A 57,671-nucleotide genomic window follows, 5' to 3' on the forward strand; every position below is an offset into this window, starting at 1 on the left:
GGACACCCTTGCCATTCGCTAACAGTTCCCACTGCCAAGCCTGTAGTGGACTTTCACCACCTAGCTGTCAGACATGCCGGGCACACCTAAAAAAAGAGAGAGTGCTTAATAAAACTCTCTCTTTTTCATATAAACGAGTTAAGACGGTGCTAGAAAGATCGCGCCATAAAGAAGCGAAGCGACAATGACAATCGCTGGATGAACTTTAAAACGCTCTAATAAGAAATAACTAACAATAATCAAAACGCCGGTTTGTAAAGTTCCATTTGCTGACCAAGACGTCTCAAAAAATTGAAAGGCAAGAACCCCTAATAATACAGCGATCGTTGGTCTAACAATCATCGTCATCCATTTCACTTTTGTCGACTGTCTAAATGCGTATAATAAACGTAATAACACAATCATTAAAATAAGTGAAGGAGCAACTGTTGCAAACACCCCGACAGACGCCCCTAATATCCCAGCTTGCTCAAAGCCAATGTAGCCAGCCATTTTTGTTGCGATCGGACCAGGTAAAGCATTTCCGAGCGCTAAAACTTCTCCGAATTCTTCTACAGTTAGCCACTCATAACGTTCTACGACCTCATGTTCAATTAAAGGAATCGAAGCAGGGCCACCCCCATAACCGAGAATACCTGGGATGAAAAACGCAAGGAAGATTTCCCAATAAATCATGTTTTTCCTCCTTTAGGGGTAGCAGATTGTCCCTGTTCTTTACGTGTGAGAGCAAACAATAAGAGAGCGACAATAACTAAGGCTGGGTGCAAATCAAGAACAACGATAATAGCAATAGATACAACAACTAAGCTCAAACTTCCACCTAACCCTAGCCCATCTTTTGATTTTTTGAAGAATTGCCACGTAAGTACCGCCATCATAACACCAACGACAGGGACAACGGCATTTGTCATTCCTTGTACCCACGGTTGGTCTCTAAATGAAGATAAAGTCGTAAGAAAAATAATCATTAGAAAAATGGTCGGCATGACTGTCGCAAATAGTGCATTCAGCATGCCGATTCCCCCTCCGACATGATATCCAATATAACCTGCAAGCTTTGTCGCAATCGGCCCGGGAAGAGTATTTCCAATTGCTAGAATATCTGAGAATTCGTCATCATTCATCCATTTATACGTATCAACTGCTTCTTTATGAATCAGTGGGATTGATGCCGGGCCACCTCCATACCCTAGCATGCCGACCCGAAAAAAAGCCCAAAATAATTGCCTCTGTTTCAAAAACATCCCTTCCTTACATTCGTTCCTTTTCAAAACTCAGGCTGGCAAGACTTATATTTACCACCCTGCTACAGAACCATCTGTACGTGATTCTGTTCCTCCAGCCAATACACCCGACTCTTGATCTTTCCAGATGATTTGACCTCGACCAAATCCACCAGAAAATGGAGGGATTTTCACGTCATGTCCTTTTCTCGCTAATACTTGTGCAGTGTTTTGAAGGAAATGGTGCTCCAGTTCTATTTGTTTATTTTTCACCCACTGCCAACGAGGTGCATCTAAAGCTGCCTGTGGATTTAATCCGAAATCGATCGTATTCATGATCACTTGCATATGTCCTTGCGGTTGCATAAATCCGCCCATAACGCCAAATGGCCCAACGGCTTTATCATCTTGCGTTAAAAAGCCAGGGATGATTGTATGATACGTTTTCTTATTTGGAGCAAGCGCGTTATCATGCTCAGGGTCTAAACTGAAATTATGACCTCGATTCTGTAAAGAGACCCCTGTTCCTGGTACAACGAGCCCAGAGCCAAATCCCATGTAATTACTTTGGATAAATGATACCATATTTCCTTCGCTATCAGCCGTGGCAAGGTATACAGTACCACTTCCTCTCGGTTCACCAACTTCAGGTTCACGTGCTTCATCTGTAATTAACGCACGACGTTGTTCTGTATACTGATCACTTAAAAGGTCAGCAACTGATACAGACATATGTTTATTTTCTGTAATGTAACGCTCACCATCTGCAAATGCCAATTTCATTGCTTCGATTTGCTTATGTAACGTCTCTGGGCAATCTCTTGAAGTAAATTCATCATTTCTCAGCATCTTTAATGCTTGTAAAGCAACAAGGCCTTGTCCATTCGGTGGGATTTCCCAAACATCATAACCTTTATAATTCACGGATATTGGTTCTACCCATTCTGGCTTGTAATGAGCTAAATCTTCTTTACGTAAAAAGCCATTGTACTCACGAGAAAAAGCATCAATTTTTTCAGCCAATTCACCGCGATAAAAAGCTTCGCCTTTCGTTTCCGCAATCAAACGAAGGGTTGATGCATGATCAGGTGATTTCCATTGTTCCCCTGCTACTGGTGCACGCCCATTAGGTGCAAACGTGTCGAACCAATATTTGAATTCGTCCCCTTGTAGTACATTTTTAAATTGTTGATAAGCTCGTCCCCAATAAAAAGACAGTACTGGTGAGAGCGGAAAGCCTTCTTCTGCATAACGTATCGCTGGTGCTAAAACATCTGATAGTGGTAATTTTCCGAATTTTTCAGAAAGTTCAACCCATGCTGAAGGTGCTCCTGGTACTGTAACGGGGGTGAAACCATACTTAGGTATTTCCTCATGACCTAACGCTTTCACATCATCAATCGAAACCGAAGCTGGCGACGGACCACTTGCATTTAACCCATGCAGTTCCCCATTTGTCCAAACAAGTGCAAACGCGTCACCTCCAATACCATTAGACGTTGGTTCCACGACTGTTAAACAAGCAGCAGTAGCAATTGCCGCATCAATCGCATTGCCGCCACGCTTTAAAATGTCTAACCCTGCTTGAGAAGCTAACGGTTGTGACGTTGCAACCATGCCATTATTGGCATAAGTAGTCATCCGTTGAGCAGCATAAGGTGTATGTAAACTGTCAAAATCAAACATATTATTTATCCCCCCTAACATATTTGTCTCATAATAACATATTTCGCTTAACGAATTAACTGTTTTTTAAAAATTGGCACGCGATTGTCCTCCATCAACATTGATGGTCGCACCTACAACCCATGAAGCTTTTTTTGAAGCCAAAAACAATACGACATCAGCAACCTCTTCAACAGTCCCAAAGCGCTGAGATGGAATTTCTTGTTCAACAAACGCGTTGATCTTTTCAGGATCCTCATCCAATCGCTTTTGCCAGTTTCCTGTTGGGTGGAGGATCGACCCTGGTGCAACACCATTTACACGAATACCATCTTTAATCACTTCATTTGCCAACGATTTCGTAAAGCTAATCATCGCCGCCTTAGAAGCATTGTACGTCGGTTTCCCACCTGACTCTCGGCCAAAAATCGAAGAAATATTGACGATCGACCCTGATTGCCGCTCTTTCATCTTTTTCACCGCTCTTTGGCTAAAGTCAACGGCTGAATAGTAATTCAAATGCATCGCGTCTTCAAAAGCTGATAGAGGGGTTTCCATTGTTTTCCCGCCATTTGAACCACCGACATTATTTACTAAAACATCAATCTTTCCAAAGGTATCGATAAACTCATTGAAAATACGTTCCCTTTCCTTTTCATCGGTTAGATCGCCTTGTAATGTGACAACATCTGGAAGGTCTTGTCTCACTTGCTGTAACGATTCTTTACCACTTGCGACAACTGCTACTTTCGCTCCTTCCTCAAGAAAGCGAGCGGCAATGCCCTTTCCTATCCCTTTTGAACCTCCTGTTACAAGCACAGTTCGGTCTTTTAATTGTAAATCCATAACCTCTCCTCCTTCTTATTGGATGATTTGATCTATAATTTTTTGGTGTGAAACAGGGAAAGGGTATTTACTGAAACGATCAGCATCAATCCAAATCCCTTGTGGCTCACCTTCATCACGGAAGTTTGCTGTCACTTTCATTTCTACAACACGAATATCCCATATAAGATGCGTGAAAACGTGATGGACTTCTGTCATCTGATTTTTTATAGTGACATCTAAATGAAATTGATCACGTATATACGATCTGATCGTTGAAAAATCTTCGCTAGCATCTTCGCAATTCGGAAATTCCCATAGCTTCGCTAATAAACCGTTATCTGAGCGCTGATTGATTAAAAATCGTCCATTTTCGTCGCTTATCACAGCTGCGACCATTTGTAATGTTTTCGGCTTTTTCTTTTTTGCCTTAACAGGTAAGTGTGTTTCAATTCCTTTTTCATATGCTTGACAATGGTCACGAACTGGACACAATAAACAAGACGGTGAAGTAGGCGTACAGATCAATGCACCTAACTCCATCATCCCTTGGTTAAAGTCTGAGGGATTATCATGAGCAATAATTTCACGAACAATCGCTTCGAATCGTTTTCTCGTTTTCGCTCGTCCAATGTCATCATCGATCGCAAAAATACGCGAGAGAACACGCATGACATTCCCATCCACAGCTGGCTCGCTCATCCCATATGCAATACTTAATATTGCACCTGCTGTGTAAGGGCCAACCCCTTTTAAGTTTGAGACACCCACCTTTGTATCCGGTACTTTTCCACCGTACATTTCGGTTACCTCTTTTGCAGCCTGGTGAAGGTTTCTCGCCCTAGAGTAATATCCTAAACCTTCCCAAGCTTTTAAAACCTTTTCTTCTTCCGCATATGCAAGATCTTGTACAGTCGGAAACTGTTCCATAAAATGACAAAAGTATGGAATCACAGTGTCTACACGGGTTTGTTGTAACATAATTTCCGAAACCCATACTTTATAAGGATCACCATCAATCCTCCAAGGGAGTTCACGCTTTTGCCCTTGATACCACTCAAGAAGTTGACGTTGAAACCCTTGAGCATCAAATATTTTTTCATTTTGTTTGTTCATGTTGTTCACCTCGTAAATCAATCACCAATACTTTATATCTTTGCCACAAACGCCCAACAATGTAACTTTTCTACCCCTCCATCAACCACTTGATCTAATTGACCAAAAATAGCGTGAGACGGCGATTTTCTGCGTTCTTTTAAAGCATAGTAATGCGACATCGTCGGTACTTTAAACATTTCTACATATAATCCTTCTTGGTCAGCTGCCTCAAACCATTCTATATCTTCAACTTCATAATCTGGGAGGTTTTCAAGAACGTCCTTCATTTTCACTTCATACAATTTTTTTGAGGACAATTTCACTTTATATTCAATAAAAACATGAATTGACGCCATTTACAAAAATCTCCTTTTGAAAACATTCCATGATGGGTATAGCTAATTAATAAGTCCAATTATTAAAGATATCATGTTATTGTTTATATAGAAACGAACGAATTAGCAGAGCCATTAAGGAGGGATGAAAATGGACACGGGCACTCACGTTGTTATGGGAATCGCTGTTGGCGGGTTGGCAACATTAGATCCTAACATATCCGGTAACTCTGCACTTGCTCAATCTGTTATGATTGCCACGATCGTAGGCTCACAGGCTCCAGATTTTGACACCGTTTTAAAATTAAAGGGCAATGCCCCATACATTCGAAATCACCGTGGTCCGACTCATTCGGTCCCTGCACTTTTTTTATGGCCAACGGCAATCACTTTAGCCCTCCTCGCATTCAACCCATCATTACCTTGGCTTACGATTTGGGGATGGTCGTTTTTTGCCGTTTTCTTTCACGTTTTCGTCGATATTTTTAACGCGTATGGTACTCAAGCTCTTTCTCCGTTTCGAAAAAAATGGATCGCTCTCGGCGTTATCAATATTTTTGATGCTTTCATATTTTTTGCCCACATCGTAGCGATCATTTTATGGCGTTTCGGGTCGGACCCTGGCTATACATTCTTAACCCTTTACATTGTCCTAACTGGTTACTATATATGGCGCTACAAGGAAAATCGAGCTGTTTATAACCTTTTGAAGCAGCAGCATCCTGACGCTACACATATTTTTATATCGCCCACATTTAAGTGGAATTTATGGCACGTTGTCATTCGTACCAAAGAGTATATGTATGTCACAGAAGTAAGACATAAGCAAATTAAGTATTTTGAAACGTATTCGTTTGATCCTATTCCTGATCACCCAATTATCAACGCTGCGCTATACGATGACAATTTATCTGCATTCTTGTCCTTTTCACCCACGTATCGTTGGGAGTTATTTACTGAAGAACACGGTTATACCGTGAAATTTACTGATTTACGCTATCGAAGTAAAGGACATTATCCATTTGTTGCGATCGTTCAGTTAGACGAATCGTATACACCAATTAGTTCCTACACAGGATGGGTGTACAATAAAGAAACATTACAAAGAAAATTAGAGCAGGCGGCCGTTCAGTAATACCATCGTAATAAATATTATTAGTGGTAACGACGCGTTTTCAGCTTTTTTTGATACTTTGGACTTTCAAGTAATTTTTCATTCAAGTGCGGACCGTGTTGTTTAATCCACATACTAACAATTTTCTCGCCCGTTTCATTCCCCTGAAATGAACGGCCTGCTTTTGCATACGTAGCTTGGAAATCCTCCCAAAACATTTCCACCCACGTACGCGCTTGTAAGTACGTTAAGCTTCCATTTACTTCCAACAATTCGTTGGCGAGCCGATCAAATACCTTTTCCATTATTCTTCACTCCTCTTGACAGGATTTGTCGCACATCTGATCAAGACAAGCACATATACTAATCATGCACCACCGATAAGGAGGTTCCACCGATGAGAAACAAGGCGAAAGATTTCCCAGAAAATATGGCGATTGAACACGAACACCATGCAGCAGGAGATAACTCTTCACAAAGAGTAAATGGACAAATCAAAGACCGACCACAGGAAAGAATGAGACAAGCAGGTAAAGAGCGTCCCGATCCTCACCAATAATCCTGGAGGTGGCTTTAATTGAGTAAACACCCTGCAACAACAAAAGGGAGTCGCGATCCATTTCAATCACCAACAGCAAACCCTAAGCATGCTGCTCACCAAATTAACGGTGAGTCAAGAATGAGTCGTCATACCATCGTCTTAAAACAAGATGTAAAAAAACGTTGTTAACTATTGAGAAAAATGAAGGGTCTGCCTCATTTGGGGCAGATCCCTTTTACGATTAATGTAAAACAGAAATCGGTACAGCTTCTAGAGATGAGTCATCATTTCGATACCCCCACGCAAAAACACCATTCATGTAAGAGATGGTAAACGTATCATTTTCTTCTGCTAACGTATAGGTTTCACCCGATTTGAATTGGTTAGGATCTAACATATATGATTTAGCAACAGCGATTTTCCTCATATGAACAGCGTACTCATTGACGATCCCCATTTGTTCAGCTTTTTGCGCTTTCTCTGTTAACGTAGAAATCTCTTGTTGCAATTCTTCGACTGTCATATCACTATAACGTTTCTCCATCCCCTTATACCCCTTTCTTTTCTCTTTTCCTGTTTTGCTAGCTAAAAAGAAATTGAAATACAAAAAAATAGGCATTTCCCTTTCCATTTTAACACTTCAAACACTAGAAAGGGAAAAGCCTGCAATTCTTTTACAACCTTAGATTAACGCGTAAATAAAACCAATTAAGCCCGAAAGGATAGCAAAATACAAAGCACCGATTAGTACCATCCGGATTATCACGCCTTCTTTACCGACAAGACCGACAACGGAAGCAGCAGCAACAACATTTAAAACACTCACCACATTTCCTGAGTTTGAGCCCATCGCCTGAAGGCTCAAAATTAATGTTGGGTCCGTATCAATTTGATCACCAACACTAAATTGAAAAATCGCAAACATCATGTTACTAAATGTCGTACTACCCGAAATGAATGTCCCTAACATACCAATAAGTGGTGCAAATAGTGGCCAGAATCCTCCTATAGCAGAGGACATCGTATCCGCTAATTCCATAGGCATACTTTGAAAACCAGCATTGTTTTGACCAGAGTTAATGAATATTCGTACCATTGGTACTGCAGTTAATAAAGTAACAGCACTTCCAATGATCGCCAACCCTGAAGTGGAGAAGGCTTCCTTTACTTCCGAACCGTTCAATTGGTGAATAAAAATCGTAGCGACGACAACGACGATAAAAACAAACCCCGGTAAATACAAGGGTTGTAGTTCTTCACTGACCGTTGTCCCTAAAATGTTTTCCCAACCAATTGTGACATTTGCTAATGGATCACGAAACGGTAACTGTTCAAGCCTCGTAATAACAAGGATGACACCTACGAGTATATAAGGAATCCATGCCTTAACCAGTGACAGGTTCTTCCCTTTTCTGTCTTCATCTTCATCGTTAATAGATAACTCTTCACTTACCCATGTTTGCAACCAATCCTTCCGATCTGGGAACTGCCATTCTTGTTCAGGGAGTAAAAAACCTTTATTCGCTGCAGTAACAACGAGAAGAAGGCCAATCAAACCCCCAAAAATAGATGGAAATTCAGGACCTAAGGTTGAGGCAATAATAAAAGCTGGTACCGTGAAGCTAAGCCCTGCAAATAAAGCAAAACGCCATAGTTGCAAGCCTTCTTTCCAAGAACGATTCTCACCAAAAAAACGCGTCAAAATCATAACAATGACTAACGGAATGAGCGTACCTACAAAAATATCTACTTGCATAATTTGCGCAGAAATTAAACGCAAGTAGCTTGTCATTCCACCAGCATCTGTCATAAAAGGGTCAACAGGCGGAAAAACATGTGCCCCTTCGACTAACCCTTCTCCAAAGCCAACAATAACTGGCGTTCCAACAGCACCAAATGATGCGGGACTACTGTTAGCAATTAACGCAAGAGAAACTGCTGCCAAAGCCGGGAAACCAAGAGCTACAAGAAGTGGTGCAGCAATTGCCGCTGGGGTTCCAAATCCTGCTGCACCTTCAATGAATGAGCCAAAACTCCACGCGATAATAATCGCTTGAACACGACGGTCACCACTGACTTTCATAAAGCTATTCCGAATCGTATCAATAGCTCCGCTAATTTTTAAAGTATTCAAGAGTAAAATTGCCCCAAATACAATGTAAAGGATCGATATGCCTACGATTACCCCTTCAATCATTGAAGCCGTAATATGAATAATCGGAACTTGCCAATATAAATATGCTAAAAAGGCCGTTGCTAAAAGGCTAATTGGCATCGCCTTCATCGCTGGCATCCGTAAAATAACGAGGAAAACCATAACTGCAATGATTGGTGTTAGTGCTATAAAAGTCGTCACCTATACCCCTCCATCATCATCTAAGTATGTATTGAGATAACATGTTTATTATGACCGAAAACATGTTTTATACTCATTGACTAAAAAGAGGAATAAACACGACCTTTTATAGCAGTTTACTTCTCTATTTCCTGCTCATCTAACCATTGTTGGATCAAATCAAACGAAAAACCTCGTTGTACAAGCGTTTGTTTTACCTTCTGTTCTAATTCCCAACCTGTGAATTGACGGTACTTCCTCAACGCCTTTAAGCCATACTTTTCGATTGCTTGCCACTCTAATTGATCATCGTGCTCCCAATCAAGGTCTCGTACGACTTCAACACTCATATGCTGTGAGAAACCTCGTTGGATTAAATGTTGGATGAGCTTTTGTTGTCGCGATTTTAACGGTTCATTTTTACGTGCCTGACTTTTTTTATTTGCCAATTGCGTGGCTTTATCAAATTGTTCTTCTTGTGAATAGATCGTTAAAGCTTGTTCGATGATGTGTTGGTCAACCCCTTTTCGTTCAAGCTCTTGTTTTAATAGCATTGGACCTTTCAATTGTTCATTTTTTTTTGTACGAATGTACGATTCACTAAAAGATTGATCATCAATGAGACCTTGTTGTTTTAATTTATCGGCAATTCGAGGAACATTTTCTTCCGGCACTTCTTTTTTATGTAAATAATCGATAATCTCTTTTTCCGTTCGCATTCGATATGATAAATAATTCAAAACGGATTGGTACCCTTTGTTAACAGCTTCTTTCTCTTGAATCCTTTCAACTGCTTCCTCTGTTAACTCCATCCCTTTTAAGATCGATTCAGAAACGAGGACATCTTCACTAACACTGAATGCATATTCTTCACCTTTACCACGGTCAATGTAAACATTAAAACGATCTTTACGCTTTTTTTGCGTCGTAATTTTTGCGATCTTCACCTTATTTCACCTCAATCAATATCGTACCATATCAAACAGTAAGTTTAATGCAGGATGTTTAAAGGAATTACTCTTAATAGCTTCTATGGAGATAAGGAGGGACACTTATGAGTATCGTTATTGCTGGGGGAAGTGGCTTTATTGGTGCTGCCTTAACGAACGAATTGCTCGCTAATGGTGAGCATGTTTATATTTTAACGAGAAACAAACAGGGAAAACAGGAACAAGAAGGGGTTACATACGTTGAATGGCTACATGAACAAGCTTCGCCAGAAAAAGAAATAAAAAATCCTACTGCAATTGTCAATCTTGCTGGGGAATCCTTAAATGAAAAACGTTGGACAACAAAGCAAAAACAACGAATTCTCACTAGTCGAACCGAATCGACAAGAGCCATTTGTTTACTTATTGATAAATTGGAATCAAAACCTGATGTACTTGTTAACGCATCAGCGATTGGTTTTTACGGCACTTCTTTTAATGAAACATTCACTGAAGAAACAACAAATCCTGGCGATGATTTTTTGGCTCACGTTGTCTCAAAGTGGGAAACGGAAGCTTCTAAAGCTACAGAACATGTCCGCGTCGTATATGCTCGACTCGGGATCGTTTTAGACAAAGATGAAGGCGCACTCAGTAAAATGCTCTTGCCCTTTCAATTATTTGCAGGTGGTCGTTTAGGGACGGGGAAACAATGGATGTCATGGGTTCACATCAATGATGTTGTCAAGATGATTCAATTTGCAATCAACCATTCATCTGTTCAAGGTCCCTTGAATGTAACTGCACCAAATCCTGTAAAGATGGAGACATTCACTCAAAACTTAGCCTCTGTATTAAAACGCCCAAATTGGTTCCCAGTCCCTGAACCACTTTTAAAAGCTGCGCTTGGAGAAATGAGCACCCTCGTCTTAGATGGACAAAGAGTACTTCCGGAAAAAGCGATGAATGACGGATACACGTTTCAATTTACTGATTTACAGCCAGCTCTTAAAAATCTTCTTTAAACAATGGCAGCATACTAATACTACAAACCGCTCGATCGGCCACCACAGATCGGGCGGTTTTTCACTTACCAGTTCATGTATGTTTTATGGCCCATTTATCCATACTAAAGCTAGATGAATAAATGGGGTGATTAGGATGAAAGACAAAAAGAAGCGTAGAATTGACCAGAACAAGAGAGCTTTAAAAAAGGCTCAAGAAGTTGAGTACAGCTCAGAGTTTGCCGCTGCTGATCGCGTATTAAACGAAAAAAGAAACAAGTAATCACTGAGGAGGTTTGTCATGGCTAATAACAAACATCATGACCAAGAAAATCGATCAACTAACCGTTCCAATGAGCCAGGAGAAGACATTGAATTTTCTGAAGAACTTGCAGACCACGAAGATCACGAAGCACAACAAAGAGCGCGCGAAGCAAACCGTCGCGTTGAAAAGAAAGACACTTAATACGCCATAAAAGGGTCAGGTCATTCATCTGGCCCTTTTATAATTAAAGTAAAATTCCGACAATATCGTAAATTTGCTATACATTTCCATAAATCCACGTTATGATAGTGTTTAGGGACAAATTCTATCAATCAAAATATGGTGATATTCACATTTGAACATCCTCCCCGTTAACTTAAGCACTTCGATATTGAAGTTAATACAATTCTACAACTTTTTCGCCTTATTTTACTGTAGCTTCTAAGGTCGGGTGTTCACCAACAGATCACCATGAATCACGATCCCTTAAAAGGATTGCTTATTTTAAGAAAGGTAAGGTGATTGAGCTGTGCTTTCATTGCCACCGTCATTTTTAGGACATCGCGTATCTCTTGAAGGAGACAAAACGAATGAGTACATTATTCGTTACGAAGACCACCAAAAACTAAAAACTCACGTCCTACTGTGCAAACAAGAATCACCCGAAATTTTTGCCACGTTAAATCACGAAGGAGATTTTCTCGAATCTTTTTACCTTTCTAACAAAACGACAGATTTGGCTGCTCAGTCACTCGATCGTTACAAATCAATCATCGAACGAAAGAAACAATTCCGAATTACCCAAGACGATTTAAAAGATGCTCTAAAACCTGAATCAAAAGCGAAGATGAAAAATGAACATATAAAAAAACATCTCGTTGATGAACATTTACAAGACATAAAAAATCAATGGCCTTCTCGCCTGTTAACTCTCCAAAACATGGAAGGTTCTTATGAAGACTCCCTCATACTTACAACACTAGAAGATGCACTTCAACAAGCAAATCCTACAAAATCCTTTCAATTTTTATGTAACCACCGTTATGACATATTCGTCCCACGAATAGCAAGTATGCTTCCAAAACACCGTGATCTATTCACGACGATTAGTCAATATTACTTGAAATATAATCATACAGATACGTTAGAACAATTAATGTACAATATGATCAACATTGTTGATTTAACTGATGATCGTGAACTCATTGAATCGGTATTAGCTAGGGCCCAACATATTGACTCAACGCACTTTAGTGATCATTTGAAAAACATGATGAAAACCCTCTTCAAACGAGTGAAGAGAGAAACGGAGCACTCACCAAAAGAGTGGCTAAAATTCATCGTAACAGATCAGAAGTTAAAACTTGCGATTATTTCATCATTAAAAGAACAAAAAACGGGCTAACCTTTAATAAAAAAGGCGTCCCTATTCAACAAACCAAGTTTGCTTGAATCAGGACGCCTTATTTTTTTGCAATTTTTTTAGTTGGGTATTCCTTACTTCATACGGCGGGCAAAGTCTACAAATCGAAACTTGTCTGGACGGTGCCTTGATTCCGTATATTGAAACAAACTCGCATCCTCTAAATAGACGAAATTTTTCACTACGACAATGTTCGAAAAACCTTCAAGGTCTAGATGCTCGCGATCTTCTTCACTAGGTTCCTCAACGATGATTTCCTTTTTCGCAAAGCTAATCAACATCCCAAGCTCATTTTCAATATATTCGTATATTGAGTTTTCGCAAACCTCTCTTGTCAGCGTTTCTACATAATCGCGTTTAATAAAGTCTTTATCAAGGATAACTTTTTCATCATCAATTTCTCTAATTCGGAAGACGCGCCAAACCTCATCACTTGGTTCTAAGTCTAATTTGCTCATCAATTCATCACTGGGATGAGTAACATCAAGAAACTGTACAATCGTTCGATAAGTTTGTCCCATATTTTTCGCCAACTCTTTAAATGTGACGAGTCCTGATACAGGAAAATCAATTTTATCAGAATCTAAAACGATCGAACCTTTGCCTTGAACTTTTTGAATAAAACCGTTTTGCGCTAGGACATTTAATGCCTTTCGAATTGTTTCACGCGATGTTTCATATACTTCCATCAGTTCATGTTCTGACGGGAGTGTTGACTGTGGTTTAATCGTTTTGTTTCGAATTTTTTCAACAATATCACGATAGATGTGAATATATTTGTTTTTCATCGGCCATCACCGATATAAGTTTATCATGCTTTTGTCAAATGATAAACCACTGACTCGTATGGACGAAGTGTCATTTCTTTTAAATTTGATGGCTCATCATCGTAATTGCTAATTAAACATTCAGCATTTTTCCCCTCGAAATCAACGTGATCTGAGCACGTAAAAGTTGTTTCTTCACCATAGAAATTATTCACAACGAGGAGCTGCTCATCTTTCCACGTACGAACATAAGCAAAAACAGAATCATGTCCTTCATCTAACAATTGATAATCGCCGTAAGTAATAATGTCATATGTCTTTCTCAATTCAATCAGTTTTTGATAGTGATAAAAAATCGAGTTCTCATCCTCTAATGCTTTTTCAGCATTGATCGATTCATAATTGGACGCCACTGGAATCCATGGTTCTGCTGTCGTGAAACCACCATGTTTTTCACTTGTCCATTGGACTGGTGTGCGCGAATTATCACGTGATTTACGGCCGATGATGTGCATCAATTCATCTTCAGGCATGTCATCTTTTTTCATTTCGTAAATATTGAGTGTCTCAACGTCACGGTAATCGTTGATAGATGAAAATTTCGGATCAGTCATACCAAATTCTTCACCTTGGTAAATGTAAGGTGTTCCTTGCATCATATGTGCAGTTGTCGCTAGCATTTTCGCTGACTCATTATGGTATTTTTCATCATCTCCATAGCGAGAAACGACACGCGGCTGATCATGATTACACCAAAATAGTGCATTCCAACCGCCACCTTTATTCATTTCCACTTGCCATTCAGACAAGATTCTCTTTAATGCATGAAAATCAAAAGGGGCCACAGACCATTTTTCACCGTTAGGGTAATCGACTTTCAAATGATGGAAGTTAAAAGTCATACTCAATTCTTTTCGTTCTGGATTTGTATACTTAATACAGTCATCAATTGTCGTGGAACTCATCTCACCGACAGTGACAATATCATAATGCGAAAACACTTCTCTATTCATTTCTTGCATAAATTCATGCACACGTGGGCCATCTGTGTAAAACTTACGACCATCTCCTGGTGCAACCGAACCATCATCGTTAGGAAAATCTTGATCTTTAGAGATTAAATTAATAACATCTAACCGAAAACCGTCTACACCTTTTTCAAACCAGTAGTGCATCATTTCATATACGTTTTTTCGTACTTGTTCGTTTTCCCAATTTAAATCAGCTTGTGTGACGTCAAACAAGTGTAAATAATACTGCCCACTTTCTTCGTCAAACTCCCAAGCCGTGCCGCCAAACTTAGACTGCCAATTATTAGGCTCCTTACCATCAACAGGGTCTTTCCAAATGTAGAAATCACGATATTCACTATTCGGATTGCCTAGGGCATCTTTAAACCAAGCATGTTCTGTAGATGTATGGTTCACAACAATATCAAACATAATTTTCAAATCACGTTTATGCGCTTCTTCTAATAAACGATCGACGTCTTCCATCGTTCCGTATGGCTCATGAATGCTGTAGTAATCGCTAATATCGTAACCGTTGTCATTTTGTGGCGACTCGTATACCGGTGTTAACCAAACGATATCGATGCCTAGCTTTTTTAAGTAATCAAGCTTTTCAATGACACCCTGAATGTCACCAACACCATTTCCTGATGTATCGTTAAAACTTTTCGGATAAATTTGATAAACGACAGATTTTCTCCACCATTCGTTCCAAGTCATCTAAGTACCTCCTATGTTTTCACTGTTCCCTTGTTAAGGGCGTTACACCGTCCACCTCTAAGTAAGACTGAGAACTGCTTTAATTATAAGCTTGTATATACAAGCGGGTCAATGGATAAATACTTGTTTTTGTTATGACCAGCTCATGAACCTTGATTACTAACCTTTTTTATTTTGCATAAAAAAAGGGCTACCTATAAGTAGCCTTTAAAAAAAGTTTTTGATTATTCACTTTGAGGACTCTTAACCTCAATCAATGAATTTACGACTCCTCCTCACGCTCAACAACATCACCAACTTCCAGTTCTGCTACTGGCATTGAGTGCATCCCTCTTGCAGTAACATGGGGTTGCACATGGTAAAGTCCATCTTCAGGAAAAGTATAAGTGATTTCATATACACCATCACCTGTATGTTCCGCTTCTATAAAATCACTTCCTGACTTTTCTCCATCTACCCATATTTCGAATTCGACTTCATTTGCATCTTCAACATCTTCATCTTCTTGGGTAACATGTGTTGCTATTGTTTCTTCTTGCTCTGGGTCTACATCCTCAGGTAATAAAACTTCAACGTCTAACGGTCTTTGTTCCATTTCAGCTTGGGAATTGTTTTCTTCAGCTCCGCAAGCAGAAACGGTTAGCGCTAATGCTGCCAATACACCAATTCCCCATATTTTGTGCTTTTTCTTCATTTTTCCTACCTCCAGATTTATTATTACGGTTATATTGTAAAATACGTTTAAGTATATGTCTTAAAAAGTGCTTGTCCAAGGAATCTTGTCCTTAAAAAGGCTCTTTTCGAAAACTTTGTTGTTTATGATAAAACTCAAAGAAGCGAAAGGTGTCGACTCAGATGGGTTAAATACGATTACATCCAATGTTTCGTACGCTCCGGACATGAGTTCCGCTAATTGTAAAAATCCCCCTTTAATGCATGCAAAAGTGACGATTAACGGAACATATGTCCGTCCGCGACCGCAAGACACGAGCAGCACTCACCTGACCAGCTTCAATTCAGTTCAAACATCGTGTGGTCGTCGTTGCTTGGGTACGATTTTCTACAGTGAACTCATTCTTTAAAAAGCAACAACCTTTTATAAAGAAGAAAATGGTGTTAAGTTTTGTGAGCACAAAACACAACCAACATATACTAGTTCAAATATGTTTATACCTAGAAACCCCCCTTATCACGAATGAAAAGGGGGGAGCGTTATTAAAGGTGAGATTTTGCTTTATACACCTTTTTCTGCCGTTTCTAATTTCATCGTTCCATTTTTCGCAAAGTTTTCATGCCACGAGAAGGCTTTTTCAATGACATGCGGCGTATGACCTCCGCGAGATAATGCTTCATTGTAATAATCCCATAATTGTTTGCGGTACATTGGATGTGCACAGTTATCAATAATTTTTCCTACACGCTCTTTTGGTGCTAAGCCACGAAGGTCAGCATAACCATTTTCTGTGACAACAACATCCACATCGTGTTCAGTATGGTCAGTATGAGTAACATATGGGACAACACTTGAAATATCTCCGTCTTTTGCTATTGATTTCGTAACAAAAATTGCAAGACGTGCATTTCTAGCAAAATCACCAGATCCTCCAATACCATTCATCATTTTCGTTCCGGACACGTGGGTTGAGTTAACGTTTCCATAAATATCGAACTCTAACGCCGTATTGATTGAAATAGGACCGAGACGGCGAATCACTTCTGGATGGTTAGAAATTTCTTGTGGTCGCAACACTAATTTATCACGGTATTTTTCAAAGTTCCCGAAAACTTGTTTCATTTTCTCTTCCGATAATGTCACAGAGCAACAGGACGCGATATCTACTTTTCCAGCATCAATCAAATCAAACACAGCATCTTGTAGTACTTCTGAATAAACTTTTAAATCTTTAAACTCAGAATCTACCATGCCATGTAGAACTGCATTAGCAATCGATCCGATCCCTGACTGTAATGGTGCTAATTTTTCTGTCAATCTACCTGCTTCAATTTCAGCGCGTAAAAATGACAATAAGTGATCTGCCATTTGCTTTGTTTCCTCGTCAGGCGGAACAATTGTAGACGGAGAATCTTCTAGCTCTGTAAAAACAATCCCTTTAATTTTATCTGGGTCAACTTTAATGCCTTTTGTTCCGATTCGGTCCTCTACATTTCTCAAAGGAATCGGATCTCTTTCTCCTTGCTGACCTGGATCATACAGATCATGGACCCCTTCTAGTAAAGCCGTTTGAGCCGTATTAATTTCAACGATGATATTTTCTGCATGGGTAGCAAAAGCAAGGTTGTTACCAGTAGAAGTTGTCGGAATAATCATACCATCCTCATCTACAGAAACCGCTTCCAAAATCGCGTAATCAACCTTCTCGAGAACATTTGATCTTATCAACTCAGATGTGTGTGAAAGGTGATGGTCGACAAACAGATGTTCACCTTGATTTATTTTCTTTCTCATCGTTGGATCTGCTTGGAAAGGAAGTCGCTTATTAAGGATCCCAGCTTCTGCAAATAATTTATCAATATCAAAACCTAATGATGCACCTGTAAACAGGTTAACTTTAAATGATTCATTTTCTGCACGTTTTACAAGGGATAGTGGTACCGCTTTTGCGTCACCAGCACGAGTAAACCCACTTAGTCCTAGGGTCATACCGTCTTCAATCCATGATGCTGCTACCTCTGGTGTCACGACTCGTTCTTTTAACTCGTCATTTTTAAGCCTATCATAGTGATTTTGCATACTCTCAACCCCTCTTTCGTACTTTTACATATTATTCTAACGTATTAATATCGATTAAAGGGGAATTAGTTGTAAAAAAGAGAATTTTCAAACAAAACAGAAAAATAGCCCATTAAGACAAGAAAATATACATTTTCATTTAGAAACCTAGTAACTTTCGAAAGTAACTTGAATATAATTGGCTTACAGGTATTTGTACACCGTTTTTCATTTCTAGTACAAATGTAGAGTGTGTGTCTGGATAAATTTCTTTTATGTACTGAACATTGACAATAAATGAACGGTGACAACGGACAAAATAATCTCTCGGTAAAATATATTCAAATTCTTGAAGAGAGTATTTATGTACACCTGAATACTCATATGAGTATACGTATGTCTTTCGATCTTTCACTTCAACATACACCACATCTTGAAAGGGGATCGGTTTCCAGCCATCTTGTGTTTTAATGGTAATGACTGATTTTCCCTCTGTGAGAGCTGGATAAATAGCCGTCACGCAACCGCGGATTTCATTGTTCTCATAGAAGGGTACAGCCATCCCGTGATAAGGAACCCCAAACACTTCTCGGTCATTGAATTCTGACACTTTTTGTCTAGTCACTAACGCTTTATAGGAAATTGTCCCCTCTTTTATTGAGTCACCGGGCTTAATTTTCAAATTGATTCGTTTGCTAGGACGGTAATAAATGAATTCTTCTGTATTTGAAACAGCAATAGAAATTTCATCAGAAAATAGTTCCCCAATTACATTCAATAATGAAGTTACTGTCAAGTTCTCCACTGTTTGTATCCCCCTTCACCTTTTATTAAGAAACTAGGAAAAGATCCTTTTCCCCCTTTCTAACTACGGCTTAAAATTCGAATTTCTTAAGCTTGTCTCGAAATTTCGACAATTCCGCTAACCTTAGTTTAACGAAAAATCGCATACATTGTCCAAACACAAGTTCACAAAATTTAACAACGCCATTTCCATAAACAAACCCCCACTTAAACAATGTTAAGTGGGGGTTGATTGAAGCCTGATATTTAAGTGAATTATTCTTCCAAGTACTCTTCTAATGTCAAATTGTTCTCAGTTATTTCTTTCGCTGCCTCTTTACCTACATAGCGAATGTGCCATGGTTCATACTGATAGCCAGTAATATCTTCCTTTCCTTTCTGGTATCGTATAATAAACCCATACTCGGCTGCATGTTCATCTAGCCACTGACCTTCTGCAGTATCAGCAAAATCAGTATTCAATCGAAAGTTAACTTCTTGGCTTGTAACATCCATTGCCAAACCTGTTTGATGCTCACTTTCACCCGCTCGTGCACTATATTCATTTGCTTGCTCTAGGCCGTCTTGGTCAACGTTCGATGCAAAAATCGCTTCTTGACGCTCAGCAGAACGGAACCCCGATTGAGCAAATAATTCTAGTCCTTCACTTTGTGATGACTCAAAAAGTGACTCTAGTGCATCTGCTGCTTCCGCTCTCATTAACCGTTGGGGCAAATCTTCTTCGAAAGGAAACGGCACATCTGGCTCCACTAAGTCAGCCGGTGTATACCCTGCAGGTAAATAATTTTCTTTATTAACAAGCACTAAGATATCATCAGGATCTTCGACAGGTTTACCTTGTGGCGGATAATCATTTCCAAAACCTGGTAATTCTATTTCGCTATACCCTTCTGTATCTATTACTTCACCTGATACGACATAATCATTCAACAATTCACCAGTATCTGGGCCATACACGCCATCATTATCAAGCTCTTCATGAAGCTCTTGAAAATGAATAATCGCTTGTGACGTTTCGGTAATTGCCGTCCCCTCATCTGGAAAGTCATAACCAATCAATTGAAGCGCTTCTTGAATCGTCTCTACATCCTCCCCTTGAGAATCGATATTTACGACTTCATCTGGTAAGGATATGTCATGTTTCCGATCTGTATCATCACTTTTTTCTTCATCACCATTTATCGGTGCAGAGGCTTCTTGATCTTCCTCTTCATCCACTTTCTCTTCTTCAGAATCGCTCTCCCCTGACAGATCTTGTTGCTCGTTTTCTTCTACGTCCGATAAATCATTAGAACAAGCACTCAAAATTGTAAATAAAGAAATCATTAAAACAAACAAACTTTTCATACGATGGATTACTCCTTACTTATGTTGTTATTCCCTTTTATTTGACGTTATACCAAATTAACTGCTCTTATGCTCTTAAACTTACATTATTCATTTCATGATACTTAAATAGCCTAACATGAACACATAAAAATTTCATCATTGATCATTGTATTAAAAAAAAAACGATATAAAAAGATGATTTGTCCTTTTACATACCACAAAAAATCCTCATAAAAAGAGGATACTTTTAGTAGTATCCTCTCTTCGCAAAACTTATCTACTGCTAGTCATTTTAATGTTGTTCAGCAAGTTCTCTTCAAATTGCAACGCAATTAGTCGGATAAGTTTATTGAATTTCTAATGCTTCTTCTTTTTTATCCACGAGTGACTCAATATCAAACGCCTTTTCAAATCCATCTCCTACAGCTCCACCTAAGAAATACGAATCAGCTGCATCGCCGATAACAAAAACATTATCTAACATCTTTCTTAAAGGTTCTTCTAATGGATTATAAGGCTTGACACCCATAGCAATGATCACATCATCAATTTCGAATTCCGCTTTTTCCCCTGTTGTTCGATCTTCTGTCTGAACCGCATTCGGGTGAATTTCACTTACTTTTTGATTTGTGACAATGTTTGCATTCATATTTTTCAAACGGTTCAACAGTCTTAATCTTGTAGAGTCATCAATTCGGCGGCTTGATTTCGTCGGTAATTCGATCAAAGTTACATCATTACCTTCTTCTTTCAAATGACGGACGACACTGTGACAAATCAACCCACTACCTAAGACGGCAACATGTTTGTTATCGAACGTTTTTTGCCCCGTTTTATAATCCATATAGTGACAAACATTCGGAAGCTGAGTTCCTTCGATATTTGGAATATTTATTTCACCACCTGTAGCTAAAATAACAGCGTAAGGCTGGAAAGATTCAATCATATCAGTGGAAGCTTCTGTATTTAAACGTACATCAACTTGAAGACGCTCCATTTCATTGCTCAAGTAAGCAATAAACCAATCGGTTTTCTGTTTATGGACAGGGTCAGAAACAAGATTCAACTGCCCGCCTAGTTTATCGTCTTTTTCAAATAACGTCACATCATAGCCTTTTAATGATAGCACTCTGGCTGCTTCCATCCCACCAGGGCCACCACCAACGATGACAACGTGCCGTTTTTCTTCAATAGGAGTTATTTCTTGAAACTCTCGTTCTCGACCTGCTCTTACGTTAATTGAGCAACTAACGTGAGGATTTGACGACTTTGTACAATGTAAACAAGAAATACATTTTCTTATTTCTTCATCTCTGCCTTCCATTGCTTTGCGCGTCCATTCTGGGTCTGCGATATGAGAACGCCCCATTGCAACAAAATCTGCTTTTCCATCAGCTAATATCGAGTTGACAAATTGTGGCTCTCTGATCGAACCGACGGCAATCACTGGAATATTCACTTCTTTTTTGATTTCTTCTGCAAGGTAAACTCTCCACCCTTGTTCGAATAGCGGTGACTCGACGACTTTATCAATGGAATTATAGTTACCTGCACTAGCGTGAAGGGCATCGACCCCTATTTCTTCTAAATAGCGGCTTACCTTTTTGCTTAAAGAAACATCCATTCCACCTTCTTCAAACTCATCAACACTGAGCCGCACCATTACAGGAAAATCATTTCCGCATTGTTCCTTTATGCCCATGACAATGTCTTTTAAAAATCTCATTCTGTTTTCAAAGCTTCCGCCATATTCATCTGTCCGTTGGTTTGTATGTGGGCTTAAAAATTGGTTAATCAAGTAGCCGTGCGCTCCATGAAGTTCTACGCCATCAATCCCTGCTCTTTTACACCTTACTGCACCGATAATAAATTTATTCACAAGGTCCTTAACTTCTTCTGTTGTTAATTCTCTTGGCACCTCACCGACTGCTTCACAAGTGATAGGACTTGGCGCGACAATTTGCTTACCACCTGTCAGCATTGAATACGATTCTCTTCCTGCATGATGAAGCTGTACAAAAATTTTGCCATCATGTTTATGGACAGCCTTGGCTAAACGACTAAAACCTGATACAAAACGATCATCATCAATCCTTAACTGGTTGACGGTTGCCTTTCCTAATTCAGCTTCTATTGCCGTGACTTCAATAGTGATTAATCCCGTACCACCTTTAGCCCTTTCTTCATAATAAGCGATTTGCTGGTCAGTGACTTCGCCTTCAGAAGAAGCCAAATTTGTTCCCATTGCTGGCATCACAACTCTATTCTTTATCGTAACTTCACCTATTTTTCCATTTTCAAATATATGATGGTTACTCAAAACTTGATCCTCCCCTTAACATTCGTTATATATTTCACAAAAATACGTAAAAACTTCTAGTGCCATTATAAATCATTAAACTAGAAGTTTTGTGATATAAAAATGACAATTCTTTCGTTTTAGGAATAAGCCGTTTCCACCAAGGCGCTTATGTCATAGGAATGTAGAATACAGCTCACTAGATGTCTACTGAAATATTATGAGGTTATTCAGCAATTCACCTTTAGAAAATGTAGCATGGCTTTAGACAAAAGGAAAGATGGAGGGTCAAAATGTTACGAGTAAATCAGTTAATTTTGGAACAACAAAAGTGACATGTTATCGATAAACCATTAACATGCCACTTTTTAAAGATTAATTTAAGAATAACTCCTAATATCCTTTCTCACGTCCCACAATAGGTCCGATAAGGAACACCTGTATTTTCTGGCAATGTGCAATATTCCTCTTGTTCAGGCGAGTATGCATAAGGGTTAGAGAGAACATCCAACAGATGCTCCATCACGCTATAGTCCTCTTCTTCTACAGCTGCTTGTAATGCTTCTTCTACACGGTGATTACGTGGAATGACTGCTGGGTTGTTATTACGCATTAATTCGTGCGCGTCTTCTTTAGATTGCTCTTGTTCATTTAACCTTTTCTGCCACTCGTCATACCATTCATCAAAACCTTCTTTGCCATATAAGTCCGTTTCCGAAGGGTTCTCCATCGTTAATAAACGGAACGTATTCGTGTAGTCTGCATTAGATTTCTGCATCATACCGAGCAGACGGTCAATCAATGATTCGTCGTTAGCTTCTTCGTTAAATAGGCCTAGTTTTGCCCTCATGCCACTGAACCACTGTTCTTTATACAAGGGAGTGAATTTTGAAATTTCATCTTGCGCTATTTTAACTGCCTCATCTATATCTTCATGTATTAATGGCAATAACGACTCAGCAAATCGCGCGAGATTCCATCCTGCAATAGGTGGCTGATTTTCGTATGCGTAACGACCTTCCCTGTCGATCGAACTGAATACTGTTTTAGGATCATAAGTATCCATAAAAGCACAAGGTCCATAATCAATCGTTTCTCCACTGATCGTCATGTTGTCTGTGTTCATGACACCATGAATAAAGCCAACATGTTGCCATTTGGCTATCATCTTCGCCTGACGTTTGATGACTTCTTGTAGAAGGGCCAGATATGGATGTTGAGCCTTTTTGATATCAGGAAAATGTCGTTCAATTGTGTAATCTGCGAGCTCTTTTAGTTCATCAACTGTCCCCCACCTTGCCGCGTATTGAAAGGTTCCAACACGTAGGTGACTAGAGGCTGTTCGCGTGAGCACAGCACCAGGTAGATTGGTTTCACGAATGACATCCTCTCCAGTTGTGACCACAGATAGACTCCGGTTCGTTGGAATCCCTAACGCATACATGGCTTCACTCATGATATATTCACGGAGCATCGGCCCAAGCACCGCTCGCCCGTCTCCCCCACGGGAATATGGCGTTCTCCCTGAACCTTTAAGTTGAATATCGACTCTCTCACCTTCAGGGGTAATTTGCTCCCCAAGCATTAATGCTCGTCCGTCCCCTAACATCGTAAAATGTCCGAATTGATGTCCAGCATAAGCTTGAGCAATAGGATCTGAACCTTCGGGCACACTGTTTCCAGCAAGTGTCGCTAAACCCTCATCATTTTCTAGCTCTTCAATATTCAAACCTAAGGATTTGGCTAAAGGCTCATTAAAAATGACGAACTCCGGTGCGTTTACAGGGCTTGGTTCTATCTTTGAAAAAAACGTCTCCGATAAATTGGCATAACTATTGTCTAAATTCCATCCTGTTTCCTTCGTCATCCGTATCCCCTTTTCTTCTTTTGTTTTAAAGTGATAAATCATATCTGTCGTTTATTGTCTTCTTCAAGTAATTGATTATTCCCTCTGGGGATATGATGTAAACTTATGAACTCATATCAAAATGACATTTGACCTTATATGATTTAACGGATATAGACAAGCTAAGGCCTATTATTTTGTTCTCCTCCATTTGAAGAACCTCTTTTCTCTTTTTGTTCCTTACCTTGACGACGTTCTTCCTGTGATTGATTTCCTTGACCTTCCTTCTCTCTATTAGACTTATTCTCACCCTGAGATTGATTAGGTGGAAGGTCATTATCAACCTGTGGAACTGATTGATTTGTTCCCTCTTTTCCGTCATGCGATCCTGAGCTTTCGTTCTTCTCAGGATTATTTTGTTCCCTTGCTTCTTTAGATGGATGATTTGTTATGTCTTTTTCGTTGGACGGTCGAGTTCTCTCTCTATTTTCTTCTGCTCGTGTAGGTGAAGAGTTTTCTTCCATTTCCATATCCCCTTGAGACGGAACTTCATCTCTCCCCTGTTGTCCTGGGTCACTTGTTGACTCACTAGGAATATCACGTTCATTAGGCGTTGCACCTTTACCCTGATCTACCCAATCTTTTTTCATTTGTGATAACTGTTCATAGGTTTTATCTTTGATTTTATCAGGAGATGATATTACGCCTCTATCATGGAGCTCTTCGTATAATTGGTACTTATTGATTGATAAGCGAGCACCTTTTGCTTGGTCATACTGCTCCTTGCTTGCCTGTGTAACTGATATCTCTCCAGTCAATTCGCGCGCTTTTAATGAATTTTTTAATATCTCTTCAAAATCTGTGTTCACAACCTCTAGATTCGATTTTAATGAGATTACAGCTGTCGCAATTTGTACATCTTCTTGTTTTTTTATATAACCGGTTTGAATCGCCTCATCAATAAACTTCTCAGTCACCTTGCTAAAGTGACCACTAGTCGAATCAATCCCGCTTGCAATTTTCTTACCATCTTCATTTCCCCCAACTACCTCAAGGACATTGAAGTCTTCATCTAAGCTTATTTCTATATTTGGGTTCATATCGATGGCGACAATGTAAGCACTGCTTCTTTCTACCGTTAGAAAAAAACTATACACGACAAAGAAGAGAAGCAAAGCAGAAGCCACCGAGGCATATTTAAATAATTGATTAAATCTAAATCGTTTTTTTACAGTAGAGATATATTTCTGCCCTAAAACAGGGACTCCTTCTTTCTTACGAGGAACATTTTTAAACGTTCCATCTTCACACAAGAGAACAACATGTTGTTCTGTTACTTTAACGACAGTACCATTGACCGTTTCTTTGTTCATGACTTCCCCTCTTTCCCGAGGCTTTTTTCTTGAATATATTGAGAAAGGTATACCCAATGAGGATTTAACTTAAGAACAATTAAGGTTATGACATATTTCCGGTGGCGTTCAAGTGTTTTTTTACGATAACCGGTTTTCTTAGAGAATAGAGATATGGGTAATCGTTTCTTTTTCATCAATTGACCGACACATTCATTATCCTCAACAAATTGCGTGGCGATTTGAAAGAGTGATTCTCTTGTATCGCGGTGTTTTGGAGAATGTTGTTCTAATTCCTCAAACGAAACGTTAAATTGTTTTAAAACCTCGGATAACTCCAAAATTTCATCAACGAGTTCAAACGATTGTTCGTTTTGTTTATATAAGCTTATAGCAGCTTTCGATTCAAAGTTTGCAGGTTCATCATCATCATCATCTCTTTCAATTGAAAGACAATGCTCACGGGCTACTTTTCTAAAATAATCAATCAAGTCTCTTTCGATAAGAAGGTACGCATAGTTTAGAAACGTTCTCCCCCCATCAGGGTTAAACGTATCGATTGCGCGATTAAAAGCAATCAAGCCTATGCTGGCTTCTTCATCACTCCATGTTTTATAGTTTCGACACAAGTGACCGACTATATTGAGGATATAAGGTTTATAATGTTGGATAATTCTTTCACGGGCTATCTCATTCCCTTTGTTGCTTTCTTTTAGCGATGCTTCAAGATCAAATTTCATCATAAAGTCCGACACCTGCTCACCATGTTATGATCCTAGGCTAATTCATTTTTTCGTTAGAGTAAAGGCGCCAATATAAGGATAAATCCTCCCGAAATACGGGAGGATTTATTTTATACTTATTGTCTTCCTGCGTTTTGAGGGGCTCCATTTTTCTCTTGGTTTCCTCTACCTTCACTTCTGTTTCCAGGTTCGATTTGTTCCACTTCTTCTTGCTCCCTTACTTCATTTGATTCTTCTGCTCGCTGTCTTTCTCTATTTGACCTTTCTTCTGCTCGTTCTCTTTCTCTATTTGATCTTTCTTCCGCTCGTTCTCTTTCTCTATTTGATCTTTCTTCTGCTCGCTGTCTTTCTCTATTTGACCTTTCTTCTGCTCGTTCTCTTTCTCTATTTGATCTTTCTTCTGCTCGTTCTTCTTCTCTATTTGATCTTTCTTCTGCTCGTTCTTCTTCTCTATTTGATCTTTCTTCCGCTCGTTCTCTTTCTCTATTTGATCTTTCTTCTGCTCGTTCTTTTTCTCTATTTGGCCTTTCTTCTGCTCGTTCTCTTGCTTCTAGGCGACGCTCCATTGCATTTGCTTTATTTTCTATTGCCTTAGAAACCCCCGCCTTTGCTTGTTCTGGTAGATCTTCACGTTCTAATAAAGCAAGAAGGTTTTCGCTTCGCTTCTCTGTTTTTTCAGAAATCGTCGTCTCAACTTCAGAAATGTCATCGCCCGTCTCTTTTGCTTCTTCAAGGTTTCTTTCGACTTCTTCGATATGTTCGTTATAGTCATCTACTAATTTTTCAGTTGTTTCTTCATCACCGTTTTCTAGAGATTCATCAACCTCTACCAAACGCTTTTCTGCATATTCATCTTGAATTAACGCCTTTTCTCCAGATTCATTTGTGTATTCGTATTCCGTGTCTTCAATTAAACGGACTGTCTCATAAAGGTCAGACTCGACGCTTACATAATCTTGCTTATCTTCTTCAGCACTTACAGTTCCTGCTATTAACACTGTACTAAAAATGATGCCTGTTATAATTTTTTTCATTAGTTTTCGCCTCTCTTTTTTGAAATATAATTGTTGACGTTTTTAAAATAAGTCAATGTTTCCTTTGAATGTTTCTATTTTTTCTTGGTTTATTTCCCAATCACTTTCAGGAGTCATAAACGAGATGATCCCTGTATAGTCTCCTTCTTGTTTCAGATAAATATCTGTCCGAATCGTTTCTTTACGTTCATTTTTAAAAGCTAAGAAATCTTCTTTTTCTTCTTCAATACTGACATTGCCTGCGCCAACTTGTAATTCCTGTTTGATTTCATCAAAGGACTTCTCATTCGGTATGATAGTAACAATCGCTTTCAAGAGATCCTTTTCAAACGTGACGTTAAACGATTCACCTGTCACTTCTTTATCCAACATCCAGTCAGAGGTTTCGTAGACCTTTATATCCCATTCTGTATTTTCATATAGGATTTCTTGCGTCGCTAACTCTTGTTCACTACTCTTCGTTTCATTTTCTGCATGCTCACTTTTCGTTACATCATCTTGAGAACAGCCGTATAAGCCAACAAAAGTAAGTATCAACAAAACCATAAGCAACGACTTGAACCGCATATCCTTACACCTCACTTACCAATTACAAAATAAGTAAATTCATAGATTAAGTAACGAACTAACATCAGTAACCTTTTCTAACCATTAGCGCAACTTTGTCCCCTCTTTCAATCTGCTATGGATTTTTCACTTCACCCATCTATACGAAAACAAATCGAATTTTGAGGGGGGTTTTTAAAAATCATAAATATTTTAAAGAAACATTTTAGTAGAACAACAGAAAATGAATGAAAATAATCAAAACATCAAAAAAGGAGTGAATAGTTTTAGAAAGACGAAAGCCTTCCTGCATACGATTCACTCCACATGAACAGGATTTTCAATACTTTCCCAAATGTAAAGTGTTGCATAGGTTCGATACGGTGCCCAAGCTTTGCCACGCTCTTCGATCCATTCCATTTTCGGTTTTTCATCGAATTCGAAGAAGTGCTTAAGTCCGTTTTGAACACCGATATCTTGAACGGGCAAATGATCAAGACGGCCTAGCGCAAACATAAGAAAATTCTCTGCCGTCCAACGCCCAATTCCACGTACTTTCTTTAACGTCTCCATAACCGTTTCATCATCTTCCTCAGTTAACTTTTCAAGATCTAATTGTCCATCAACAATTTTTCTTGATGTGTCGATGACATATTCTGCTTTACGATGACTAAATTGTAATTCTGTCAACGCACTGTATGGAAGTTCACTGACAACCTCAGGCTTTGGATAAAACCATACACCCTCTACATGATCTCCAAAGGTTTTCACAAACCGCTCTGTCAACCGGTAAGCAAACGTCATATTTAATTGTTGATGAATAATCGCCTTCATAAGACTACCATAACGTTGAAAATCAAGGATGAGCGGAGTGCCTCGAAATGCAGAAAAGAGGGAAGCAATGTCTTTTTCCGAAAAATGATCATTCATTTTTCGAAAAGGAATGTTCCAGTGGAATACTTCCTCTATTCGCCGGAGAAGTTTTTGTTCATCGACCATTGAAGTATTAGCTTGTATATGAAACTTCGGGTTCTCTATCGTTCCTAATGCTGTTACATTGGCCACCACAGGGGTATTTTCAATAAATAAGGGAACTTTAATGGATCGATTGTTAATATCTACATTTTGTATCGGATCGATCGTAAGTCTTTTTAGCCCTTGATCAAAATCATAAGGCCCTTTGATTTCCTTTACGATATCCATGAAAATTCGCCTCACTTCACTCATATATTCAGACGCATTATAACATGAGACGAACATTTCCTAAACTTGCCACGCCTTTTCAAAAAAAAGTTTGTTAGAATAATGATGAGCTTAATAAGAGGGAGAGATTTATGTTGTCTATTGCAACCGATATTGCTTCATTACAAATTATGGCTGATGTTTACAAGAAAAAACAATTCCAAGAAATCGCCGAGACTTCTGTTAACAGCCTCGTTAATCAAGTACCACATATTGATTGGGCAGGAATTTTTCTTTTCGACCAAGATCAATCTGCAGAATGTATTGCATCTTCAGACGAGGAGAACAACCTCGAATGGACATCAAATGCTGAATTGAAATTTACAATTGAAGACGGAACTGAAAACGAAATCGGTGTATTAGTTGTTCGCAGTCGTGAAGCGATTGCCTTTGACGTGACCGACTTCAAAACACTAGAGACAATTGCGAAAAGTTTAGGTGAAATTTCACTTAATAACTAAAAATACTTACCTAATACATGAAAGGTCTGATCTTAAGTCACCTCTTTTCGTTGACATAAAGTGGCTTCGACCTGATCAGACCTTATAGTAATTACCTTCTTTCCTCGTTAGTGACGGGGATTTTTTGTTTTTGTAAAGATAACTCATCTAACGTTTTAAACGTATAGCCTTCATCGTGTAAATCATCGATGACTTTAGGTAATGCCTCTGCATTATCTGTAGATACAGAGTGAAGTAAAAGAACGGCACCTGGATGAACCCGTTTCATAATGGAATCATAAGCATGTTTCCAACCTTTTTGGCGATCTACGAACCAATCGACATAAGCAAACGACCAAAATACATTTGTATACCCCATTTCTTGTGTTAATGCTAAAGTTCTCTCACTAAACGTCCCTTGAGGCGGACGTAAGTAATTCATTTCTTCAATTCCTGTTACTTCCTCAAACAGTTTTCGAAGAGATTCCAATTCCCGCTCAATTCTTTCATCACTGACGTTGACAAGGTTAGGGTGATGATATGAATGGTTTCCTACAATGTGCCCCTCATCAACCATACGATGTATTAATTCTTGCTCTTCAGCCAAAAAATGACCTGTTACAAAAAAAGCAGCAGGCACTTCTTTTTCCTTTAATACGTCTAACACATCGGCTGTAACTCCATTTTCATAACCATTATCAAATGTTAAATAAAGCTCCTTTTCATCTGTATTCCCGATATAAAAACCACCATAATCATGAAGTAACGCTTCATAGTGAGGCTCTGTCGTTGCTGGTTCATTGTTCTTCGAAGGCTTGAAGTTCCAACGATGAAGTTCATTACTGTATTCACCATGGGCAACGCTGGAATGAAAGAACATCAATATGAATACGAAACTACATAGAAAGGCGAATACTTTCCTACTCATACCTTTATCGACCCCTTTATTTAAACGGTAATGTTATTGTTTCCTTTTACATATCGTCCATTCATCTTCGAGGTCATTTTTTCAGTCAGGTAGCGGTTTGAGTTTCTTTTCTCCACCGTCTAACTAAAGAGGGGCTTTTTACTTTCAAGGTCCAATGGCGATTTCGGCTGTAATCGTTGTTGAATATGTCCCAGCATAGATGTTCTTTGGTTCTAGCGTTAGGTTCAACGCATCATGCGGAAATGAAACAAGATAAGAACCAACTCCTCTGCCGTGATTAGCACTAGCAACTTTGAGGCCTCTAGACGTATCAATTTCCCCACCGCTAACAGACACCCCTTCTATAGAAGCGTCTGAACTTTGGTTAGATAAGTTTGGTTTCTGTATCTTCAATGAACCTTGAGGCAACTGATGTCCATTTTCATTTGTTAGTGGAGGAGCTTTGATCATGACACTCCAGCCATCTTCAATCGATGGGTTTTCGATAGGAATGGCGTTGATATTTGCTTTTATATGTTGAACTTCTCCATTTAAAACGATGCTATTGAATTCACCGATTTCCAATTTCCCCATATAAAACGGATGATTTTCTTCTACTTCCTCTGGCAGTGAAAAATCTTCATCCTGATGACCTGGGGGTAACACACCTTCGTCCTCATGTCCCGGGGGTAATTCATCTTCACCTTCATCTTCATCTTCATGACCTGGAGGTAGTACACCCTCATCGTGATGACCTGGCGGTAACACTTCATCACTTTCATGACTTGGGGTCGTTTCCTCATTCAAATGTTCTTGAGAATCGGATTCATTAAGTTGCTCACTGTCGTCACCATCGTCTATATCATCGGTTACTGTATCCCAAATATCTTCTAGTAAGCTATTCGCCTCAACATGCTCTGTAGATTGATCTTCTCCGTATTCTTCAGCAAAAGTGGTGCTCGGTGAAAGTGTTGATCCCAAAATATTCGCAATGAGCAAAGAACCCATCATCACTTTAATCGTATTTCCTCTTAGGTGTGGGAGGTGTTTGCGTACATAATGATAAGCTTTTTCTTGAATAACGTTGGGCATCCCCTCTCGGTCATCCAAGTATTCATGAGCAAATTCAGTTTGAAATGAGGAAGGATCGATATATAGAATAACGAGTTTCTCCCCACTATTTGTCCGAATAACTTCATGGTTATAAAAGTCCATCGTATCCCCCCATTTCTCAAACTGCTAATTTGTCCTAATATCCTACAGTCATCATTTATCATTCGCAAAAAATATTTATTTTACTTTCCCAAAGTTCAAATTCTCTTTGACACAAAAAAGGCTGGAAGGTTCATTCCCTTCACAGCCTCCAATTTTTAATTATGAAAACACACGCTCTTCAAATTGTGATAATTGTTCTTTGGACGTTTGATCAACTTGCTTGTGCAAACTGTTTCCATGTGCATCCATTGTGACAATCGCTGCAAAACCATTCACTTTCAAATGCCACATCGCTTCTGGAATACCAAACTCCATCAAGTCGACGCCTTCGACACCTTCGATACAATCCGCATAATATTGTGCAGCACCACCGATTGCGTTCAAATATACACCACCGTGTTCTTGCAAGGCTTGTAACGTTTTCTCACCCATGCCACCTTTTCCAATGACAGCACGAATACCAAACTTCTTCATAATATCGCCTTGGAACGGTTCTTCACGAATACTCGTCGTCGGACCAGCTGCTTTAACTTGCCAATTTCCATCGCCATCTTTTAACATGACAGGTCCGCAGTGATATATGATTTGACCATCCAGGTCAATCGGCGCATCATTTTCCATTAAGTGATGATGGATCGCGTCACGTCCTGTATGAATCATACCATTAATGATGACAACATCACCGACTTTTAAAGAACGGATTTGCTCTTCTGTTACAGGTGCTTCAAGTACAACTTCACGACGCTCTTCCTCTTCTTCCTGTTTCTTTTCGCTTGTTGCGGCAACTTCAGAATCAGTAAATCGAATTTTTTCACCGTCTTGATATAACCAATTCGTCACTTCTCCGCTTTCAGGGTTGATCTCAACACCTAAACGACGGAACGCCCAGCAATTATAAGCCACCGATACAAAGAAGCTCGCTGGAATACGGTTCATTGCACCAATTTTACAACCGAGTAATGTCGCTTCACCGCCAAAGCCCATCGTTCCGATTCCTAATGTATTTGCTTTATCCATAATGTAATCTTCTAACTCAGCAAGCTTCTCGTTGTCATTTTGATCGTCTGAATGACGAAAAAGTTGATCTTTTGCAAGCTGATAGCTTGAAATTCGGTCACCGCCGATTCCAACACCGATGAAGCCTGCGCTACACCCTTGTCCCTGTGCTTGATAAACAGAATGAAGGATACACTTTCTAATTCCATCTAAATCACGACCGGCTCTTCCTAAACCATCAAGCTCTGTCGGCAAACTGTACTGGATGTTTTTATTTTCACATCCTCCACCTTTAATGATTAAGCGGACATCGATATAATCTTCTTCCCATTGGTGAAAGTGGATGATTGGTGTTCCAGGCCCGATGTTATCACCACTGTTTTCACCTGTTAGTGAGTCAACGGAATTTGGACGTAACTTCCCATCTTTTGTCGCCTGACGAATCGCTTCTTCAATATCTTTTTCTAACTCAAGCTGATTCGTACCTACCGGGACTTTCACTTCAAACGTTAATAGCCCTGTATCCTGACAGATCGGTAATACGTGTTCATCAGCCATATCGATATTTTGAGTAATCGTCGACAACGACAGGGCTGCTCTTGTCCCTTCGTTTTCTGCATGTTTTGCTTTCTTGATCGCTCTGCGCACATCATGGGGTAAATTCGTCGACGTTTCAACGATGAGATCGTACATACTTTGTTTAAATGCGTCCATGGTCAACAACCCCTTCCAAAAAATTCAGATCACGTTTCTATTATACAACGAATGGAAGCGCTTTTGTTCAAAAAATTTCGACCTTTCAGATTAAAAAAGAAAGACCGCAAAGATTGTTCTCTCACTTTGCGGCCTTACAACTCTTGTTAAGTATGGAATGTTTAATACACAACCGTAGAAGATGTAAGGTTCGTCCCTCTCTCTAAATGATCGGTACGGTTAACGAAATGTACAGACGTAAAACCTTCATCATTCATTTCGACCTTTGATATTCCTGTATTTCCAATAATGAAAGGTCGCTTTAACTGATGCCACTGCTCGCCTGCAATCAGATAAAGTAGAAAAATACTAATAAATCCACCGTGCGAAACGAGTGCTACTGTATCGTCTTTATGTTGTTTGAGAAGAGCATTTAAAACGTTTTGACAACGAAACGTAATATCTTCAATTGATTCCGTTCCATCAATGCCCGAGGTTAGTAAAGACCGTACGTGCAAGTCTGGATATTCATCGAGCATTTCTGCTCTCGTTTTCCCTTCTAGAGGGCCTAACCCCACTTCACGAATTAATTCCCATGCAGATAAACTTGCTTGTTGCTCGTTTTCAACTTCTCGTGCCGTGTGATAAGCCCTCATTAAGTCACTTGCATATATCGCGTCTAAGGAAACGTCCTTCATTGCATCAGCAACGAGAGACGCTTGCTGTTCACCTAACTCCGTAAGCGGAAAATCTTGATGGCCTTGAATGACACCTTTCACATTGGCCTCAGACTGACCGTGGCGAATAAGGTAAACGAGCATCGACTACGCCTCCCCTTGCTGTTGACGCAACTGTTGACACTTTTTCTCCAAATCATCAAGCATATCAATCAAACGATCAATATCCTCAACCCCTGCTTTTTCAGGGTCCATTTCTTCTAATGTACTCATTAATTGATCCATTCTTTGATATAAAACATCCATTTTGGCTTTTCGACCATCTGTAGGTCCTCTCATGGGTGCTCCCCTTTCTCATTTGTGATACGATCATTATTGTACCAAATCTATTTCAATCATCACAATTGTAAATACAGTTGATAAACAGAATACCCCTTATAGAGGAGTGGTTTTTTTGCTTACCCAAGAACCAATGCATCCTAGTAATGACCCGTGGGAAGCGTACAACGACGTAACCAAGTTTGGTGAGAATAGACTCACAAATGTAGAATTTACAACGACAACACTTTGTAATATGCGCTGTGAACACTGCGCCGTCGGTTATACATTACAAACAGAAGATCCAGAAGCGCTCCCGATCGAATTATTACTGCAACGCTTAGACGAAGTCGAACATTTACGCGCCCTTAGTATCACGGGTGGAGAACCGATGCTTTCTAAAACATCAGTGAACGAATACGTGCTTCCATTATTAAAATACGCAGCTGAACGTGGGGTTCGGACGCAACTGAATTCAAATTTAACCCTTCCATTTAAGCGGTACGAACCGATCTTACCATATTTAGATGTATTGCACATTTCTCATAATTACGGTAGCATTGAAGACTTTCAAGAGATCGGATTTGCGCATATGGAAAACAAACCAAGCATTGAACAACGAAACAAGTTGTACCATCGCATGTTTGAAAACACGCGTCTTATGAATGATGCCGACGTGCTTGTTTCTGCGGAAACGATGTTGAACAAACGAACACTTCCGCATATTGCAGCCATTCACGAACAAGTTGTTAAAATGGGTTGCGATCGTCACGAAATTCACCCAATGTACCCTAGCGATTTTGGAAGCGCACTGGAAGTCGCTTCGCTTGAAAACATTCGAAATGGTATACACCATTTGTTAGACGAACGTGACCCTAACGTGTGGATGTTGTTCGGAACGTTGCCATTTTACCCTTGTAATGATAACGAAGAAGACTTAGGCCTGCTCAAGCGGATGTACAACGAACCTAACCTTTCGATTCGTAATGATCCGGACGGGAATGCACGGCTAAATGTCAACATCTTTAACGGTGAAATCATCGTCAGTGACTTTGCTGATGCACCTGCGCTCGGGAACGTTCAAACGACTACGTTAAACGAAGCGTATAAACGCTGGCACGAAAGCGATGCTGCAAAACATGTGTCTTGTCATTGCCCAGCTGTAGAGTGCCTCGGTCCTAACGTATTAGTGAAGCAAGCCTATTATCAGAACGTCGACTTTTTAGCACGAAGCACGAAAATAACGAAATGAACGGAAAAAAGTCAGTTGGTTTCACGCTTTAAAGTGTTGACGGGTAGGTGCTACTTCGGTAGCACCTACCCTTTCTCACATTAACGCAAGAAAGTCCTCACTTCGGTTCTTTCCCTGAATAAAAACTAAAGTTTAGATAGTCTCGGAGCGGAATCCATGCACTTGTCCCTTGTTCAGTCACATTCTTCACTTCGATCCAAGACTCATCACCTTTCATACGCAAATACACTTCTCCGAATGTGACCGTACCTTTTTCATTAACAGCTGGAACATACGCATACAAATAACCAACATTTTTTGCTGGAACATTATATGAACGTTCCTCTTTCGTTCGATTACCGATAACTGTCGAAAAACTTAATGGTAATTTCGTCTTTTCTTCAGCATCTAATCTCATCATTTTCTTTACTGTATCTGCATTTTGAATATCTGACGTTAAACCACCAGAAACCTTCTTTTGTTGTTCTTGTTGATATGATAGGTGTTTAGGTTCGTTCTTTCCTCGGTTATCGACGAAGTTTGTATTCACCTTTTTATAGTCCCAATTGATTGTCGTTTCGTCGGACTGATAAGTTAGTGGCCATTCTCCCAAGTATACTGATGCATTATAACCAACCGCCAGTTTTGACCCTCTGATTGAAGATTCATTGAACATTTTAATGAGCTCAGGGTTTTCAATCTCAACATCTGTCGTCTCTAACAACTCTGTTGCCAACTCCCCAGGCTCTAAACGTGGTAAATTTTCAGTTGGATTCGGATACGTATTTGCTTTAGAAATATCGACCGCTGAATCTGGAATTTCATAATTCGAGGATTCCCCTTCCTCATTTTCCTCTGCATTTACCGATAATGGTGCAATAAAAATGAGTAAAATGAGAACCCATATCCATCTTTTTATATTCATGCCTTTGCCTCCTATAAAAAAGTCTGTATCTGTTAGTATTTCAAAGCAAAGGGCATCTATCCAATACACTTAAAAACAAGATTTGGCATTTCGGAGAATTTATGACTTCACTTGTTTCTGTTGCAAACTGACTACCTGTATTGTTATGATCAATATATAATCATACACTTATATAATGATGTGATTATGTGAAACAAACGAAGAAAGAAGGTAAGATAACTTATGAGCTTTTTCGAAAGGTACTTATCTGTATGGGTTGCTCTATGTATTATTATTGGTGTAGCTGTCGGACAATTTTTCCCAGTTATTCCAGATACGTTGAGTCAATTCGAATATGCACAAGTATCCATCCCTGTTGCCATTTTGATTTGGTTAATGATTTATCCTATGATGGCACAAATCGATTTTTCCAGCATCGTAAATGCTGGTCGGAAACCGAAGGGGCTAATCGTCACCCTCGTCGTCAACTGGTTGATTAAGCCTTTCACAATGTTTTTCTTTGCTTGGCTTTTCTTCCGATATATTTTTTCTCCCTTTATTCCAGGAGATTTAGCGACAGAATATATCGCAGGGGCAGTATTATTAGGGGCAGCTCCATGTACAGCGATGGTTTTTGTGTGGAGTTACTTAACGAAAGGAAATGCAGGCTATACGCTCGTTCAAGTCTCCATTAATAACTTAATCTTAATCTTTGCTTACGGACCGATTGTCATGTTGTTATTAAGAATGAACAATGTCGTTGTTCCGTTTGACACAATTTTCTTATCGATTGTCTTATTCATTATTATTCCGTTAGCTGCTGGGTATATATCCCGTGTGATTCTTGTTAAACGTAAAGGTTTGCAATGGTTCGAAAATGTTTATTTAAAAGCGATCGGAAAATTCACAGTCATCGGTTTATTACTTACATTAATCATTATTTTCTCATTCCAAGGTGAAGTGATCATCGAAAATCCGTTTCACATTGTGTTAATCGCGATTCCATTGATCATCCAAACGTTATTTATCTTTATCATCGCTTATTTCTGGGCGAAAAAGTGGCGCATTGAACATAGCGTCGCCGCACCTGCAGCTATGATTGGTACGAGTAATTTCTTCGAGCTAGCTGTCGCTGCTGCGATCGCTTTATTTGGCTTACATTCAGGCGCAACGCTTGTAACCGTGGTCGGTGTTCTAGTCGAAGTCCCACTAATGCTATTTTTAGTTAGAATCGCCAATCAAACGAGACATTGGTTCCCAATCGAAAACACTTAAAGATAAAATATGACCATTAATTTAAAGGAGTTTTTACATCATGAACAAACCAATTATTTATTTCTTGTGTACAGGAAACTCATGCAGAAGCCAAATGGCAGAAGGATGGGCAAAAAAATACCTCGGTGATGAATGGGATGTGTACAGTGCGGGGATTGAAGCGCACGGTCTAAACCCTAATGCCGTCAAAGCGATGAAGGAAGTCGGGATCGATATTTCCACACAAACCTCTGACATCATAGATCCTGACATTTTAAATCAAGCTGACCTTGTTGTCACATTATGTGGAGACGCCGCTGACAAATGCCCAACAACCCCATCACACGTAAAACGAGACCACTGGGGTTTTGATGATCCAGCTAAAGCTGAAGGTACTGAGGAAGAAAAATGGGCTTTCTTCCAACGTGTTCGCAACGAAATTGCTGAGCGAATCAAACGTTTCCGCGAGACAGGAGAATAATTTACACAAGGAGTGATGTTGATGAGTCGAAAAATAGAAATCTACGACCCGGCATTATGTTGTCCAACAGGCATTTGCGGCCCGAATGTAGACCCTGAATTAACAAGGATTTCTCGAACAGTGACAATTCTTGTTAACCAAGGCCATGACGTGAGCCGCTACAACCTTGCTCAAGAACCTGAACCGTTTTCGAAACAACCTGATGTTCAAAACCTTCTAACTGAAGAAGGACCTGAGTCTCTTCCTGCCACCGTCGTTAATGGGGAGCTCGTCAAATCGAAAACTTACCCGACAAAAGCAGAATTTGCAGAATGGTTAGGGATTAAAGAAGAAGATATCGAAGTACGCGTACCGAAAAATACGATTAACCTGTCTACTGAATAGGATAAAAAGGATGATCGACGATGGAACGACTTCAGCCAGAACACATTAGTCACACACGCCACCTTTTCTTCACCGGAAAAGGTGGCGTCGGAAAAACATCGACCGCTTGCGCGACTGCTGTAGCTTTAGCCAATCAGGGAAAACGTGTGTTGATCGTTAGTACGGACCCCGCTTCCAATTTACAAGATGTCTTCGGCGTCTCATTAAAAAATCAACCGACACCAGTAGAAGGCATCGACAATTTAGACGCTGCTAACCTCGATCCCGAAGAAGCAGCACGCGCTTACCGTGAAAAAATGATTGGCCCTTACCGTGGAATCCTGCCAGAGGCTGCTTTACAAAGTATGGAAGAACAACTTTCCGGTGCTTGTACGGTTGAAATCGCGGCATTTGATGAGTTCACGAATTTGCTCACTGATGAAACGACTGTACAAGACTACGATCACATCATTTTTGATACAGCGCCAACTGGACACACTCTTCGATTATTACAGCTTCCAAGTGCGTGGAGCAACTTTATTGATGAAAGTACCCACGGCGCTTCTTGCCTCGGACCATTATCTGGGCTTGAGGAGAAAAAAGATCTTTACGCCAAAACAGTGGATGCCTTGTCCGATCCTTCTTCAACTTCACTCATTCTCGTTAGTCGCCCTGACGTTTCTTCTTTACAAGAGGCAAAACGCGCAGCCGATGAATTAGCTGAAATCGGCATCAAAAATCAGCAACTCGTTTTAAATGGAGTTTTTGAGCGCAAAGGCGATGACGAGATTGCGTTAAACTATGAAAGAAAACAACAAGAAGCGCTGCGTCTAGTATCAGACTTCTTCGAAAGTGTACAAACATATTATCTTCCACTCGTCCCGTATAACCTTACCGGAATGGATGCACTAAGAAAGTTGTTTACAGACGAGGTTGCACATCAATCAGATCAGAAAAGTACAAATAAAAACGACAACTTCTCTAAACTTCCTTCACTTATTGATGAATTTGCCGACAAGCAGGAAGGTGTGATTATGACAATGGGAAAAGGTGGCGTCGGTAAGACAACCGCAGCATCTGCCATTGCTGTCGGTTTAGCTGAAAAAGGTCACACTGTTCATTTAACAACAACAGACCCTGCCGCCCACCTTGATCAAGTCGTTGGTGATGCTGATCTTCCCGGTAGCTTACACATGAGCCGTATTGATCCGAAAGCTGAAGTTGAGACTTATAAACAAGACGTATTAAACAATTTAGATGATAACCTTACAGAAGACGAACTTGCTTATGTAAAAGAGGACCTCGAATCTCCTTGTACAGAAGAGATTGCTATCTTTCAAGCATTTGCAAAGGTCGTCGATCAAGCAAAGGGAGCTTTCGTCGTCATTGATACAGCACCGACTGGCCATACATTGTTGCTCTTAGATGCAGCCGAGTCTTATCACCGTGAAGTGGAACGGACAAAGGGAGAATCATCTGAAGCGGTGAAAAACCTCCTCCCTCGCTTGCGGGACCCTGAACAAACACAAGTCGTTCTCGTAACATTGGCCGAAGCGACACCTGTATTTGAAGCAAGTCGATTACAAGTTGATTTACAAAGAGCAAATATTCATCCTCGTTGGTGGGTGATTAACCAAAGCTTTTACGAGACAAACACGCAGGACCCTGTGTTAAAAGGACGCGCACAAGCAGAGGAACCTTGGATTCACCGTGTTGACAATGAATTTGCCGAAAATGTTGCCATCATCGGTTGGCAACCAGATGATTTAGTGGGACTTCAACAATTGAAACAACTCGCTACCAAAGCATAATGATGATAAAAGCCTACGCAGAATGCGTAGGCTTTTAAACAACAGGTCCTTCCCACATATTGATGCTTCTAATTTTTTCCGTGTAAGACTATATACACATCCTACTCAGAAACAAACTCATTTTCATGATGTTACACCTGAATCAGCTTCTCCTTCATCAATCACTTTTACTTCACGCCATTTTCCAAATAAATAATAACCGATGGCAATTAAACTACTTAAAATGAAACTCAAAGCCATACCAATTGGAATCCCCATTTCTCCATAAAAAGACGCGAACAGATACGTCAGTGGAAAACGAAGCACCCAAAATGATATCAAGTTAAGTACAAACACTTGCATCATAGCGCCAGAAGAACGAACGACACCATTGAGAACAAAATTAATCCCTAAAAACGGATAGAAAAACGCAATCATTTGCACGTACATCGTTGCAAATGCAACCGTTGATTCTTCCCCGACAAACAATGCAACCAAATGCTCCGCCGTGACAAAAACGATCGCACTTATGCTTAGAGTGACAATAAAAATCAGTAATAAGCCGCTTTTCGCAACAGACGACACACGCGCCCATTGACCTGCACCAATATTTTGCCCCGCCATACTATTTACAGCCGTCCCTAATGTCATCGCAGGCAGCATGATTAAACTATCTAAGCGTTGCGCAGCACCGAAACCTGCGACAACGGAATCACCAAAACTAGTGACAACAGACATGATGGCAAGAGTCCCGCCAGAAATGACGACCATTGACAATCCAGAAGGAAAACCTGTTTTAAATACAGTCTTCATATACATCATTTCCGGCATACGAGGTTTCTCAAATGGTACACCAGCTTTATAAATGGAGTAGAACAGTCCATATAAAAAGGCTACACCTTGAGATCCGATGGTTGCATACGCCGCCCCCTCAATACCTAAATCAAAACCTGCAATAAATATTGGATCTAAAATGGTATTTAACACAACTGCGATCAAGACAAAGCGTACCGGTGTCTTACTATCTCCTAAAGCTCGTAGTACGGTCGAAATGAAGTTGTAGCCGAATAAAAATAAAATACCGAGAAAGTTTATTTGCAAATAACGTTCGGCAAGTGGAAATATATTTTCCGGTGTTCCCAGCCAGGAGAGGATCGCTCCTGAAAACGTAAAGCCAACGATCCCTAATAACAAAGCTAAAGATCCAAGAACGATGACGAAGGCATTCAGGGATTTTTTCAATCCTTCTTCATCGTTGGCACCTCTTCGCTGTGATAAAACTGTTAATGTCGCTGCATTCATCCCTATAATAAACGAAAGAACCGTAAATACAACGGTTCCTGATAACGCTGTTGCACCTAGTGCATCATCGCCTATTAAATTTCCAACCCAAAGGCTATCAATAATTTGGTACGACGTCTGTAACAGATTCGTTAAGAAGATGGGCGCTGAATAGAACACCATCTTTCGCATGATACTTCCTTCTGTGAAATCATACTGTTTCGTTGCCATCATCAACGACTCCCGTCACCGATCTACTCTTGATTCTCAGCGATCGTATAACTTTCAGATAACGCAATGCTATCCTTGACCGATTGCGACATCGGACAATTTTTCTGTGCTAAATGCATCGCTTTTTCAACCTTTTTATCCACAAAACCCGCGCCATGCAATGTATAGTGAAGGTGAATATGTGTAATTCGATTAGCCTCTTCAGGATCGCGCTTAATATCTGCATCGACCTTGATATCACGGACAGTCATCCTTTGTTTTTCAAGCACTTTTCTAAAAACATTCCCACTACATACCGCAATTGACGACACCATCAGTTCATAAGGACGGAACCCCTTACTTTCATCACCTGAAATCGTCATCGTTCCAAATTGACATTCTGTTTCAAAAACATTTTCATCTGTATACTGAAATTGCATATAAATTCATCCTTTCTGTTGTCTAGAACCTCTTGCTTTTCTTCTATTATTGTACCCTTTTTCAATGAGTGACGTCACGTGAGAAAAATCAATGCCTTTGCATTTTAGCGTCTACAAAGTAAAATGTAGGAGGAAAATTCACACTTTTACACACAGGAGTATTCATCATGAAAAAAAATCATAAAAAAACAGTTAACCATCCTACCTATCGATCTTGGGTTCTTGTCGTCATGGTCATGATCGCTGGATTTTCACAGGGGACATTGTTACCTGTGCTCGCTGTCATGCTTGAAAATCTCGGTATTTCTTCATCAGCTAACGGCTTCAATGCTGCAGGTTTGTACATCGGGATTTTATTAATCTCACCTTTTCTTGAAAAACCCGTCCGTCGTTTCGGTTATAAGCCTGTGATTATTATTGGATTACTACTTCTCGTTTTATCATTAAGCTTATTTCCATTGTGGCACGCATTTTGGTTTTGGTTTGTGCTAAGGATGATTGTAGGAATTGGCGACAACCTCATCCACTTTTCTACTCAAGTATGGATTAGTTCAACGAGTAGCCTAGAAAAACGCGGCAGAAACCTTGCCATTTACGGCTTAGCCTTTGGTTTAGGATTCGGTATGGGACCGCTTATGACGCAATTACTTCATATTCACGAAGCACTACCTTTCGTCTTAGCTGCAGGAGCAAGCCTTCTTTCATGGTTATTAGTTTTAGGTTTACGTAACGAATGGCCAGAAAATGATATCGAAACCACTTCTCAACTAAATACATTCGATAGATATAAAAAAGTACTATCAATGGCCTGGTTTGCCTTACTTCCAGGGTTCGGGTACGGTTTTCTCGAGGCATCCTTAAACGGAAATTATCCCGTTTATGCGATGAGAAATGGTATTGATCTTGATTGGGCTTCTATATTGTTATCGAGCTTCGTGTTCTCTAGTTTGATTACGCAAATTCCACTTGGTATGTTAAGCGATCGAGTAGATAGAGGACGTGTCATGAGATGGATCATTTTCCTCGGTTTGATCACGTTCTTATCAATGAGTGTTGTAGAAACTTCGATGTGGGCACTACTTGGTTGTTTTATCATCGCCGGCATGTTACTCGGTTCTTTATTTTCACTTGGTATCGCCTACCTCGCCGACCTTTTGCCAACATCATTACTCCCAACAGGAAACGTTATGATTGCTGTTCTTTTTGCACTAGGTAGTATGACAGGACCTTACCTCGGTGGAATATTTATTAGTTGGTTCGGTTCCGGAAGCGTCTATTATTCGATTAGCATGATGCTTTTTGTCTTACTTATAGCAAATTTTATATTCACACATAGCCAAAAAAATGAAGAGGGTAAAGAATCAAAATCCGCTTAAACAGCAAAAAGCAAAAAAACCAGAGTATGGTTGCGCGCGGCGCAGCAACCTACTCTGGTCCTTAATACTTATTTATCGTTTACAGTTTGCTAACGTTAGACGCTTGTGGTCCGCGGTTACCTTCAACGATTTCGAAGCTTACTTCTTGCCCCTCTTCTAATGTTTTGAACCCTTCTTCGTTGATTGCGGAGAAGTGTACAAATACATCGTCTGCACCTTCAACTTCGATGAAGCCAAAGCCTTTTTCACTGTTGAACCATTTTACTTTACCGTTTTCCATGTTAAAAAACCTCCTAAAACTTGACGCATTAGCATATGACTAATACGCGTTAGAGCTTCCTTTCAATTAAAGGAGAAGGGGGAATCCGTAAACTCGATCTCGAAAAGATCCGCGTCGGAAAGATGACTTCCCTCTTTCGATGTTTCAATCTAGCCCCATTTTACCTTAAAGATAAATATAGGGAATTACCCTTCTTGGCAAAGAACAAATCTTTACCACCTATTGATTTCAGCCCTCTCAGGTGTATTTTTTCCTGAGAATATATTTAATATACCATATCCATAAAACGATAACAAGAATAAATTAAATTCTAATTAGAAGTTTCTTTCTTGTTAAGTAACAATCTCCCTTAAAATAAAAACCAGAGTGTGGTTGCGACGCGGTGCAACAACCAACTCTGGTTTGGTTTCATTTATCGTTTACAGTTTGCTAACGTTAGACGCTTGTGGTCCGCGGTTACCTTCAACGATTTCGAAGCTTACTTCTTGTCCCTCTTCTAATGTTTTGAATCCTTCTTCGTTAATTGCTGAGAAGTGAACAAAAACATCGTCTGCGCCTTCAACTTCAATGAAGCCGAAGCCTTTCTCACTGTTAAACCATTTTACTTTACCGTTTTCCATCTTTAAAAACCTCCTAATACTTAACACAACCAACATCATGTGTTGTTTGCATGTAGAGCTTTCTTTCAATCGAAGGCGAAGGGAAAATCCATAAACTTGAACTCGAGAAGATCCGCGTAAGAAAGATAAAATCTTTCCTCTCTCGATGTTTCCATCTCACCCGACATATTCAAAATAAGTTGACTATTACGGGGAGTTAGTACCCTTCTTGGAAGATAAGATAACGATTTCGAATCCACTTCCAAGAAGAGGAACGATTTTCATTACCTTTCAACCATCTCTTGATAATCAGCTCTCTCAGGGCTTAGTTTTTCCTGAGAATACGTTCAATATAACATAACATTTTTGGGAACACAAGGTAATCACATTCCTGATTTTTGAAAAACTTCCGACAAAATTTGCGCAGGTTTTAAAGCGCTCATATTCTTTTCAACCCTACCGTCAACATCCTTTTTTAAATGGTTTTCCATCGTTCTTACCATGTTCGCCTCGCCTGCAACATACATTCGCTCCCAATTACGTTTTTTATAAAGTTGATCGATGGTTACCGCCATATTTCGGTACCAACGTTGCATATTTTCTTCGAAACGTTTTTTGAAATCATCTTTGTGCGTTGCACTCGAAGCTTCACGTTCAGACGCTGACAATCCAGGTGAAAATGACCAATTTTCAGTTTCTGGATCAAATGTGTAGCTCCACATTTCTTGGATTTCACCAAGCCCAGTTTCAATCACTTTAACCTCGTCCATATGGGTGAGAATAATGCCAGATTGCGGATATTGCTTCTGGAATTGTTCAAGTTGATCAATAACAGGATGACTTTCCCAATAAAAGGATGTCTCAACGGGCATTTGTAAATAGTACACGGACCATAAGTCGTGTGCTTCAGATGCAAATATCACGACACTGCGTTGTAACGAACGTTGATTGTCTTGAATTTCTTTTTCTACCTTTGATTTTAAAGTCTGAAATTGATTGAGCTGTTGTTCGTTCCCACTCGCTCGCAAATATTCAGCAATTTTTTTAAGTCCATTTTTGAAACGGATCTTCCATTCACCATTTTGCTGAGAGCGACCTTTTGGGTCCGTATTCAGATAAATGCTTAAAACATGCTTCCCTTCACTTGATTGAATATTTCTCAATCTCTCGATATCGTTCGTTAATGCCATATAACATGCCCCCTTTATAAGGTCCTTGTTAACCTTTTACCTTGGTACTTGCTTTTTAAACCTTTAAAGAGGACATGTTTATATAAAGTAGCGCATCGTCACATAATGTTCACAAATTAATGGTGTTTGTTTTGCTTATTTGCACTCCCTGATGTCTTGTGATTACCGTGAGGTCTATGCTTATTTTTGTTTTTTACATTGTGATTTTGTTTATTATTACTCACACGTGTTCCCCCTCATTGAAAGTCATTTAAGCAAAACAACGATATTTAATGGATAAAAAGGAGTGACCACGAATCGTGGTCACCCTACATCATTTTCCGCTGATTTCTCCATTACTTTAGGGTCGAAACGATCTTACTCTTTCGGAGACACCTCATTTCTTCGGTGTGTCTGAGCATTGGCTTCTACGATACAGTCATCTTCAAGGTTGTCCAATTCGTTGTCCATCGGCGACACCTCATTTGAAGCATACTATCGTCTCTTTACCAGTGCATCCTCTGGGGTCGAAACGATCTTACTCTGCCGGAGACACCTCATTTCTTCGGTGCGCTTGAGTAATTGCTTCTACGATACAGTCATCTTCAATGTCGTCCAATTTGTTGTCCATCGGTGACACCTCATTTGAAGCATACTATCGTCTCTTTACCAGTGCATCTTCTGGGGTCGAAACGATCTTACTCTGCCGGAGACACCTCATTTCTTCGGTGTGCTTGAGTAATTGCTTCTACGATACAGTCATCTTCAATGTCGCCAATTTGTCCATCGGTGACACCTCATTTGAAGCATATTATCGTTTCTTTACCAGTGAATCTTCTAGGGTCGAAACGATCTTACTCTACCAGAGACACCTCATTTCTTCGGTGTGCTTGAGTAATTGCTTCTACGATACAGTACCTTCAATGTCGTCCAATTTGTTGTCCATCGGTGACACCTCATTTGAAGAAGCTCATTGTCGTTTCTTTTCCATTGTTTATGAAATCAGCGTTGAAAATGATCGTGGAGAAAAACGTTTTTAAACGTCTTTCTCGGTTATTATCATGTCCGCTTTCCTTGTCACTATTCAACTTCTTTATGTGGAATTTCTTTCATGTTCTCCGGTTCCTTCAGGTTCTCCATCATCAGTAGCTTCTTGCAAAGGCTTCTTTAATTGTTCACTAAGACGTTGAAATTCATCTTTGGTTTCTCGAGCTGTATCAACAATCTCTTGCGTGTTCTTTTTTAAGTGTTGTGCACTTTCGGCAAGTTGACGAACATCATCGCTTGTCTCATCTAACACGTCCGTCATTTTTTGTGCAGATGTTCTGATTTGGTCTACAAATGGTTCACGGTTTTCACTAACAAATGTCACAAGTTCATTCGTTTTCTCAACATAACGTTTGGATGTATCGACAACTTTCGTACGCGCGTTCTTATTTGCAACAAGTGTGATCCCACCGATAATCACGGTCCCAATTGCTGCAGATTTCACCCAACTCCGTTTTTTTCCAGTCTCAGAATCCATCCTCATCCCTCCTCAATCGCCGATTGTACGTTTATTTTAGCAAGAAAATGCAAAAACAACCAAATGATTACACAAACAAGAGAAATTCATGTAGGTTATTGAACTCATATCCTCATGAAATAAAAGAAGATACCCACACCACTGTGTATATTGTGGATATCTTCTTTTGAACAGCTTTGTGAAAGAGGGTGTTTTTCGGTTATCTGTGTATAAATATGTGGATAAATGATGGGGAGAGGGGAATCATTTATCTTCTGACAATACATCAAACATCAATCCTGAAATAATTGATAAATGAGTTTGCTCATCCCATATAAAGAGCTGTAAAGTATCTCGTTCGTTTGAAGGATTATACATATACCAAAGTATTGTATACCAACGAATGATCTTTATTTTGCGAAAGTGCATATCTTTTAATCCTTGTTCAATTGAAGAAGGTGTAGAGAACGTTGGTGCATCAACTTGCAATGGATAACCCGTGAGATGTTGATAATGAGCTTTTAACCAACTATAATGTCTACGTTCATCTTTCAACATGTGATTAAGCCACTCTTGTCGCCATGGATGTCCTTTTGAAATAACCTTTAAATAGTCGAACATCAATTCATCAAAACTTTCGTACTTGACGATTTCTTTAAGTGCATGCCGCAAACGGCTTTGGTGATAATAGAAAACCTTGTCGTAATAAGATATATTTTGCGATTCAAATGTTGACATCCGCTCACCTCTCAATACCATTTGCTACATGTGTATGGTCAGTTATGATAAATAATTATTTAATAAATGTTCGAAAAATTGTAACAAACACCCCCTACTCTTTACTACGGTGAACAAGTACAATGAGAATTGTAAGAAAATTAAAATTACAAACAAGAGGTGACGGAAATGCGTAAAAAGTTTCAAAAAAGTTTTGATGAACTGGTAAACGAAAATAAAGAAAATTTACTAAGAGACAAAGATGCCCTTGAAGAGATCGAGAGAAAGTTAGAAGATCGTCAAGTAGTAGAAGATGTTCAACACGCGTAAAATGTAAACGCTTTATTGTGGCGATTATGTTCATATTTGAACAAGATTAGTATGTATTCACAAAGGCGTTTTCAATCGATCGTCGACCGAATACTAACCATCATATCGATGAAAACGCCTTAACTACCCTTTTATCTATTAAGTAAAGATGAGATCATTTCTTTGTTCTATTCTACAATGCCAATTCTCCCTGAATGAACTTCCACTTTGTTTTCCCTCTTTCAATTGCTTAAAACCCCCCACCGCCATTTTTAGCTTTCATTTTAACCGCATTCTCCTGTAACAAGTTTAATTTATTATTTAAATGGGAATAGTGACCATGGTAAAACACATATTTTCAATTGACAGATTGGAGTGAGTCATTTGTTAAAGCGTATACATGCAACCGTATCTGGTCGTGTACAAGGGGTAGGGTTTAGATTTTTCACACAACAAATTGCCACAGAATACCACTTAACTGGCTGGGTTAGAAACTGTTCCGATGGTACTGTGGAACTTGAAGCCGAAGGGGGACCCCAAAACATCAAATCCTTTTTAGAAAAAGTAAAAAAAGGAACGATTGCCGCCAAAGTTGAACATATAAATGTTAACGATATTCCTGTTAGAAATGAAGAAAAGGGATTTAATATTAAAAAGTAGTGGGACACCGGAGTTATTCGCCAGTGTCCCATTTTCGATTTAATTAATAAGATGTATGAGTTCATCTAAATAGCATAGCGCTTTAGTTTTTTATCTCTTCCACAAAATTGAAGTCGACGTCTTTTTTTCTAGATGAATAAAATGATGAAGATGATTACTTCACAACGAGAACATCCACTTTAGCATGACGAACAATATGTTGGGATATACTACCCATGACTAATCGATCGAACGTTCCATATCCTGTTTTTCCACATACAATTAAATCGGCATCAACTTCCCTTGCAATATCTTGCGCAATTTTCGTTTTTGGGTTTCCTTCATCAATTCGGATTACATACTCAACATCGGTTAGATCATAACGCTTCAAGACATATTCAATATGTTCGCGCATTTCTTTACGATTTTTCCCCTTAAAATCTTTCGACTTTTTAGTTGAACGCCCTTTATATTTTCTCCGAGTATCCATTACATTCGCGACTGTTAATTTTGCTTTTTCTTCCTGAGCGACGCCCACTGCTTTTTTTACTGCTTGTCGAGCATTTTTCGACCCATCATAGGCTACAAGAATGTGCACATAACCACGTTTCAATTCAACCCCTCCTAAAAGATGCATTCTATTACTATCTTATCGACCAACACATTCGATGATGATTTGATTTTGTGTGACACGATATATTTCTAGGAAGAATCGAAATTGTTTCATGAAATTCTTAAGAGGAAATCTAGCTGCACAATGTCCGAATCCGAGGCGAACAACACGGTCTAAGACGTGACCACATTTTGTTCGCCTCCTTTCCCTTATCCGAGTTGAACGAAAACAAGAGAATAGCATTATGCCATTCTCTTTTACCAACTAATCACCTGTTGTCGCACCAAATGATTGAAAGACAGTACCTCTCGTTTCTGGATATACTTCTCTCCCAACAATTTGATTGAGTATTGTTATATTTCGCTGTACAGAGAGTAACAAATTGGTCGCACCCGGCCCATGTGAATGCTCTAAATTCGTTAACATGTACACATTGTGGACAACGCCGTCTTCAAAACTTAAACGGTAATCCCGTTTAACAGCAAATCGATGCTCATCTTCCCATTTGATTTTTCCGTTTAAACGTTCGATCCAATTTGGGATATGTGGTCGATAACCGGTTGCAAGAATGACTCGATCAACATAAACATTGAACTCCTTTTCTTGTTGCCATTGTTCGCAGTCCACCTGATACTTCCCATCTACAAATGATATTTCCTTTACATCTATTGTCGATCTGATCGTAACGTGTGTATCCTTTCCACCAACAGATCGATGGTACAATTCATCATATAACGCATGTAATGTCTCTTCCTCTACACCGTTACGAAGATGTTGTAAATTCGGTAATTCTTGTTTTCTTTTTTCAAAAGGCAGAGCATGAAAATAATCAATATAATCAGGTGAAAATATTTCTTGTCCTAGCTTTCCGGATTCTAGTTGAAAAAATGCTGGCGAACGGGTATACCAATAAATATGAAAGGATTGCTGCTCCTGTCGTTTTAATAAATCAACGACAATTTCGGTCGCACTTTGTCCCGATCCAACAACGAGTACTGATTGACCAACTACCCCTTCATCAATTTGATTAAGATATTGACTTGAATGGAAAACGCCGTTTCCTAAATGATCTTTAAGAGGTTCTGGTACCATCGGCGTACTTCCAGTCCCTATAATCAAATGTTTAGCCCGGCAAGTCTCCTTTGACTTAGTTTTCGTATCTTCAACGACCACTTCATAATATGAGGATTGTTCATTTGAGTGATCCACGACATCCACAACTCTCTTTCCAAACTGACAGTTCTGCAATTGTTCAGCAACCCACTGTGCATAATGATTATATTCTGTTCGCGGAATGTGAAAACGTTGAAAAAAATAAAATTGATACAGTCGCTGATGCATATGTAAGTAATTGATAAAAGAATAGGGGCTTCTCGGATCTGCAAATGTTACAAAATCAGCTAAGAAAGGGACTTGTAAGTCAGCTTCTTCAATCAACATACCTGGATGCCAACAAAAACTTTCGTTTTCATCAAAGAAAATCGACTTCATGTTTGTGACAGGTTCAACCAATGCTGCCATTCCTAAGTTAAACGGGCCAATTCCAACACCAATCACATCATAAACATTTGTTTGTTGTTCATCATTTTGTACCATAAAATGAGGTCACTCCTTTTCAGATGAAAAATGTGCAAACATTCACACCTTTACTTCAGCCATTGACACGTCAAACCATTCGTATTAAAATCACTTCAAACATTTTTAGGAAAAAATATCTACACTCGTATAATCGCAGGAATAGGGCCTGCAAGTTTCTACCAAATGACCATAAATCATTTGACTACGAGAGAAAGAACGGTACGAAACGGTGACACGTAAAATTTTTGCGTGATATCTTTTGTGTCTTATGACATATCGTTCATCTCTCTTGGGAACTCTGGCTCTTAGTCAGAGTTTTTTATTATGAGAGGAGAGAAACTCGTGAATTCATTTTTTTATCGTCCTCAAAAAGGAATTAAACAAGCTTCTAAACAAGAACTAGCCGATTGTGTGATCAAAAATGGCCTCGTAGTTGATGTTTTTAATGGAGAAATCGTCGAAATGGATATTGCGATCACTGATGGTATGATCAGTGGCTTAGGTAGCTACGATGGTCATGAAGAAATTGATGCCAAGGGAGCATATGTTGTTCCAGGCCTGATTGATAGCCATGTTCACATTGAGTCCTCGATGGTAACCCCTAAGCACTTCGGAGACTTGTTACTACAACACGGAGTGACAACAGCTTTAACAGATCCACACGAAATTGCCAATGTCACAGGTGAAAAAGGGCTAGACTTTATGTTAAAAGAAGCCGAAAAGACCGCTTGTGACTTAAAAACATTGCTTCCTTCCTGTGTCCCAAGCACACCATTTGAACACGCTGGAGCTACACTGTCAGCAAGCGACCTTGAAGAGTATTATACCCACAACCAAGTGATTGGATTAGCTGAAGTCATGGATTTCCCCTCTGTTCAAACTGAAAATGAGGACATGATGGCAAAAATCTCATCCGCTCTCACAAAAGAAAAACACATTGATGGTCACGGTGCTGGGCTTTCTAACACAGATATTAACGTCTATGCTACCGCAGGAATCAAAACAGACCACGAGTCAACGACACTTGAAGAAGCTAAAGCACGATTACAACGCGGTCTCTATGTTATGATTCGCCAAGGTTCAGGAGCGAAAGATTTTCAATCACTCATCCCACTTGTTCGTGAAAGAAATGCTCATCGTTTCCTATTCTGTACAGATGACAAACACTTAACTGCCCTAATGGAAGAAGGAAGCATCGACCATCACATTCGCCTTGCTATTGAATATGGACTCGATCCAGTTTTAGCCATACAAATGGCGACATTAAACCCCGCCGTTTGTTACGGACTTAAACAAAAAGGTGCAATTGCCCCTGGTTATGAAGCAACATTTTTATTTGTCGATGATTTACCATCATTTTCAATTCGGGATGTATTCGTGAACGGAGAGCGAGTCCATCATGACTTACAGAAACAAGAAGATGAAAACGACTTCCTTGACACGGTCACTGATACAGTTCAACTACCTAACTATACGAAAGAAGACTTCAAGATTTCGATGGACGGAACAACAAAAGCAAATATCATTGAAATACAACCAAATTCAATCGTGTCTAAGCACGTCATTGATACAGTCCCAACACAAAACGACGAGTTCACACCTTCACCTGAACAACGTTTATATAAGATGGCCGTCTTAGAGCGTCACGGCAAGACAAATAATATCGGACTAGGAATTATCAAAGAATTGCCATTAAAAGAAGGAGCAATTGCTACAAGTATTGCTCATGACTCGCATAATATTGTAGCCGCTGGCTGTACCGATGAGGACTTGATCACAGCCATTGAACACCTAAAAAACATACAAGGAGGACTTGTCATCGTCTCAAAACAAAAGATTGTTGCTTCACTCGCACTTCCAATTGCAGGACTGATGGCACACGAAAACATTGATCATGTTTCAAAACAATTGAAATATGTACATAAAGCTTTAGAGAAACAATCGTACTCACACGATTTTGATGTCTTTTTAACGCTGTCATTTATGTGTTTACCTGTCATCCCTGCATTAAAATTAACTGATATCGGCCTGTTCGATGTTCATCATTTAAAACACATTGAAGTTCCCGTTCATCCAACGACTGAAACCACCTAACATCTCCAACAGTCATACAAACAATTTACAACGTACAAAATGAAAAAAGCTGATGCCGTATAGGTTGATTGTTCCGTGTGCAAAGAACAACACCTATTTTGGTCATCAGCTTCTCTAGGATACGAACGACTTTTACATTAAAGGTCTAAAGGATGCTTTCGATTTTATTATTGACGTTAATATTATTTTTTATACATGAAATGTTAATGAAAATTACAGTTTAACGTACGCAACCATGTTAAACACCTTTATAAGCTTGACGGTAAATCTCAGCTAACTCTTTTACGAGTGGCTGTTTCGGATTAGATATTGTACATTGATCTTCAAATGCACGATCAGCTAAATCTTCAACTTCCTGTTCAAATTCCGACTTTTTCACACCATTTTCCGCAATGCTCATTGGAATATCTAGCTCACGAGCCAGTTTAATCACTGCTTGGACGAGGCTTTCCACTCCTTCTTCTGTCGTTTTTGCAGGAAGCCCTAGTTTGCGGGCAATTTCCGCATAACGCTGATCAGCAATGAAATGTTCATATTTCGGGAAAGTTGCAAACTTCGTCGGTTTTTTCGCATTGTATCGAATCACATGCGGCATAAGAATCGTATTCGCACGGCCATGGGCAATCTCAAATTCAGACCCTAATTTATGCGCAAGGCTATGATTAATTCCTAAAAATGCATTCGCAAATGCCATTCCAGCAATCGTAGACGCATTGTGCACCTTCTCACGGGCAACCTCGTCCTTTTCTCCATAATGATAAGCACGCGGTAAATATTCAAACACTAATTCTATTGCCTTCATCGCCAATCCGTCGGTATAATCGTTCGCTAGGTTTGAAACATATGCTTCAATCGCATGTGTCAAAACATCCATGCCTGTATCTGCTGTCACTTGTTTAGGAACAGTCATAACAAATTGTGGATCTACAATCGCCACATCAGGTGTCAATTCGTAGTCTGCTAATGGATATTTTACGTTTTCTTCTTTATCAGTAATCACTGAAAATGACGTCACTTCAGAACCCGTCCCTGAAGTTGTTGGGATCGCTACAAATTGCGCTTTTTTCCCTAGCTTTGGAAATTTGAATACGCGTTTTCTAATATCTAAAAACTTCTGCTTAATCCCTTTAAATTCAACGTCAGGATATTCATGGAAAAGCCACATGGCTTTAGCAGCATCCATCGGTGATCCACCGCCAAGGGTGATGATCACATCAGGCTCAAAACTATTCATCATTTCCGTCCCTTTCATCACTGTCTCAATTGAAGGGTCCGGCTCAATATCAGAAAAAATTTCGTAACGAACGTTATCTGAACGTTTTTGTAAGTAGTAGAGGATTCGGTCAACATAGCCAAGGTCGACCATTGCTTTATCCGTAACAATCATCGCCTTCGAAATATTTGGCATCTTTTCTAAGTACTGTATAGCATTCTTTTCAAAGTAAACTTTAGGTGGCACTTTAAACCATTGCATATTAACATTCCTTCTCGCCAGTTTTTTTACATTGAATAAATGAACAGCCGTTACGTTTGTCGATACAGAATTTCGTCCATAAGAGCCACACCCTAAAGTTAGCGATGGCATATAGGCATTATAGATGTCACCAATAGCTCCTTGAGATGAAGGGGCATTCGTAATCAAACGTCCTGCTTTCATACGCATAGCAAATTGATGAATCACGTCTTCATCTTCTGAATGAATAACAGCTGAATGGCCTATGCCATGAAACGCCAACATTTCTTCTGTTCTTTTCAACCCTTCCTCTGTCGTCTTAACTCGATAACAAGCAAGGACTGGACTCAATTTTTCTCGTGAAAGCGGGTTGTCTGGTCCTACACCTTGTAACTCCGCGAGCAAGATTTTCGTTTCCTCAGGCACATTGACGCCTGCTTTTTGCGCGATTTCGTAAGCGGATTTCCCGACAATTTCACCATTAACCGCACAAGCATTTTCATTAATAACAAGCGACTCTACTTTCTTTCTCTCTGCATCAGTAAGGAAATGACATTGGTTAGCTTTTAATTCATTTTTTACATCATCGTAGATTTCATCGTCTATAATGACCGCTTGCTCTGAGGCACAAATCATGCCATTATCGAAAGTTTTAGAAAGGATGAGGTCGTTTACTGCCCGCTTTACTTTGGCCGTTTTTTCAATATAACAAGGCACATTACCTGGACCAACACCTAAGGCAGGCTTCCCTTGACTATAAGCAGATTTCACCATACCTGATCCACCTGTTGCTAATATAAGTGCCACTTGTTCGTGAGCCATTAATTGCTGCGTTGCTTCTAATGAAGGAGTTTCAATCCATTGAATGCAATGTTTAGGTGCTCCTGCTTCGAGTGCCGCCTCATAAAGAACTTTTGCTGCTTCACGACTCGATTTCTGAGCACCGGGATGAAAGGCAAAAATAATCGGGTTACGTGTCTTAATTGAAATTAATGCCTTAAACATTGTTGTCGACGTAGGATTGGTAACAGGCGTAACACCTGCAATCACACCGACCGGTTCTGCAATCTCTACGATTCCTTCATGTTCATCTTCGTGTATAACACCGACTGTACGATCATGTTTAATACTGTTGTAAATATATTCAGTCGCGAAAATGTTTTTAATAATTTTATCCTCATATACACCACGACCTGTTTCCTCTACAGCAAATTTAGCTAACGGCATGTGTTGATCCAAACCTGCTAAAGCCATCTGTTTTACAATGTGATTAATCGTATCTTGATCAAAACTTTGAAACGCTTCCAATGCCTGTTTTCCATTAGTCGCTAAATGATCAATCATCGTTTGCACACTTTGTTTTTGTTCCACTTGTTCTTCTTTTGTCGCCATATAAAATTCCTCCTTATTTTGAGAACTCATTCTCATATATTTTTACTTTTTTAAGTTATTAAGTCATTAAGTTGTGAAATACTGAGCATGATAACTCAAAAAATATGAAACCTATCACTTACATGCTGGGTTTCTAGGAACTTTTTTTATAGAAATATCATTAATCATTCGCGCACTATTTTGAAGAACACATACATAATTTAGGGTCCAAATGAAAGATGGGATTTCGTGATTGTCATCAAACATCATCGCTTCAAACTGATCTCCTACCGCATTTTCAAATGCTTCTCGGGAATATGTTTCGGTATCGGTTGAAAAATCAATCCAGTCAAATATAATTTTATTTTGGACGTTTTCCATGGTGATCCCTCCCTTACTTTTGTAATTTTCATTATATCATTTACAATCGAATCCTAAATTGCAAAATATTGAATATTTTTTGTCTCTTTATAAAGCGCTCCCATTACATTTATTCTTTTTATTTTTCAGAAAGTTCACTATTATGAATATAAGAATGAACCTTTTAATCACCAAGGAGGATCATAAATGAACATTCGCAAAAGTAGAGCAGACGACAAAGATGTATTGATTGACCTTTCCGAATTTGCCTTTCAATACGAATTGAGCGATGAAGACAGAAACGAACGACGTGAGCAAATGAAACCCGAATGGACGTGGGTCGTTGAAGAAGAAGGACAGGTTGTCTCGAAAACAACTGTCATTCCGTTAGTTACATACGTAGGTGGTAAATCTTTTAACATGGGAGGTGTCTCTGGTGTCGCAACATGGCCTGAGCATCGTCGTAGTGGGTTTGTACGAGAGTTACTGTCGAAGAGTTTAGAAGAGATGCGTAGCAATGGGCAGTGCTTGTCGTTTCTCTATCCGTTTTCTATTCCTCTTTACCGAAAATACGGTTGGGAATTATTCACTGAATATGAAACAATCACGCTGAAAAGAGATCAATTACCTGAACGAAAAACCTTCCCTGGTCAAATCAAACGTAAATCAAGCGTTGATTCAGACATTAAAACGATCTATGAGCAGGTTGCGCCACGTTTCCATGGAACATTAAAGCGGGATGATGAATGGTGGGACCGATCCGTTCTGAAGAAAAAGAAAGGCCAAATAGCAGCCTATTATGATGACAATGATACGATACAAGGATACATCATCTACAAAGTAAAGGATCAGCATTTAACAGTGCATGAATGGGTGTCTAGCCATGTTGAAGCACGAAATGCGCTCTTTTCATTTCTTGCTAATCACGACTCGATGATCGACACATTAACGATCAACGCCCCAGTAAAAGAAAATTTATCTTTCTCATTACCTGACCCGAAAATCAAACGTGACATCACTTCTTACTTTATGGCACGGATCGTCGACGTTGAAAACTTTTTACAACAGTATCCTTTTGCGACGCAAGACAAAGTCACGCTCATTTTCCACGTTCGTGATCCTTTTTGCTCATGGAACGAGGGAACGTTTATCGTCAAGACGGGCGACATACCTGGAGAAAATGATGTTCAACGGGCACAATCGAAAAGTGAAGGTGCCGCTTGCACCCA

The 57,671-nt window shown here is 39.5% G+C and carries 58 protein-coding genes and 1 riboswitch (1 of these 59 running past the window's edge); of the genes, 18 read left to right on the forward strand and 40 right to left on the reverse strand.

What is annotated here, in order from left to right:
* Nucleotides 1-138: 138 nt before the first annotated feature.
* The 6 genes from HNQ41_RS13875 to HNQ41_RS13900 all read right to left on the reverse strand — a co-directional run bounded on the left by HNQ41_RS13875 (nucleotide 139) and on the right by HNQ41_RS13900 (nucleotide 5,167).
* Nucleotides 139-675 carry a chromate transporter gene (locus HNQ41_RS13875; RefSeq protein WP_184665037.1) on the reverse strand — a complete coding sequence of 179 codons (537 nt, stop codon included), beginning with the start codon at nucleotides 673-675 and terminating at the stop codon, nucleotides 139-141.
* Complete coding sequence (locus tag HNQ41_RS13880; RefSeq protein WP_184665038.1) at nucleotides 672-1,238, reverse strand: chromate transporter; 567 nt, start codon at nucleotides 1,236-1,238, stop codon at nucleotides 672-674. Before HNQ41_RS13880 ends, HNQ41_RS13875 begins: the two co-directional genes overlap by 4 nt.
* Nucleotides 1,239-1,295: 57 nt before the next feature.
* Entirely contained in the window at nucleotides 1,296-2,909 is a 1,614-nt protein-coding gene (locus HNQ41_RS13885; RefSeq protein ID WP_221301952.1) for a gamma-glutamyltransferase family protein, read from the reverse strand.
* A gap of 66 nt (nucleotides 2,910-2,975) precedes the next feature.
* Entirely contained in the window at nucleotides 2,976-3,734 is a 759-nt protein-coding gene (locus HNQ41_RS13890; protein WP_184665039.1) for an SDR family NAD(P)-dependent oxidoreductase, read from the reverse strand.
* Nucleotides 3,735-3,749: 15 nt separating this feature from the next.
* Nucleotides 3,750-4,829, reverse strand: coding sequence for an A/G-specific adenine glycosylase (gene mutY / locus HNQ41_RS13895; RefSeq protein WP_184665040.1), 1,080 nt, complete (start codon nucleotides 4,827-4,829; stop codon nucleotides 3,750-3,752).
* A gap of 32 nt (nucleotides 4,830-4,861) precedes the next feature.
* Nucleotides 4,862-5,167 (reverse strand): hypothetical protein, encoded by a 306-nt coding sequence (locus HNQ41_RS13900; RefSeq protein WP_184665041.1) that lies wholly within the window; start codon nucleotides 5,165-5,167, stop codon nucleotides 4,862-4,864.
* A gap of 130 nt (nucleotides 5,168-5,297) precedes the next feature.
* Here HNQ41_RS13900 and HNQ41_RS13905 point away from each other — a divergent pair, with 130 nt between their 5' ends.
* Nucleotides 5,298-6,281: a metal-dependent hydrolase gene (locus HNQ41_RS13905; protein WP_184665042.1), complete on the forward strand. Its 984-nt coding sequence runs from the start codon at nucleotides 5,298-5,300 to the stop codon at nucleotides 6,279-6,281.
* Nucleotides 6,282-6,301: 20 nt separating this feature from the next.
* On the opposite strand, the gene HNQ41_RS13910 is transcribed toward HNQ41_RS13905, so the two are convergent.
* Entirely contained in the window at nucleotides 6,302-6,565 is a 264-nt protein-coding gene (locus tag HNQ41_RS13910) for a YfhJ family protein (protein ID WP_184665043.1), read from the reverse strand.
* Nucleotides 6,566-6,657: 92 nt separating this feature from the next.
* Between HNQ41_RS13910 and sspK the strand changes: the two genes are divergently transcribed.
* Together sspK and HNQ41_RS13920 are read left to right on the forward strand one after the other, a co-directional pair.
* The gene (sspK, locus tag HNQ41_RS13915; protein WP_184665044.1) at nucleotides 6,658-6,819 is read left to right on the forward strand and encodes a small acid-soluble spore protein K; all 162 of its coding nucleotides are present in this window, start codon (nucleotides 6,658-6,660) and stop codon (nucleotides 6,817-6,819) included.
* A gap of 18 nt (nucleotides 6,820-6,837) precedes the next feature.
* Nucleotides 6,838-6,990 carry a YpzG family protein gene (locus HNQ41_RS13920; protein ID WP_184665045.1) on the forward strand — a complete coding sequence of 51 codons (153 nt, stop codon included), beginning with the start codon at nucleotides 6,838-6,840 and terminating at the stop codon, nucleotides 6,988-6,990.
* A 52-nt stretch (nucleotides 6,991-7,042) separates the two neighbouring features.
* On the opposite strand, the gene HNQ41_RS13925 is transcribed toward HNQ41_RS13920, so the two are convergent.
* The 3 genes from HNQ41_RS13925 to recX form a co-directional block, all read right to left on the reverse strand.
* Nucleotides 7,043-7,345: a YfhH family protein gene (locus tag HNQ41_RS13925; RefSeq protein ID WP_184665046.1), complete on the reverse strand. Its 303-nt coding sequence runs from the start codon at nucleotides 7,343-7,345 to the stop codon at nucleotides 7,043-7,045.
* A 138-nt stretch (nucleotides 7,346-7,483) separates the two neighbouring features.
* Complete coding sequence (locus HNQ41_RS13930) at nucleotides 7,484-9,157, reverse strand: lactate permease LctP family transporter (protein WP_184665047.1); 1,674 nt, start codon at nucleotides 9,155-9,157, stop codon at nucleotides 7,484-7,486.
* Nucleotides 9,158-9,273: 116 nt separating this feature from the next.
* On the reverse strand, nucleotides 9,274-10,083 hold the full coding sequence (recX, locus tag HNQ41_RS13935) for a recombination regulator RecX (protein WP_184665048.1): 810 nt from the start codon (nucleotides 10,081-10,083) through the stop codon (nucleotides 9,274-9,276).
* 107 nt (nucleotides 10,084-10,190) lie between these two features.
* Here recX and HNQ41_RS13940 point away from each other — a divergent pair, with 107 nt between their 5' ends.
* From HNQ41_RS13940 to HNQ41_RS13955, 4 genes are all read left to right on the forward strand, one after another.
* Nucleotides 10,191-11,090 carry a TIGR01777 family oxidoreductase gene (locus HNQ41_RS13940; protein WP_184665049.1) on the forward strand — a complete coding sequence of 300 codons (900 nt, stop codon included), beginning with the start codon at nucleotides 10,191-10,193 and terminating at the stop codon, nucleotides 11,088-11,090.
* A gap of 136 nt (nucleotides 11,091-11,226) precedes the next feature.
* Nucleotides 11,227-11,352, forward strand: coding sequence for a YfhE family protein (locus tag HNQ41_RS13945; RefSeq protein ID WP_184665050.1), 126 nt, complete (start codon nucleotides 11,227-11,229; stop codon nucleotides 11,350-11,352).
* 18 nt (nucleotides 11,353-11,370) lie between these two features.
* On the forward strand, nucleotides 11,371-11,535 hold the full coding sequence (locus tag HNQ41_RS13950; RefSeq protein ID WP_184665051.1) for a YfhD family protein: 165 nt from the start codon (nucleotides 11,371-11,373) through the stop codon (nucleotides 11,533-11,535).
* A 328-nt stretch (nucleotides 11,536-11,863) separates the two neighbouring features.
* Nucleotides 11,864-12,739: a hypothetical protein gene (locus HNQ41_RS13955; protein ID WP_184665052.1), complete on the forward strand. Its 876-nt coding sequence runs from the start codon at nucleotides 11,864-11,866 to the stop codon at nucleotides 12,737-12,739.
* Nucleotides 12,740-12,831: 92 nt separating this feature from the next.
* Here the strand turns inward: HNQ41_RS13955 and treR are convergent, their stop codons facing one another.
* From treR to HNQ41_RS14020, 13 genes are all read right to left on the reverse strand, one after another.
* On the reverse strand, nucleotides 12,832-13,545 hold the full coding sequence (treR, locus tag HNQ41_RS13960) for a trehalose operon repressor (RefSeq protein ID WP_184665053.1): 714 nt from the start codon (nucleotides 13,543-13,545) through the stop codon (nucleotides 12,832-12,834).
* A gap of 23 nt (nucleotides 13,546-13,568) precedes the next feature.
* Nucleotides 13,569-15,254, reverse strand: coding sequence for an alpha,alpha-phosphotrehalase (treC, locus tag HNQ41_RS13965; RefSeq protein WP_184665054.1), 1,686 nt, complete (start codon nucleotides 15,252-15,254; stop codon nucleotides 13,569-13,571).
* 262 nt (nucleotides 15,255-15,516) lie between these two features.
* On the reverse strand, nucleotides 15,517-15,948 hold the full coding sequence (locus tag HNQ41_RS13970) for a FixH family protein (RefSeq protein WP_184665055.1): 432 nt from the start codon (nucleotides 15,946-15,948) through the stop codon (nucleotides 15,517-15,519).
* Between the two features lie 540 nt (nucleotides 15,949-16,488).
* Nucleotides 16,489-18,006 (reverse strand): succinyl-CoA:acetate CoA-transferase ScpC, encoded by a 1,518-nt coding sequence (gene scpC, locus HNQ41_RS13975; RefSeq protein ID WP_184665056.1) that lies wholly within the window; start codon nucleotides 18,004-18,006, stop codon nucleotides 16,489-16,491.
* Nucleotides 18,007-18,145: 139 nt separating this feature from the next.
* Nucleotides 18,146-18,790 carry a LytTR family transcriptional regulator DNA-binding domain-containing protein gene (locus tag HNQ41_RS13980; RefSeq protein ID WP_184665057.1) on the reverse strand — a complete coding sequence of 215 codons (645 nt, stop codon included), beginning with the start codon at nucleotides 18,788-18,790 and terminating at the stop codon, nucleotides 18,146-18,148.
* 254 nt (nucleotides 18,791-19,044) lie between these two features.
* Complete coding sequence (locus tag HNQ41_RS13985; protein WP_184665058.1) at nucleotides 19,045-20,136, reverse strand: D-alanyl-D-alanine carboxypeptidase family protein; 1,092 nt, start codon at nucleotides 20,134-20,136, stop codon at nucleotides 19,045-19,047.
* 328 nt (nucleotides 20,137-20,464) lie between these two features.
* Nucleotides 20,465-22,438 carry an oxidoreductase gene (locus tag HNQ41_RS13990; protein ID WP_184665059.1) on the reverse strand — a complete coding sequence of 658 codons (1,974 nt, stop codon included), beginning with the start codon at nucleotides 22,436-22,438 and terminating at the stop codon, nucleotides 20,465-20,467.
* Nucleotides 22,439-22,823: 385 nt separating this feature from the next.
* Nucleotides 22,824-24,284: a protein adenylyltransferase SelO gene (locus tag HNQ41_RS13995; protein ID WP_184665060.1), complete on the reverse strand. Its 1,461-nt coding sequence runs from the start codon at nucleotides 24,282-24,284 to the stop codon at nucleotides 22,824-22,826.
* A 161-nt stretch (nucleotides 24,285-24,445) separates the two neighbouring features.
* Nucleotides 24,446-25,636 carry an anti-sigma-I factor RsgI family protein gene (locus tag HNQ41_RS14000; protein ID WP_184665061.1) on the reverse strand — a complete coding sequence of 397 codons (1,191 nt, stop codon included), beginning with the start codon at nucleotides 25,634-25,636 and terminating at the stop codon, nucleotides 24,446-24,448.
* The gene (gene sigI, locus HNQ41_RS14005; RefSeq protein WP_184665062.1) at nucleotides 25,633-26,358 is read right to left on the reverse strand and encodes an RNA polymerase sigma-I factor; all 726 of its coding nucleotides are present in this window, start codon (nucleotides 26,356-26,358) and stop codon (nucleotides 25,633-25,635) included. The genes HNQ41_RS14000 and sigI overlap by 4 nt, the downstream gene beginning before the upstream one ends.
* A 116-nt stretch (nucleotides 26,359-26,474) precedes the next feature.
* On the reverse strand, nucleotides 26,475-27,392 hold the full coding sequence (locus tag HNQ41_RS14010) for a DUF5667 domain-containing protein (RefSeq protein WP_184665063.1): 918 nt from the start codon (nucleotides 27,390-27,392) through the stop codon (nucleotides 26,475-26,477).
* 42 nt (nucleotides 27,393-27,434) lie between these two features.
* Nucleotides 27,435-27,959 (reverse strand): hypothetical protein, encoded by a 525-nt coding sequence (locus HNQ41_RS14015; protein ID WP_184665064.1) that lies wholly within the window; start codon nucleotides 27,957-27,959, stop codon nucleotides 27,435-27,437.
* 297 nt (nucleotides 27,960-28,256) lie between these two features.
* Nucleotides 28,257-29,141, reverse strand: coding sequence for a DNA-3-methyladenine glycosylase family protein (locus HNQ41_RS14020; RefSeq protein ID WP_184665065.1), 885 nt, complete (start codon nucleotides 29,139-29,141; stop codon nucleotides 28,257-28,259).
* Between the two features lie 131 nt (nucleotides 29,142-29,272).
* Here HNQ41_RS14020 and HNQ41_RS14025 point away from each other — a divergent pair, with 131 nt between their 5' ends.
* Nucleotides 29,273-29,641 (forward strand): GAF domain-containing protein, encoded by a 369-nt coding sequence (locus tag HNQ41_RS14025; RefSeq protein WP_343043373.1) that lies wholly within the window; start codon nucleotides 29,273-29,275, stop codon nucleotides 29,639-29,641.
* Nucleotides 29,642-29,732: 91 nt separating this feature from the next.
* Here HNQ41_RS14025 and pdaA read toward each other — a convergent pair whose 3' ends face one another.
* From pdaA to HNQ41_RS14050, 5 genes are all read right to left on the reverse strand, one after another.
* Complete coding sequence (pdaA, locus tag HNQ41_RS14030) at nucleotides 29,733-30,548, reverse strand: delta-lactam-biosynthetic de-N-acetylase (protein WP_184665067.1); 816 nt, start codon at nucleotides 30,546-30,548, stop codon at nucleotides 29,733-29,735.
* 144 nt (nucleotides 30,549-30,692) lie between these two features.
* Nucleotides 30,693-31,742: a WxL domain-containing protein gene (locus tag HNQ41_RS14035; protein ID WP_184665068.1), complete on the reverse strand. Its 1,050-nt coding sequence runs from the start codon at nucleotides 31,740-31,742 to the stop codon at nucleotides 30,693-30,695.
* Nucleotides 31,743-31,901: 159 nt separating this feature from the next.
* Entirely contained in the window at nucleotides 31,902-33,452 is a 1,551-nt protein-coding gene (locus HNQ41_RS14040; protein WP_184665069.1) for a fumarate hydratase, read from the reverse strand.
* Between the two features lie 161 nt (nucleotides 33,453-33,613).
* Entirely contained in the window at nucleotides 33,614-34,252 is a 639-nt protein-coding gene (locus HNQ41_RS14045) for a histidine phosphatase family protein (RefSeq protein WP_184665070.1), read from the reverse strand.
* Nucleotides 34,253-34,255: 3 nt separating this feature from the next.
* Entirely contained in the window at nucleotides 34,256-34,447 is a 192-nt protein-coding gene (locus tag HNQ41_RS14050; protein ID WP_184665071.1) for an SE1561 family protein, read from the reverse strand.
* Between the two features lie 133 nt (nucleotides 34,448-34,580).
* Here HNQ41_RS14050 and yfkAB point away from each other — a divergent pair, with 133 nt between their 5' ends.
* Nucleotides 34,581-35,678 carry a radical SAM/CxCxxxxC motif protein YfkAB gene (yfkAB, locus tag HNQ41_RS14055; protein ID WP_184665117.1) on the forward strand — a complete coding sequence of 366 codons (1,098 nt, stop codon included), beginning with the start codon at nucleotides 34,581-34,583 and terminating at the stop codon, nucleotides 35,676-35,678.
* A gap of 97 nt (nucleotides 35,679-35,775) precedes the next feature.
* On the opposite strand, the gene HNQ41_RS14060 is transcribed toward yfkAB, so the two are convergent.
* Nucleotides 35,776-36,576, reverse strand: coding sequence for a YfkD family protein (locus HNQ41_RS14060; protein WP_425506990.1), 801 nt, complete (start codon nucleotides 36,574-36,576; stop codon nucleotides 35,776-35,778).
* Between the two features lie 228 nt (nucleotides 36,577-36,804).
* On the opposite strand from HNQ41_RS14060, the gene arsB reads away from it, so the two are divergent.
* From arsB to arsA, 4 genes are read left to right on the forward strand one after another with little or no spacing between them, the layout of a single operon-like run.
* Entirely contained in the window at nucleotides 36,805-37,836 is a 1,032-nt protein-coding gene (arsB, locus tag HNQ41_RS14065; protein WP_184665073.1) for an ACR3 family arsenite efflux transporter, read from the forward strand.
* Nucleotides 37,837-37,876: 40 nt separating this feature from the next.
* On the forward strand, nucleotides 37,877-38,296 hold the full coding sequence (arsC, locus tag HNQ41_RS14070) for an arsenate reductase (thioredoxin) (RefSeq protein WP_184665074.1): 420 nt from the start codon (nucleotides 37,877-37,879) through the stop codon (nucleotides 38,294-38,296).
* Between the two features lie 21 nt (nucleotides 38,297-38,317).
* Nucleotides 38,318-38,680 (forward strand): arsenite efflux transporter metallochaperone ArsD, encoded by a 363-nt coding sequence (gene arsD / locus HNQ41_RS14075; RefSeq protein WP_184665075.1) that lies wholly within the window; start codon nucleotides 38,318-38,320, stop codon nucleotides 38,678-38,680.
* A 20-nt stretch (nucleotides 38,681-38,700) separates the two neighbouring features.
* Nucleotides 38,701-40,470, forward strand: coding sequence for an arsenical pump-driving ATPase (arsA, locus tag HNQ41_RS14080; protein ID WP_184665076.1), 1,770 nt, complete (start codon nucleotides 38,701-38,703; stop codon nucleotides 40,468-40,470).
* A gap of 123 nt (nucleotides 40,471-40,593) precedes the next feature.
* Here the strand turns inward: arsA and HNQ41_RS14085 are convergent, their stop codons facing one another.
* Both HNQ41_RS14085 and HNQ41_RS14090 read right to left on the reverse strand, forming a co-directional pair.
* Nucleotides 40,594-41,961: an MATE family efflux transporter gene (locus HNQ41_RS14085; RefSeq protein ID WP_184665077.1), complete on the reverse strand. Its 1,368-nt coding sequence runs from the start codon at nucleotides 41,959-41,961 to the stop codon at nucleotides 40,594-40,596.
* Nucleotides 41,962-41,984: 23 nt separating this feature from the next.
* Nucleotides 41,985-42,380, reverse strand: coding sequence for an OsmC family protein (locus tag HNQ41_RS14090; protein WP_184665078.1), 396 nt, complete (start codon nucleotides 42,378-42,380; stop codon nucleotides 41,985-41,987).
* A gap of 167 nt (nucleotides 42,381-42,547) precedes the next feature.
* Between HNQ41_RS14090 and HNQ41_RS14095 the strand changes: the two genes are divergently transcribed.
* Entirely contained in the window at nucleotides 42,548-43,756 is a 1,209-nt protein-coding gene (locus HNQ41_RS14095) for an MFS transporter (protein ID WP_184665079.1), read from the forward strand.
* A gap of 79 nt (nucleotides 43,757-43,835) precedes the next feature.
* Here HNQ41_RS14095 and cspD (HNQ41_RS14100) read toward each other — a convergent pair whose 3' ends face one another.
* The 5 genes from cspD (HNQ41_RS14100) to HNQ41_RS14120 all read right to left on the reverse strand — a co-directional run bounded on the left by cspD (HNQ41_RS14100) (nucleotide 43,836) and on the right by HNQ41_RS14120 (nucleotide 48,046).
* The gene (gene cspD, locus HNQ41_RS14100; RefSeq protein WP_184665080.1) at nucleotides 43,836-44,036 is read right to left on the reverse strand and encodes a cold-shock protein CspD; all 201 of its coding nucleotides are present in this window, start codon (nucleotides 44,034-44,036) and stop codon (nucleotides 43,836-43,838) included.
* Between the two features lie 419 nt (nucleotides 44,037-44,455).
* Nucleotides 44,456-44,656: a cold-shock protein CspD gene (gene cspD, locus HNQ41_RS14105; protein ID WP_184665080.1), complete on the reverse strand. Its 201-nt coding sequence runs from the start codon at nucleotides 44,654-44,656 to the stop codon at nucleotides 44,456-44,458.
* Between the two features lie 362 nt (nucleotides 44,657-45,018).
* Complete coding sequence (locus HNQ41_RS14110) at nucleotides 45,019-45,825, reverse strand: VLRF1 family aeRF1-type release factor (protein ID WP_184665081.1); 807 nt, start codon at nucleotides 45,823-45,825, stop codon at nucleotides 45,019-45,021.
* Between the two features lie 1,072 nt (nucleotides 45,826-46,897).
* Nucleotides 46,898-47,329 (reverse strand): methyl-accepting chemotaxis protein, encoded by a 432-nt coding sequence (locus tag HNQ41_RS14115; RefSeq protein WP_184665082.1) that lies wholly within the window; start codon nucleotides 47,327-47,329, stop codon nucleotides 46,898-46,900.
* A gap of 243 nt (nucleotides 47,330-47,572) precedes the next feature.
* On the reverse strand, nucleotides 47,573-48,046 hold the full coding sequence (locus tag HNQ41_RS14120; protein ID WP_184665083.1) for a ferritin family protein: 474 nt from the start codon (nucleotides 48,044-48,046) through the stop codon (nucleotides 47,573-47,575).
* 168 nt (nucleotides 48,047-48,214) lie between these two features.
* On the opposite strand from HNQ41_RS14120, the gene HNQ41_RS14125 reads away from it, so the two are divergent.
* Both HNQ41_RS14125 and HNQ41_RS14130 read left to right on the forward strand, forming a co-directional pair.
* A complete protein-coding gene (locus HNQ41_RS14125; protein ID WP_184665084.1) occupies nucleotides 48,215-48,355 on the forward strand; it encodes an FbpB family small basic protein in 141 nt (46 codons plus the stop codon).
* Between the two features lie 363 nt (nucleotides 48,356-48,718).
* On the forward strand, nucleotides 48,719-48,994 hold the full coding sequence (locus HNQ41_RS14130) for an acylphosphatase (protein ID WP_184665085.1): 276 nt from the start codon (nucleotides 48,719-48,721) through the stop codon (nucleotides 48,992-48,994).
* Between the two features lie 154 nt (nucleotides 48,995-49,148).
* On the opposite strand, the gene HNQ41_RS14135 is transcribed toward HNQ41_RS14130, so the two are convergent.
* Together HNQ41_RS14135 and HNQ41_RS14140 are read right to left on the reverse strand one after the other, a co-directional pair.
* Nucleotides 49,149-49,586: a universal stress protein gene (locus HNQ41_RS14135; protein WP_184665086.1), complete on the reverse strand. Its 438-nt coding sequence runs from the start codon at nucleotides 49,584-49,586 to the stop codon at nucleotides 49,149-49,151.
* 264 nt (nucleotides 49,587-49,850) lie between these two features.
* Complete coding sequence (locus HNQ41_RS14140) at nucleotides 49,851-51,182, reverse strand: lysine N(6)-hydroxylase/L-ornithine N(5)-oxygenase family protein (protein ID WP_184665087.1); 1,332 nt, start codon at nucleotides 51,180-51,182, stop codon at nucleotides 49,851-49,853.
* 105 nt (nucleotides 51,183-51,287) lie between these two features.
* A riboswitch (purine riboswitch) is annotated at nucleotides 51,288-51,389 on the forward strand.
* A 117-nt stretch (nucleotides 51,390-51,506) separates the two neighbouring features.
* On the opposite strand from HNQ41_RS14140, the gene ade reads away from it, so the two are divergent.
* Entirely contained in the window at nucleotides 51,507-53,258 is a 1,752-nt protein-coding gene (gene ade, locus HNQ41_RS14145) for an adenine deaminase (RefSeq protein WP_343043374.1), read from the forward strand.
* A 238-nt stretch (nucleotides 53,259-53,496) separates the two neighbouring features.
* Here the strand turns inward: ade and adhE are convergent, their stop codons facing one another.
* Both adhE and HNQ41_RS14155 read right to left on the reverse strand, forming a co-directional pair.
* Nucleotides 53,497-56,133, reverse strand: a complete 2,637-nt coding sequence (adhE, locus tag HNQ41_RS14150) for a bifunctional acetaldehyde-CoA/alcohol dehydrogenase (protein WP_343043375.1) — start codon at nucleotides 56,131-56,133, stop codon at nucleotides 53,497-53,499.
* An 84-nt stretch (nucleotides 56,134-56,217) separates the two neighbouring features.
* Entirely contained in the window at nucleotides 56,218-56,463 is a 246-nt protein-coding gene (locus HNQ41_RS14155) for a hypothetical protein (protein WP_184665090.1), read from the reverse strand.
* A gap of 186 nt (nucleotides 56,464-56,649) precedes the next feature.
* Between HNQ41_RS14155 and HNQ41_RS14160 the strand changes: the two genes are divergently transcribed.
* Nucleotides 56,650-57,671 carry the 5' portion of a GNAT family N-acetyltransferase gene (locus tag HNQ41_RS14160; RefSeq protein ID WP_184665091.1) on the forward strand. The gene runs 175 nt beyond the window's last position, so the window shows 1,022 of its 1,197 coding nt (coding positions 1-1,022); it begins with the start codon at nucleotides 56,650-56,652; its stop codon lies off the right edge, out of view.

Source organism: Texcoconibacillus texcoconensis, assembly GCF_014202575.1.
In the GTDB taxonomy this organism is placed as follows: domain Bacteria; phylum Bacillota; class Bacilli; order Bacillales; family Salisediminibacteriaceae; genus Texcoconibacillus; species Texcoconibacillus texcoconensis.

Coding starts and splice junctions, on each gene's coding strand:
- HNQ41_RS14050 (WP_184665071.1), bottom strand. CDS start 34,447: ATGAGAGGACCTACAGATGGTCGAAAAGCCAAAATGGATGTTTTATAT.
- adhE (WP_343043375.1), bottom strand. CDS start 56,133: ATGAGTTCTCAAAATAAGGAGGAATTTTATATGGCGACAAAAGAAGAA.
- HNQ41_RS13905 (WP_184665042.1), top strand. CDS start 5,298: ATGGACACGGGCACTCACGTTGTTATGGGAATCGCTGTTGGCGGGTTG.
- HNQ41_RS14000 (WP_184665061.1), bottom strand. CDS start 25,636: ATGAACAAAGAAACGGTCAATGGTACTGTCGTTAAAGTAACAGAACAA.
- HNQ41_RS14040 (WP_184665069.1), bottom strand. CDS start 33,452: ATGGACGCATTTAAACAAAGTATGTACGATCTCATCGTTGAAACGTCG.
- mutY (WP_184665040.1), bottom strand. CDS start 4,829: ATGAACAAACAAAATGAAAAAATATTTGATGCTCAAGGGTTTCAACGT.
- HNQ41_RS14110 (WP_184665081.1), bottom strand. CDS start 45,825: ATGGCATTAACGAACGATATCGAGAGATTGAGAAATATTCAATCAAGT.
- cspD (WP_184665080.1), bottom strand. CDS start 44,036: ATGGAAAACGGTAAAGTAAAATGGTTCAACAGTGAAAAAGGCTTTGGC.
- arsC (WP_184665074.1), top strand. CDS start 37,877: ATGAACAAACCAATTATTTATTTCTTGTGTACAGGAAACTCATGCAGA.
- HNQ41_RS13985 (WP_184665058.1), bottom strand. CDS start 20,136: ATGAAAAGTTTGTTTGTTTTAATGATTTCTTTATTTACAATTTTGAGT.
- HNQ41_RS13940 (WP_184665049.1), top strand. CDS start 10,191: ATGAGTATCGTTATTGCTGGGGGAAGTGGCTTTATTGGTGCTGCCTTA.
- HNQ41_RS14090 (WP_184665078.1), bottom strand. CDS start 42,380: ATGCAATTTCAGTATACAGATGAAAATGTTTTTGAAACAGAATGTCAA.
- yfkAB (WP_184665117.1), top strand. CDS start 34,581: ATGCATCCTAGTAATGACCCGTGGGAAGCGTACAACGACGTAACCAAG.
- pdaA (WP_184665067.1), bottom strand. CDS start 30,548: ATGAGTAGGAAAGTATTCGCCTTTCTATGTAGTTTCGTATTCATATTG.
- HNQ41_RS14095 (WP_184665079.1), top strand. CDS start 42,548: ATGAAAAAAAATCATAAAAAAACAGTTAACCATCCTACCTATCGATCT.
- HNQ41_RS13885 (WP_221301952.1), bottom strand. CDS start 2,909: ATGTTTGATTTTGACAGTTTACATACACCTTATGCTGCTCAACGGATG.
- HNQ41_RS14125 (WP_184665084.1), top strand. CDS start 48,215: ATGCGTAAAAAGTTTCAAAAAAGTTTTGATGAACTGGTAAACGAAAAT.
- HNQ41_RS13995 (WP_184665060.1), bottom strand. CDS start 24,284: ATGACGAAGGAAACAGGATGGAATTTAGACAATAGTTATGCCAATTTA.
- HNQ41_RS13945 (WP_184665050.1), top strand. CDS start 11,227: ATGAAAGACAAAAAGAAGCGTAGAATTGACCAGAACAAGAGAGCTTTA.
- treR (WP_184665053.1), bottom strand. CDS start 13,545: ATGAAAAACAAATATATTCACATCTATCGTGATATTGTTGAAAAAATT.
- sspK (WP_184665044.1), top strand. CDS start 6,658: ATGAGAAACAAGGCGAAAGATTTCCCAGAAAATATGGCGATTGAACAC.
- arsD (WP_184665075.1), top strand. CDS start 38,318: ATGAGTCGAAAAATAGAAATCTACGACCCGGCATTATGTTGTCCAACA.
- HNQ41_RS14010 (WP_184665063.1), bottom strand. CDS start 27,392: ATGAAAAAAATTATAACAGGCATCATTTTTAGTACAGTGTTAATAGCA.
- cspD (WP_184665080.1), bottom strand. CDS start 44,656: ATGGAAAACGGTAAAGTAAAATGGTTTAACAGTGAGAAAGGCTTCGGC.
- HNQ41_RS14155 (WP_184665090.1), bottom strand. CDS start 56,463: ATGGAAAACGTCCAAAATAAAATTATATTTGACTGGATTGATTTTTCA.
- HNQ41_RS13875 (WP_184665037.1), bottom strand. CDS start 675: ATGATTTATTGGGAAATCTTCCTTGCGTTTTTCATCCCAGGTATTCTC.
- scpC (WP_184665056.1), bottom strand. CDS start 18,006: ATGCAAAATCACTATGATAGGCTTAAAAATGACGAGTTAAAAGAACGA.
- HNQ41_RS14115 (WP_184665082.1), bottom strand. CDS start 47,329: ATGGATTCTGAGACTGGAAAAAAACGGAGTTGGGTGAAATCTGCAGCA.
- HNQ41_RS14035 (WP_184665068.1), bottom strand. CDS start 31,742: ATGGACTTTTATAACCATGAAGTTATTCGGACAAATAGTGGGGAGAAA.
- HNQ41_RS14085 (WP_184665077.1), bottom strand. CDS start 41,961: ATGGCAACGAAACAGTATGATTTCACAGAAGGAAGTATCATGCGAAAG.
- HNQ41_RS14140 (WP_184665087.1), bottom strand. CDS start 51,182: ATGGTACAAAATGATGAACAACAAACAAATGTTTATGATGTGATTGGT.
- HNQ41_RS14025 (WP_343043373.1), top strand. CDS start 29,273: ATGTTGTCTATTGCAACCGATATTGCTTCATTACAAATTATGGCTGAT.
- HNQ41_RS14120 (WP_184665083.1), bottom strand. CDS start 48,046: ATGTCAACATTTGAATCGCAAAATATATCTTATTACGACAAGGTTTTC.
- HNQ41_RS13900 (WP_184665041.1), bottom strand. CDS start 5,167: ATGGCGTCAATTCATGTTTTTATTGAATATAAAGTGAAATTGTCCTCA.
- HNQ41_RS13890 (WP_184665039.1), bottom strand. CDS start 3,734: ATGGATTTACAATTAAAAGACCGAACTGTGCTTGTAACAGGAGGTTCA.
- HNQ41_RS13925 (WP_184665046.1), bottom strand. CDS start 7,345: ATGGAGAAACGTTATAGTGATATGACAGTCGAAGAATTGCAACAAGAG.
- arsB (WP_184665073.1), top strand. CDS start 36,805: ATGAGCTTTTTCGAAAGGTACTTATCTGTATGGGTTGCTCTATGTATT.
- HNQ41_RS13950 (WP_184665051.1), top strand. CDS start 11,371: ATGGCTAATAACAAACATCATGACCAAGAAAATCGATCAACTAACCGT.
- treC (WP_184665054.1), bottom strand. CDS start 15,254: ATGACTTGGAACGAATGGTGGAGAAAATCTGTCGTTTATCAAATTTAT.
- HNQ41_RS14015 (WP_184665064.1), bottom strand. CDS start 27,959: ATGCGGTTCAAGTCGTTGCTTATGGTTTTGTTGATACTTACTTTTGTT.
- HNQ41_RS14045 (WP_184665070.1), bottom strand. CDS start 34,252: ATGCTCGTTTACCTTATTCGCCACGGTCAGTCTGAGGCCAATGTGAAA.
- HNQ41_RS14020 (WP_184665065.1), bottom strand. CDS start 29,141: ATGGATATCGTAAAGGAAATCAAAGGGCCTTATGATTTTGATCAAGGG.
- arsA (WP_184665076.1), top strand. CDS start 38,701: ATGGAACGACTTCAGCCAGAACACATTAGTCACACACGCCACCTTTTC.
- HNQ41_RS13910 (WP_184665043.1), bottom strand. CDS start 6,565: ATGGAAAAGGTATTTGATCGGCTCGCCAACGAATTGTTGGAAGTAAAT.
- HNQ41_RS13970 (WP_184665055.1), bottom strand. CDS start 15,948: ATGAAGAAAAAGCACAAAATATGGGGAATTGGTGTATTGGCAGCATTA.
- sigI (WP_184665062.1), bottom strand. CDS start 26,358: ATGATGAAATTTGATCTTGAAGCATCGCTAAAAGAAAGCAACAAAGGG.